This is a genomic window from Streptomyces sp. NPDC048441, assembly GCF_043200235.1.
GTDB lineage: Bacteria > Actinomycetota > Actinomycetes > Streptomycetales > Streptomycetaceae > Streptomyces.
In genome coordinates this window covers 112,373-164,374 of the sequence record NZ_JBICXM010000018.1, presented here as the reverse complement: position 1 = coordinate 164,374, position 52,002 = coordinate 112,373, and the positions used below count along the sequence as shown (strand labels likewise).

At 71.1% G+C, this 52,002-nt stretch carries 50 protein-coding genes (1 of these 50 running past the window's edge); 23 read left to right on the top strand and 27 right to left on the bottom strand.

Annotated features, from left to right (window positions below; all coding sequences use genetic code 11):
* Positions 1-91 precede the first annotated feature (91 nt).
* The 3 genes from ACGFSB_RS33885 to ACGFSB_RS33875 all read right to left on the bottom strand — a co-directional run bounded on the left by ACGFSB_RS33885 (position 92) and on the right by ACGFSB_RS33875 (position 1,910).
* Positions 92-499 (bottom strand): CoA-binding protein, encoded by a 408-nt coding sequence (locus ACGFSB_RS33885; RefSeq protein ID WP_393407366.1) that lies wholly within the window; start codon positions 497-499, stop codon positions 92-94.
* Positions 500-554: 55 nt separating this feature from the next.
* Complete coding sequence (locus ACGFSB_RS33880) at positions 555-1,130, bottom strand: TerD family protein (RefSeq protein ID WP_393407363.1); 576 nt, start codon at positions 1,128-1,130, stop codon at positions 555-557.
* A gap of 324 nt (positions 1,131-1,454) precedes the next feature.
* Complete coding sequence (locus tag ACGFSB_RS33875; protein ID WP_393407361.1) at positions 1,455-1,910, bottom strand: tellurite resistance TerB family protein; 456 nt, start codon at positions 1,908-1,910, stop codon at positions 1,455-1,457.
* A 119-nt stretch (positions 1,911-2,029) separates the two neighbouring features.
* Here ACGFSB_RS33875 and ACGFSB_RS33870 point away from each other — a divergent pair, with 119 nt between their 5' ends.
* The 5 genes from ACGFSB_RS33870 to ACGFSB_RS33850 are packed head-to-tail and all read left to right on the top strand — an operon-like array spanning position 2,030 to position 7,613.
* A complete protein-coding gene (locus ACGFSB_RS33870) occupies positions 2,030-2,716 on the top strand; it encodes a transcriptional regulator (protein ID WP_393407359.1) in 687 nt (228 codons plus the stop codon).
* A gap of 54 nt (positions 2,717-2,770) precedes the next feature.
* Positions 2,771-3,397, top strand: a complete 627-nt coding sequence (locus ACGFSB_RS33865) for a YigZ family protein (RefSeq protein WP_393407356.1) — start codon at positions 2,771-2,773, stop codon at positions 3,395-3,397.
* Between the two features lie 59 nt (positions 3,398-3,456).
* Positions 3,457-5,823 (top strand): FHA domain-containing protein, encoded by a 2,367-nt coding sequence (locus ACGFSB_RS33860; protein ID WP_393407354.1) that lies wholly within the window; start codon positions 3,457-3,459, stop codon positions 5,821-5,823.
* Between the two features lie 6 nt (positions 5,824-5,829).
* Positions 5,830-6,603, top strand: a complete 774-nt coding sequence (locus ACGFSB_RS33855) for a hypothetical protein (RefSeq protein ID WP_393407352.1) — start codon at positions 5,830-5,832, stop codon at positions 6,601-6,603.
* On the top strand, positions 6,600-7,613 hold the full coding sequence (locus ACGFSB_RS33850) for a serine/threonine-protein kinase (RefSeq protein WP_393407350.1): 1,014 nt from the start codon (positions 6,600-6,602) through the stop codon (positions 7,611-7,613). Before ACGFSB_RS33855 ends, ACGFSB_RS33850 begins: the two co-directional genes overlap by 4 nt.
* Here ACGFSB_RS33850 and ACGFSB_RS33845 read toward each other — a convergent pair.
* On the bottom strand, positions 7,610-8,875 hold the full coding sequence (locus tag ACGFSB_RS33845; RefSeq protein WP_393407381.1) for a streptophobe family protein: 1,266 nt from the start codon (positions 8,873-8,875) through the stop codon (positions 7,610-7,612). The genes ACGFSB_RS33850 and ACGFSB_RS33845 overlap by 4 nt on opposite strands.
* Positions 8,876-9,087: 212 nt before the next feature.
* Between ACGFSB_RS33845 and ACGFSB_RS33840 the strand changes: the two genes are divergently transcribed.
* The 3 genes from ACGFSB_RS33840 (at position 9,088) to ACGFSB_RS33830 (ending at position 14,654) form a co-directional block, all read left to right on the top strand.
* A complete protein-coding gene (locus ACGFSB_RS33840) occupies positions 9,088-10,263 on the top strand; it encodes a DUF6777 domain-containing protein (protein ID WP_393407348.1) in 1,176 nt (391 codons plus the stop codon).
* 123 nt (positions 10,264-10,386) lie between these two features.
* On the top strand, positions 10,387-11,550 hold the full coding sequence (locus ACGFSB_RS33835) for an exonuclease SbcCD subunit D (protein WP_393407346.1): 1,164 nt from the start codon (positions 10,387-10,389) through the stop codon (positions 11,548-11,550).
* The gene (locus ACGFSB_RS33830) at positions 11,547-14,654 is read left to right on the top strand and encodes an AAA family ATPase (RefSeq protein ID WP_393407344.1); all 3,108 of its coding nucleotides are present in this window, start codon (positions 11,547-11,549) and stop codon (positions 14,652-14,654) included. Before ACGFSB_RS33835 ends, ACGFSB_RS33830 begins: the two co-directional genes overlap by 4 nt.
* A gap of 9 nt (positions 14,655-14,663) precedes the next feature.
* Here the strand turns inward: ACGFSB_RS33830 and ACGFSB_RS33825 are convergent, their stop codons facing one another.
* A complete protein-coding gene (locus ACGFSB_RS33825) occupies positions 14,664-15,110 on the bottom strand; it encodes an Lrp/AsnC family transcriptional regulator (protein ID WP_393407341.1) in 447 nt (148 codons plus the stop codon).
* 94 nt (positions 15,111-15,204) lie between these two features.
* On the opposite strand from ACGFSB_RS33825, the gene ACGFSB_RS33820 reads away from it, so the two are divergent.
* Both ACGFSB_RS33820 and ACGFSB_RS33815 read left to right on the top strand, forming a co-directional pair.
* A complete protein-coding gene (locus ACGFSB_RS33820) occupies positions 15,205-15,675 on the top strand; it encodes a rhodanese-like domain-containing protein (protein WP_393407338.1) in 471 nt (156 codons plus the stop codon).
* A 72-nt stretch (positions 15,676-15,747) separates the two neighbouring features.
* Positions 15,748-16,593, top strand: coding sequence for an SDR family oxidoreductase (locus tag ACGFSB_RS33815; RefSeq protein WP_393407336.1), 846 nt, complete (start codon positions 15,748-15,750; stop codon positions 16,591-16,593).
* 39 nt (positions 16,594-16,632) lie between these two features.
* On the opposite strand, the gene ACGFSB_RS33810 is transcribed toward ACGFSB_RS33815, so the two are convergent.
* Together ACGFSB_RS33810 and ACGFSB_RS33805 are read right to left on the bottom strand one after the other, a co-directional pair.
* Positions 16,633-18,357, bottom strand: coding sequence for a DUF885 domain-containing protein (locus ACGFSB_RS33810; protein WP_393407333.1), 1,725 nt, complete (start codon positions 18,355-18,357; stop codon positions 16,633-16,635).
* A gap of 35 nt (positions 18,358-18,392) precedes the next feature.
* Complete coding sequence (locus ACGFSB_RS33805) at positions 18,393-18,905, bottom strand: Lrp/AsnC family transcriptional regulator (protein WP_393407331.1); 513 nt, start codon at positions 18,903-18,905, stop codon at positions 18,393-18,395.
* Positions 18,906-18,947: 42 nt separating this feature from the next.
* On the opposite strand from ACGFSB_RS33805, the gene ACGFSB_RS33800 reads away from it, so the two are divergent.
* Positions 18,948-20,225: a trans-sulfuration enzyme family protein gene (locus ACGFSB_RS33800; protein WP_393407329.1), complete on the top strand. Its 1,278-nt coding sequence runs from the start codon at positions 18,948-18,950 to the stop codon at positions 20,223-20,225.
* Here the strand turns inward: ACGFSB_RS33800 and ACGFSB_RS33795 are convergent.
* Together ACGFSB_RS33795 and ACGFSB_RS33790 are read right to left on the bottom strand one after the other, a co-directional pair.
* On the bottom strand, positions 20,146-21,588 hold the full coding sequence (locus ACGFSB_RS33795; RefSeq protein WP_393407326.1) for a GNAT family N-acetyltransferase: 1,443 nt from the start codon (positions 21,586-21,588) through the stop codon (positions 20,146-20,148). The two genes, ACGFSB_RS33800 and ACGFSB_RS33795, sit on opposite strands and share 80 nt — an antisense overlap.
* A gap of 141 nt (positions 21,589-21,729) precedes the next feature.
* Positions 21,730-23,313, bottom strand: a complete 1,584-nt coding sequence (locus ACGFSB_RS33790; protein WP_393407324.1) for an alkaline phosphatase D family protein — start codon at positions 23,311-23,313, stop codon at positions 21,730-21,732.
* A gap of 277 nt (positions 23,314-23,590) precedes the next feature.
* On the opposite strand from ACGFSB_RS33790, the gene ACGFSB_RS33785 reads away from it, so the two are divergent.
* The gene (locus tag ACGFSB_RS33785; protein WP_393407322.1) at positions 23,591-24,001 is read left to right on the top strand and encodes a VOC family protein; all 411 of its coding nucleotides are present in this window, start codon (positions 23,591-23,593) and stop codon (positions 23,999-24,001) included.
* On the opposite strand, the gene ACGFSB_RS33780 is transcribed toward ACGFSB_RS33785, so the two are convergent.
* Positions 23,959-24,849 (bottom strand): alpha/beta fold hydrolase, encoded by an 891-nt coding sequence (locus tag ACGFSB_RS33780; protein WP_393407320.1) that lies wholly within the window; start codon positions 24,847-24,849, stop codon positions 23,959-23,961. The two genes, ACGFSB_RS33785 and ACGFSB_RS33780, sit on opposite strands and share 43 nt — an antisense overlap.
* A 214-nt stretch (positions 24,850-25,063) precedes the next feature.
* Here ACGFSB_RS33780 and ACGFSB_RS33775 point away from each other — a divergent pair, with 214 nt between their 5' ends.
* Both ACGFSB_RS33775 and ACGFSB_RS33770 read left to right on the top strand, forming a co-directional pair.
* Positions 25,064-25,954 (top strand): RNA polymerase sigma-70 factor, encoded by an 891-nt coding sequence (locus tag ACGFSB_RS33775; protein WP_393407317.1) that lies wholly within the window; start codon positions 25,064-25,066, stop codon positions 25,952-25,954.
* 288 nt (positions 25,955-26,242) lie between these two features.
* Entirely contained in the window at positions 26,243-27,004 is a 762-nt protein-coding gene (locus ACGFSB_RS33770) for a GntR family transcriptional regulator (protein WP_393407314.1), read from the top strand.
* Between the two features lie 23 nt (positions 27,005-27,027).
* On the opposite strand, the gene ACGFSB_RS33765 is transcribed toward ACGFSB_RS33770, so the two are convergent.
* From ACGFSB_RS33765 to ACGFSB_RS33755, 3 genes are all read right to left on the bottom strand, one after another.
* Positions 27,028-28,185, bottom strand: coding sequence for an ROK family protein (locus ACGFSB_RS33765; protein WP_393407312.1), 1,158 nt, complete (start codon positions 28,183-28,185; stop codon positions 27,028-27,030).
* Between the two features lie 107 nt (positions 28,186-28,292).
* Positions 28,293-28,955, bottom strand: coding sequence for a response regulator (locus ACGFSB_RS33760; protein ID WP_393407310.1), 663 nt, complete (start codon positions 28,953-28,955; stop codon positions 28,293-28,295).
* Positions 28,956-29,007: 52 nt separating this feature from the next.
* A complete protein-coding gene (locus ACGFSB_RS33755; protein WP_393407308.1) occupies positions 29,008-30,225 on the bottom strand; it encodes a sensor histidine kinase in 1,218 nt (405 codons plus the stop codon).
* A 108-nt stretch (positions 30,226-30,333) separates the two neighbouring features.
* Here ACGFSB_RS33755 and ACGFSB_RS33750 point away from each other — a divergent pair, with 108 nt between their 5' ends.
* The 3 genes from ACGFSB_RS33750 (at position 30,334) to ACGFSB_RS33740 (ending at position 32,570) form a co-directional block, all read left to right on the top strand.
* On the top strand, positions 30,334-31,263 hold the full coding sequence (locus ACGFSB_RS33750) for an ABC transporter ATP-binding protein (protein WP_393407305.1): 930 nt from the start codon (positions 30,334-30,336) through the stop codon (positions 31,261-31,263).
* 2 nt (positions 31,264-31,265) lie between these two features.
* Positions 31,266-32,003 carry an ABC transporter permease gene (locus ACGFSB_RS33745; RefSeq protein ID WP_393407303.1) on the top strand — a complete coding sequence of 246 codons (738 nt, stop codon included), beginning with the start codon at positions 31,266-31,268 and terminating at the stop codon, positions 32,001-32,003.
* Positions 32,004-32,078: 75 nt separating this feature from the next.
* Entirely contained in the window at positions 32,079-32,570 is a 492-nt protein-coding gene (locus tag ACGFSB_RS33740; protein ID WP_393407300.1) for a hypothetical protein, read from the top strand.
* Here the strand turns inward: ACGFSB_RS33740 and ACGFSB_RS33735 are convergent.
* The 7 genes from ACGFSB_RS33735 to ACGFSB_RS33705 form a co-directional block, all read right to left on the bottom strand.
* Positions 32,548-33,111 carry a GNAT family N-acetyltransferase gene (locus tag ACGFSB_RS33735; protein WP_393407298.1) on the bottom strand — a complete coding sequence of 188 codons (564 nt, stop codon included), beginning with the start codon at positions 33,109-33,111 and terminating at the stop codon, positions 32,548-32,550. The two genes, ACGFSB_RS33740 and ACGFSB_RS33735, sit on opposite strands and share 23 nt — an antisense overlap.
* Entirely contained in the window at positions 33,102-34,181 is a 1,080-nt protein-coding gene (locus tag ACGFSB_RS33730) for an enoyl-CoA hydratase/isomerase family protein (RefSeq protein WP_393407295.1), read from the bottom strand. The genes ACGFSB_RS33735 and ACGFSB_RS33730 overlap by 10 nt, the downstream gene beginning before the upstream one ends.
* Before the next feature lie 93 nt (positions 34,182-34,274).
* Entirely contained in the window at positions 34,275-35,516 is a 1,242-nt protein-coding gene (locus ACGFSB_RS33725; RefSeq protein WP_393407292.1) for an alpha/beta hydrolase family protein, read from the bottom strand.
* A 104-nt stretch (positions 35,517-35,620) separates the two neighbouring features.
* Positions 35,621-36,625 carry a methylmalonyl Co-A mutase-associated GTPase MeaB gene (meaB, locus tag ACGFSB_RS33720; RefSeq protein ID WP_393407290.1) on the bottom strand — a complete coding sequence of 335 codons (1,005 nt, stop codon included), beginning with the start codon at positions 36,623-36,625 and terminating at the stop codon, positions 35,621-35,623.
* A gap of 2 nt (positions 36,626-36,627) precedes the next feature.
* Positions 36,628-38,829, bottom strand: coding sequence for a methylmalonyl-CoA mutase (gene scpA, locus ACGFSB_RS33715; RefSeq protein WP_393407288.1), 2,202 nt, complete (start codon positions 38,827-38,829; stop codon positions 36,628-36,630).
* Complete coding sequence (locus ACGFSB_RS33710) at positions 38,829-40,700, bottom strand: methylmalonyl-CoA mutase family protein (protein WP_393407285.1); 1,872 nt, start codon at positions 40,698-40,700, stop codon at positions 38,829-38,831. Before ACGFSB_RS33710 ends, scpA begins: the two co-directional genes overlap by 1 nt.
* Before the next feature lie 151 nt (positions 40,701-40,851).
* Positions 40,852-41,394: a hypothetical protein gene (locus ACGFSB_RS33705; RefSeq protein WP_393407283.1), complete on the bottom strand. Its 543-nt coding sequence runs from the start codon at positions 41,392-41,394 to the stop codon at positions 40,852-40,854.
* Positions 41,395-41,591: 197 nt separating this feature from the next.
* Here ACGFSB_RS33705 and ACGFSB_RS33700 point away from each other — a divergent pair, with 197 nt between their 5' ends.
* On the top strand, positions 41,592-41,945 hold the full coding sequence (locus ACGFSB_RS33700; protein ID WP_393407280.1) for an SAV_915 family protein: 354 nt from the start codon (positions 41,592-41,594) through the stop codon (positions 41,943-41,945).
* A gap of 46 nt (positions 41,946-41,991) precedes the next feature.
* Complete coding sequence (gene lysA, locus ACGFSB_RS33695) at positions 41,992-43,332, top strand: diaminopimelate decarboxylase (RefSeq protein ID WP_393407277.1); 1,341 nt, start codon at positions 41,992-41,994, stop codon at positions 43,330-43,332.
* A 13-nt stretch (positions 43,333-43,345) separates the two neighbouring features.
* Here the strand turns inward: lysA and ACGFSB_RS33690 are convergent, their stop codons facing one another.
* Together ACGFSB_RS33690 and ACGFSB_RS33685 are read right to left on the bottom strand one after the other, a co-directional pair.
* Positions 43,346-43,984 (bottom strand): response regulator, encoded by a 639-nt coding sequence (locus ACGFSB_RS33690; RefSeq protein ID WP_393407379.1) that lies wholly within the window; start codon positions 43,982-43,984, stop codon positions 43,346-43,348.
* Entirely contained in the window at positions 43,984-45,120 is a 1,137-nt protein-coding gene (locus ACGFSB_RS33685; protein ID WP_393407275.1) for a sensor histidine kinase, read from the bottom strand. Before ACGFSB_RS33685 ends, ACGFSB_RS33690 begins: the two co-directional genes overlap by 1 nt.
* Before the next feature lie 134 nt (positions 45,121-45,254).
* Between ACGFSB_RS33685 and ACGFSB_RS33680 the strand changes: the two genes are divergently transcribed.
* Positions 45,255-45,926: a DedA family protein gene (locus ACGFSB_RS33680; RefSeq protein ID WP_393407272.1), complete on the top strand. Its 672-nt coding sequence runs from the start codon at positions 45,255-45,257 to the stop codon at positions 45,924-45,926.
* On the opposite strand, the gene purB is transcribed toward ACGFSB_RS33680, so the two are convergent.
* Positions 45,923-47,365: an adenylosuccinate lyase gene (gene purB / locus ACGFSB_RS33675; RefSeq protein WP_393407270.1), complete on the bottom strand. Its 1,443-nt coding sequence runs from the start codon at positions 47,363-47,365 to the stop codon at positions 45,923-45,925. The genes ACGFSB_RS33680 and purB overlap by 4 nt on opposite strands.
* A gap of 228 nt (positions 47,366-47,593) precedes the next feature.
* Between purB and ACGFSB_RS33670 the strand changes: the two genes are divergently transcribed.
* Positions 47,594-48,355, top strand: a complete 762-nt coding sequence (locus ACGFSB_RS33670) for a hypothetical protein (RefSeq protein ID WP_393407268.1) — start codon at positions 47,594-47,596, stop codon at positions 48,353-48,355.
* A 57-nt stretch (positions 48,356-48,412) separates the two neighbouring features.
* Positions 48,413-48,763, top strand: a complete 351-nt coding sequence (locus ACGFSB_RS33665; RefSeq protein ID WP_393407265.1) for a hypothetical protein — start codon at positions 48,413-48,415, stop codon at positions 48,761-48,763.
* A 13-nt stretch (positions 48,764-48,776) separates the two neighbouring features.
* Here the strand turns inward: ACGFSB_RS33665 and ACGFSB_RS33660 are convergent, their stop codons facing one another.
* From ACGFSB_RS33660 to ACGFSB_RS33650, 3 genes are all read right to left on the bottom strand, one after another.
* Positions 48,777-48,953, bottom strand: coding sequence for a hypothetical protein (locus tag ACGFSB_RS33660; RefSeq protein WP_393407262.1), 177 nt, complete (start codon positions 48,951-48,953; stop codon positions 48,777-48,779).
* A 66-nt stretch (positions 48,954-49,019) separates the two neighbouring features.
* Positions 49,020-49,799: an SGNH/GDSL hydrolase family protein gene (locus tag ACGFSB_RS33655; RefSeq protein WP_393407260.1), complete on the bottom strand. Its 780-nt coding sequence runs from the start codon at positions 49,797-49,799 to the stop codon at positions 49,020-49,022.
* A gap of 68 nt (positions 49,800-49,867) precedes the next feature.
* On the bottom strand, positions 49,868-50,341 hold the full coding sequence (locus tag ACGFSB_RS33650) for a DNA-binding protein (protein WP_393407257.1): 474 nt from the start codon (positions 50,339-50,341) through the stop codon (positions 49,868-49,870).
* A gap of 338 nt (positions 50,342-50,679) precedes the next feature.
* On the opposite strand from ACGFSB_RS33650, the gene ACGFSB_RS33645 reads away from it, so the two are divergent.
* Positions 50,680-51,294 (top strand): hypothetical protein, encoded by a 615-nt coding sequence (locus tag ACGFSB_RS33645; protein ID WP_393407254.1) that lies wholly within the window; start codon positions 50,680-50,682, stop codon positions 51,292-51,294.
* A gap of 50 nt (positions 51,295-51,344) precedes the next feature.
* Here ACGFSB_RS33645 and ACGFSB_RS33640 read toward each other — a convergent pair whose 3' ends face one another.
* Positions 51,345-52,002, bottom strand: partial view of an HAD family hydrolase gene (locus ACGFSB_RS33640; RefSeq protein WP_393407252.1) — the 3' portion only. The gene runs 32 nt beyond the window's last position; 658 of the gene's 690 nt are visible here — the last part of the coding sequence; its start codon lies beyond the right edge, outside the window; its stop codon occupies positions 51,345-51,347.

Here is a 52,002-nt window from a genome sequence, read left to right as displayed (position 1 = left end):
CACCCCGCTGGGCATCGGTCACCGACAACGGCGGAATCTTCGGACCCGGACGACTCATACCGAACTAACGCCAAACCTCAGACTCAGGTCACTAGCGCAACATCGGCAGTTCGATCGCCGGGCAGCGGTCCATCACCATCTCCAGGCCCCCGGCCCGAGTCCTCTCGTACGCCGCCTCGTCGACGACGCCCAGCTGGAACCAGACCGCCTGCGAGCCGATCGTCACGGCTTCGTCGGCGGCCTGGCCCGCGATGCCGCTGTTGAGGAACACATCGACGACGTCGATTTTGAAGGGCACGGCGGAGAGGGACGGGTAGCCCTGCTCGCCGTGCACCGTCTCGGCCTTCGGGTGAATGGGGACGATGCGCTTTCCGTAGCGCTGTAGGACACCGGCGACTCCGTACGCCGCCCGCTCCTGGTTCGAGGACAGGCCCACGACCGCCCAGGTGTCTCCGAGCTCCGTCAGGATCTTGCGCACTGTTGCCGGATCGCCGTACACGCCCCGCTCCTTCTGCCGCCTATGGTCGAACAGCCATGACTACGCGACGAGTACGTCAGACATTCACGCCGAAGTCCGACGCGATGCCGCGCAGCCCACTCGCATAACCCTGGCCGACCGCGCGGAATTTCCACTCGGCTCCATGGCGGTAGAGCTCGCCGAAGACCATGGCGGTCTCGGTCGAGGCGTCCTCGGAGAGGTCGTAGCGGGCGATCTCCGCGTTGTCGGCCTGGTTGACCACGCGGATGAAGGCGTTGCGGACCTGGCCGAAGCTCTGGCCGCGGTTCTCGGCGTCGTGGATGGACACCGGGAAGACGATCTTCGTGATCGTGGCGGGGACCGCCGCGAGGTTCACCTTCACGGCCTCGTCGTCGCCCTCGCCCTCACCGGTGAGGTTGTCGCCGGTGTGCTCGACCGAACCGTCGGGGCTCTTGAGCTGGTTGTAGAAGATGAAGTGCTGGTCGGAGACGACCTTCCCCGAGTCGTCGCAGAGCAGTGCGCTGGCGTCCAGGTCGTAGTCCGTGCCGGTGGTCGTACGGACGTCCCAGCCCAGGCCGACCAGGATGGCGGTGAGGCCGGGGGCCTCCTTGCTGAGCGAGACATTGCCGCCCTTGGCCAGGGAAACTCCCACGATGTCCTCCTGAAGTCCTGAGGTGAAGTGCGTACCGGCCGTGGTCAGGGCCGGGGTTAAAAACTACAGCACTGTAGAAGTTGCCGGGGTACCGCGTCCCGATACCGCGTCCCGCTTACGATGTGGCGCTCCTCGAGGGGCCGTCAAGAGCGTCGTCAGGAACTGGCGTGGCGCAGCGTGAGCGCGAGGAGCCGCAGCCCCGCCTTCGGTGGTCCCTATGACGTAGGGGGCCCGCGGCGAATGGCCGCAAGCCCCCTATGGATCCGCTGAATTCACTGAACTCGCTGAATCCGATGAGTCGGCGGAATCAATCCGCCGGATCCGTCAGAGGTCGAACTCGTGCGGCGGCAGGTCCAGAGCGAAGCACGCCTCGCGCACCACGGCCTGCTCGGTCCGGTCGAAGTCGCCGTCGGCGCCGCCGATGACGATGCCGATCTGGATCACGGCACGCGCCTCCGCGGGCTTCTTCTTCGCCTTGGTGACCTCCTGCAACACGCTGACCTTGCCCATCGCGAAGTCGGCGATCAGCCTGTCGATGTTGGCGTCGAAGCGGCGCTGCAACTCGGCGGCGGGGAAGTTCTGCAACACCTCGTTGGTGGCGATGAGCTGGGCCACGCGCTGCCGCTCGGCCGGGTCGATGGAGCCGTCGGCGGCTGCCACCAGGGCGCACATCGCCATACTGGAGTCGCGGAAGGCGCCGCTCTGGAGGTCGTTCTTCTTCGCCATGAGCTGGGTCTGCATCGTCGATGCGGATTCCTTGACGCGGTCCCACAGGGCCATGAGAACTCCATACGTTGATCTCGTATATCTACAGCAACGTAGAAACTAGCCAGGGAGCTGAGAAGTTCCGCCGAGCTGAAAAGTTCCTCCGGACGAAGACGAAGACCAGGAGTTGGACGATGACGCGGTCAGCGCAGGACCTTCTCGACGCCGTGGCGACGGAGCTCGCACCGGACCCGGCGGCCAATCCACTCGTCCCGTGGCTCGCGGACGGCACGGCGAACCGTTCCGTGATCACCGCTCTCGCCCTGGAGCAGCGCTCCGTGATCCCCGCCGACCGCCGCTCCTTCCTGCATCTTGCCGACCGCTCGGCCGCCACCGGGGAGGCCGAGTGCGAAGCCTTCTTCCGTACGCTCGCCGAGGGGGAGACCCTGGCCTTCGAGCGGCTCGACGCCCTGGTCGCGGCCTGCGGCGTGGACAAGGCCGAGGCCGACGCGTACGAACCGCGGGCGGGCTGTCAGGCCTATCCGGCGTACGTCGCCTGGCTAGCCCTGAACGGCACACCCGCCGACGTGGTCCTCGCCCTCACCGCCAACTTCGCGGCCTGGGGCGCCTATTGCGCGACGCTCACCCGGGCGCTGCCCGCCCACTACGGCTTCAGCGAGGAGTCCTGCGCGTTCTTCGCCTTCTTCGCCGAACCCGCGCCCGAACTGGAGCGGCAGGCACTGGCCGCGGTACAGGCGGGAGTTGACCAGGTTCGGGCTCAGAGCGGCGGCCTCGACACGACGGGCACGGCCCTGCGCCACGGGAAGCTGCTCCAGCGCTACGAAGCGATGTTCTGGGAGACACTCGCCGAACCGGCGTAGCGCGTGACGGAGGGGCGAAATCCGCCACGTATGAGCGCGGCCTACTCTGGCGGGATGCACGACGAATACCGCACGGTGGCCCGCGAGGCCGTGCACGAGACCGAGGTCAACCACTCGCGCTTCCTGTGTGCCCTCGCGCCCGCGGCCACCGAGGGGGAGGCCAAGGACTTCGTCGCGCGCATCCGCAAGGAGCACCCGTCCGCTTCGCACAACTGCTTCGCGTACGTCATCGGGGCCGACGCCGGGGTGCAGAAGGCGAGCGACGACGGGGAGCCTGGCGGCACCGCGGGCGTGCCGATGCTCCAGATGCTGCTCCGACGTGACATGCGGTACGTCGTCGCCGTCGTGACCCGCTACTACGGAGGGGTCAAACTTGGCGCGGGTGGACTGATCAGGGCCTACGGAGGTTCGGTCGGCGAGGCGCTCGACGCGGTCGGCACCTTGACCCGCAGGCGATTCAGGCTCGCCACCGTCACCGTCGACCACCAGCGCGCGGGCAAGATCCAGAACGATCTCCGATCGGCGGGGCGCGAGGTGCGCGACGTGCGGTACGGGGACGCGGTGGCCATCGAGATCGGCCTTCCGGACGCCGATGTCGAGGCCTTCAAGGCGTGGCTGGCGGACGCGACCGCGGGCAGCGCGGTGTTCGAACTCGGGGGAGAGGCGTACGGGGACGCTTGACGCCCCCTTGCGGGCTCGACCCCAGGCGTGAATCTGTACGAATAGGTAGAATTCGGGTCATGGGAGAGCGGCCTATAGCGCCGACTGCGCCCGAGCTCGTCCTCGAGACCGACACCGGCTCCACGGTGATGAGTCCGAGCAGGGACTACCACGTCGGGCGCGACCCGTTGAGCGACGTCGTTATCGACGACGCCCGCGTGTCGTGGCACCACGCCGTCCTGCACGCCGAGGCGGACCACTGGACGATCGAGGACGAGCACAGCACGAACGGCACGTACGCCGACGGGCGGCGCGTCCACGAGTGGGGCGTCGGACCGGGCAGCGTCATCCGTTTCGGCAGCGTCGCCGACGGCCCGCGCGCGGTGCTCGTCGGCCGCGCGCCTCCCGCCCCCGCGGCCCCCGCCGCTCCCGAGCGCCCCTCCGGCGTCCATACGCCATCGGCCACCGGCACCTTCCGGCAGCCGACGACCGTACGCCCACTGCCCGCCCGCACCGTCCGCATCGGGCGTGCCGACGACAACGACCTGGTCATCGACGACCTGGTCGTCTCGCGCCGCCACGCCGAGCTGCGGGTCCTCGCTGACGGCACGTACGAGATCGTCGACCTCGGCAGCCACAACGGCACCTACCTCAACGGCCAGCCGGTCGCCCGCGCCCCGGTCGCGCCCGGAGACATCGTCGGCGTCGGCCACCGCGCGTACTGCCTGATGGGCGACGAGCTCCAGGAGTACGTCGACACGGGCGAGGTGTCGCTCGACGTGCAGGAGCTGACGGTCGCCGTCGACCGGGGCCGCAAGACGCTGCTCGACCGGATCTCGTTCCCCGTGGGTGAGAAGTGCCTGCTCGCCGTCGTCGGGCCGAGCGGCGCCGGGAAGTCCACCCTCCTCAACGCCCTCACCGGCCAGCGTCCCGCCGACGACGGCACCGTCCTCTATGACGGCCGCGATCTCTACCGCGACTACGCCGAGCTGCGTCAGCGCATCGGTCTCGTACCGCAGGACGACATCCTGCACGCCCAGCTCACCGTGCGCCGGGCCCTCGGCTACGCCGCCGAACTGCGCTTCCCCGAGGACACCGAGAAGGCGGAGCGCCGGGCCAGGGTCGACGAGGTCATCCGCGAGCTCGGCCTCGAGCAACGCGTCGACCAGCCCATCCACAGCCTCTCCGGCGGCCAGCGCAAGCGGGTGAGCGTCGCACTCGAACTCCTCACCAAGCCGTCGCTGCTCTTCCTCGACGAGCCGACGTCCGGACTCGACCCCGGCATGGACCGCTCGGTGATGCACATGCTGCGCGGCCTCGCCGACGACGGCAGGACGGTCGTCGTCGTCACACACAGCGTGCTCAGCCTCGACGGGTGTGACCGGCTCCTCGTGCTCGCGGCGGGCGGCAGGATCGCCTACTACGGGCCGCCGCGGGACGCGCTCCCGTTCTTCGGCTTCGAGGAGTGGCCGGAGGCGTTCGAAGCGTTCGAGGGGGACCGCGAGCGGGACTGGGCGTCGGAATACCAGGGTTCGCCGTTCCACCAGCAGTACATCGTGAACGCGTCCACGCAGCCGCTCCTGCCGCAGGGGAGCGGAGGTCCGGTCACCGCCTTCGCGCCGCCGCCGAAGGCGCAGAGCTGGGGGTCCCAACTGAGGACCCTGGTGCGGCGGTACGCGGCCGCGCTCGGCGCCGACCGGACGTTCCTCGCGATCATGATCGCGCTGCCGTTCGTGATGGGTGCCATGGCCCGCGCGCTCGCCGGGAGCAAGCTGACGCAGGAGACGGCGATGAACGCGCTGCTCATCCTCTGCGTGGGCGGAGTCCTGACCGGCGCGGCCAACGCCGTACGGGAACTGGTCAAGGAGCGCGTCATCTACCAGCGCGAACGGGCTGTCGGGCTCTCCAGATCGGCGTACCTGATGTCCAAGGTCGTCGTGCTGGGCGCGATCACGGTTCTCCAGGCCGTCGTCCTCACCCTGGTCGCCCTGCTCGGCGTGGACCTCAACGCACCCGGCGGCGAAGGCGTGCTCCTGCCACCGCTGGTGGAAATCACGGTGGCGGTGGCCCTCCTGGCATTCACGGCCATGATGCTCGGCCTCCTCGTCTCGGCCCTGGTGCGCAAGGAGGAGGTGACGATGCCGCTGCTCGTGCTCCTGGCCATCGTCCAAGTGGTGTTCTGCGGCGCACTCCTGAAACTGCACGGGGTGCCGGGTGTTGAGCAGCTGGCGTGGCTCGTGCCTTCGCGGTGGGCCCTCGGCGCGATGGCGGGGACCATCGGTCTCGGCAGGATCGTCCCGGGGGAGCTGACGGCCGACCCGCTGTTCAAGCACTCCGTAGGCGTGTGGCTGATCAACATGGGCATGTTGGTGGCCCTGTCGGTCGTCTTCGGATACGTGGTCGCCAGGCTGCTGCGACGGCACGAACCGGCAGTCATGCGGAAGTAGGACGCGATGACCACTACGGACTTCCGCCCCACACATGTCGTCCCCCAGGACGGGCTGCCCGCCTGGGAGACGCCGGACGTGAACCGGCCGACGGTGCCGCTGGACGCGTTGCTGCCCGTGCAACTGGTCGACCGGCTGGGTGACTGGGCCCAGATTGTCTGCGCCAACGGCTGGTCGGCCTGGGTCGACGGCCGCCTTCTCATCGCCGTACCGCCTGCTCCACCGGCCGCGGGCCACCCTCTGACCCGCACGGCGGACCCGCGTCCACTGCTGGCCAGGGCCGAGGAAGCGGTGGGCCGCTACCGGAGCGCGGCGGAGGAACTGTCGACCGGCGGGACCGACGGCGAGTCATTCCGCCGGCGGACCCATGGACTGCGCGTGGGCATGGTGGTGGACGGCGAATCGGTGTGGCTCTACGACGCCGAGCACGAGCGGTGGGTGTACTGCGACGGGACGCGGCTGAGTACGTACGCCACGGGGGGCCGTCCGAGCGTCCGGGGCGAGGGGGACACGGGGGACACGGGGGACACGGGCGAAGCGGAGGCTGATACCGGTGGCGCGGCGGGCCCGGAGCCGACGCAGGTGGTCGGGACCGCGGCCGATGCCGCCCCCGCCCAGCCTCCGTCCGGCGAAGCCCCCGCTCCGTCCGGCGAAGCCCCTGCTCCGTCCGGCGAAGCCCCTGCTACGTACGCCGAAGCCCCCGCTCCGTACGCCGAAGAACCCACCCGCATCGTTCCGCCCGCCCCCGACCCGCCGCATCGGCCCGGTGAAGCCCGATGAGTCCCGCACCGCCCGAAGCGAGCCAGAGCCCGTACTCCGGGCGGCCGTCCGAGCTGATCGGGGCGCAGATCGCGGGGTACCGCGTCGAGGGTGAGATCGGGCGGGGCGGGATGGCTGTCGTCTATCGCGCCAGGGATCTGCGCCTGGACCGCACCGTCGCCCTGAAGCTGCTCGCCCCCGAGCTCGCCCGCAACGACACCTTTCGGCAGCGCTTCACCCACGAGTCGCGCGTGGCCGCCGCGATCGAGCATCCGCACATCGTGCCGGTCTTCGAGGCAGGCGAGACGGACGGCGTGCTGTACATCGCCATGCGCTACGTTCCCGGGCTCGACCTGCGCCATCTGCTCGACCGCGCGGGCCCGCTCCCCGTCGGAGCCGCCCTCCGCATCGCCGCGCAGGTCGCGTCGGCGCTCGACGCGGCGCATGACCACGGGCTGGTCCACCGCGACGTCAAACCCGGCAACATCCTTGTCGCCAAGGGCACGGACAGTGACCACCCGGAGCACGTCTACCTCACGGACTTCGGCCTCACGAAGAAGTCGCTGTCCCTGACCGGGTTCACGACCGTGGGCCAGTTCGTCGGGACCCTCGACTACGTGGCGCCCGAGCAGATCTCGGGGCGCCCGGTGGACGGCAGATGCGATGTCTACAGCCTCGCCTGTGTCGTCCACGAGACCATGGCCGGCGGGCCGCCCTTCCAGCGCGACGACGACATGGCGCTTCTCTGGGCCCATCAGTACGACAAGGCGCCCCTGCTGACCGAGATACGCCCCGACGTTCCAGAAGCCCTCGACGGCGTCCTCGCGAAGGCGCTGGCCAAGAGCCCGGAGGATCGGTACGGCTCCTGCCTGGAGTTCGTGTCCGCTCTGCGTGCCGCGGCCACGGGCAGCGCGGACGGCCACCCGCCCACCCAGGTGGACCTCCAGGTCGTGGGAGCACCGCCGAAATCGGGCACACCCCCGGAGCCGCCCGACTGGGCACGGCCCGTCTTCCGGAGCCTTTCCGGCTAGCTCTGGCCGGGCTCGACCTCGCCCCGCCGGTGCACCCGCCGCGCGAGCAGCCCGCCGAGAAAGCCGGTGACCAGGCCCCAGGCCACGGCGAGGATCAGCGCGCGCCACAGGTGCGGCCGCAGCTCCACGCGGCCGGAGAGGCCACCGCCGAGGTCTCCGATGCCGAGGAGGGAGAGGCCGTAGTGGGCCTTGACGGAGGCGAGCAGGCAGACGGCAAGCACGGTGAGGGTCAGCGCCACCGCCATGTGCACCGCGTGCTGCCAGGCCCGCATCCGGGCCGGTGAGCGCGCCGCCATCAGGAACGCGGCCCACAGGACAAGCGCCGCCGCGACGCCAAGGAGCCACCACACCCGGCCGTCGTGCTCGGAGAGCGTATGGAGATCGAGCGTGGAGTCGTCCGGAGTGCGCAGTACGTCGTCGAGTACGCGCGGCATGGGCAGTCCGAACGGCCCCTCCACGCGGCCTTCCCAGGAGACGCCGAGCCCGAGAGTGAAAGCGAGCCAGGCAAGGTTGGGAAGCCCGAGAAGGAGCACCGCGAGCGTTTGGGCGGCATGGCCCTTCGTCGCCGTCACGACCAGGCCGATCACCAGGCCGAGAGCCACGTAGGAGAGCAGCAGGACCACCATGGCGAAGGCCGCGGGGCGCACCGACTCCTGGAAGCGCAGGAGGCGGCCGGGGAGCGGGGCCCCGCGCGAGACAAGGAGCGCCACGGCGATGACGCCCACGAGCCAGAGCAGCCCGAACACGAGGGTCAGCGGTACGTCGGTCTCGAAACCGACCCGCGGGGACGCGTCGAGCAGGTCGCCGATGTCACCCGCCGTTCCCTCCCCGAGCTCGATGGTGAACCGGTGGCGCGCGAGCAGGGCGAGGCCGATGAGCAGCAGGACCCACAGCACCGCGATCCGCGCGGCCCATCCCGCGAGCTCGCCCGCGTGAGCGACGGCCCGGTGCCGCAGCGGCCTGAGGAATCCGGCGGCGATGACCAGCGCCCCGGCGAGACCGACCGAGAGGGGGAGCACGGAGAGCCCCGCGTCCGTCTCGGCGATCGCCCCGGCGTCGCCGGAGAGCCCGACGGAGCCGCCGACCGCCATCACGACGACGGCGGCGACCACGCTCGGGAACGCGCCGCCGGGCAGATCGGCCGCCCCGGCGGCCCACAGTCCGAGCGCGGCGACGACGGCCATGGCCACCAGCGCGGCGAGCACGGCCACGACGGCGTGGAGCCAGCCGTGGGGGGTGATGCGCGGTTTCTGGTCGGTCACGGTCACGTTGTCACGCTAGGCAGCCCTTCGTCGGCCCGCCCCTAGGGGAGGGCCGACCGTGTCCGACCACGTCCGACGCGCCTGCGACCCCGTCCGACGCGCGTCGGACGGGGTCGCACGCGCGTCGGCTTGCGAGCCGCCAGGAACGGCTGAAGCATGGCGGAAGCCGTTACGCCGCAGGTGCAGGTCCCCTACGCAGGGAAGAAGAGCTCGTGAGCGTCGAACCGCCGTCGTCCGGCCGCCCCACAGGCCCCCCTTCAGGACCGCTCTCGGGTCCTTCGCAGCCCGGGGACACCCAGCCGGCCGCGACCCCGCCCGGTGCGACACCGCCACCCAGCGGCGAACGGCCGTCGGGTCCCCCGAGTGGCCCCCCGAGCGAGCCGCCGAGCGGCGGGGGATCCGACGGACCGGAGGACGACGGCCCCGGCGGGACCCCGGAACCGGAACGCCCCTGGTGGAAGTCGGCGCCGCGCGTAGCGGCCATCGCCCTCGTGCTCGTGGCCGCGGTGGTGCTGACGGTCGTCCTCACCCGCCCCGACGGCGGCACATCGGAATCCGGCGGCGAGGTCATCCTCCAGCCCGCCGGAAAGTCGGGTCCTGATCCCTTCACCGAGTCGACGGCCCGGGACGGCGACTCCCCGCCGCCCTCCCCGACCGCGCTGCCGACCTCGTCGGCGTCCGCGTCGGCCAACGTGACGCGCGGTGTCGAAGGCTCCGCACCCGGCCTCTACGGCGGGACACGCAAGATCGGCAGCTGCGACGTGGAGAAGCAGATCAGTGCTCTCAAGGGGGACCGGGCGAAGAGCATCGCGTTCGCATCGGTCCTCGACATCGACACGTCCGCCGTCCCCGCGTACCTCCGTGCGCTCACCCCCGTACAGCTGCGCATGGACACCCGCGTCACCAACCACGGCTACCGCGACGGCTCCGCCACCAGCTACCAGGCCGTACTCCAGGCAGGCACCGCCGTGCTCGTCGACGACCGCGGCGTGCCGCGCGTGCGCTGTGCCTGCGGCAACCCGCTGGCGCCTCCCGTCGCGCAGCAGAGCCCGAAGCGGACGGGCGACGCATGGCCCGGCTACCGGTCGTCGAACGTCGTGGTCGTGGCGCCCGCCGTGCGGGTCGTGAACGTATTCGTGATGTACGACCCACAGACCGGCGACTGGTTCGAGCGTGACAAGGGCGACACGGGTGGCGGCGACACGAAGACAGATCCGCCGGTGAACCAGTCCTCCTCGCCGACTCCGTCGCCGTCCCTCTCCCCGTCCTCCGGTGAGCCGTCCGCGCCGTCTTCGTCGTCCGCGCCCCAGACTCCCTCCTCGGAGCCGGCGCAGCCGCCCTCGTCCCAGGACCAGTCGGTGCCGCCGTCGTCGCCGGCGACAGATTGAGGTTCGTGATCGAGCAGGGGTGACAAGGCGCTAGCGTGGTGGGTGCTGTCGGCGAGGCCCGTGCTGGGGCGGCGCTGGATCCGGTGGCGTAGGAGGGGCAGCCATGCGGGCCGGAGCGGTGACTTGAGAATTCTGCATACGTCCGACTGGCACCTGGGCCGGTCGTTCCACCGGGTGAACATGCTCGGCGCCCAGGCCGAGTTCATCGGTCACCTCGTCGACACGGTGCGTGAGCGCGAGATCGACGCCGTCGTCGTGTCCGGGGACGTGTACGACAGGGCGGTGCCGCCGCTCGCCGCTGTCGAGCTGTTCGACGACGCGCTGCACCGGCTCGCGGACCTCGGCGTCCCGACGGTGATGATCTCCGGGAACCACGACTCGGCGCGCCGCCTCGGTGTCGGCGCGGGTCTCATCGGCCGCGCGGGCATCCACCTGCGGACCGCGCCCGCCGCCTGCGGCGAGCCGGTGGTCCTGGCCGACGACCACGGAGACGTGGCGTTCTACGGCCTGCCCTATCTCGAACCGGCGCTGGTCAAGGACGAGTTCGGGGTGGCGAGAGCGGGCCACGAGGCGGTGCTCGGTGCCGCCATGGAGCGGGTGCGCGCCGACCTGGCCGCCCGGCCGCCGGGCACCCGTTCCGTCGTCCTCGCGCACGCCTTCGTCACCGGCGGCGAGGCCAGCGACAGCGAGCGGGACATCACGATCGGCGGGGTGGCCGCCGTGCCCTCCGGGGTCTTCGACGGCGTCGACTATGTGGCGCTCGGCCACCTGCACGGCAGCCAGGCGATCAGCGAGCGCGTGCGCTACTCGGGCTCCCCGCTGTCGTACTCGTTCTCGGAGTCCGCCCACCGCAAGAGCATGTGGCTCATCGGCCTCGGGGCGACGGGGGAGATCGACGCCGAGCGGATCGACTGTCCGGTGCCGCGCCCGCTGGCCCGAGTCCGGGGAGAGCTCGATGTGCTGCTCGCCGACCCGGAGCTCACCCGCCACGAGGAGGCCTGGGTCGAGGCGACGCTCACCGACCCGGTCCGCCCCGACGACCCCATGGCCCGCCTCTGCGAACGCTTCCCGCACACCCTCAGCCTCGTCTTCGACCCCGTACGCACTCCCGATGACCCGGACGTCTCGTACGCCCAGCGTCTCGAGGGCCGCAGCGACCAGCAGATCGCGGAGGACTTCGTGACCCATGTGCGGGGCGCGGGGCCCGACGAGCGCGAACAGGCCGTGCTGCGGGCGGCGTTCGACACCGTCCGCACCGACGACACGCTGCGCGAGGTGGCCCGATGAGGCTGCACCGGCTCCGGATCACCGCGTTCGGCCCCTTCGGCACCACTCAGGACATCGACTTCGACGAGCTCTCCGCCGCCGGGCTCTTCCTGCTGCACGGCCCGACCGGCGCGGGGAAGACCTCCGTCCTGGACGCCGTCTGCTACGGCCTGTACGGCTCGGTGCCCGGGGCCCGGCAGGGCGGCGGCCAGGGAGTGACGCTGCGCAGCGACTACGCGCAGCCCACCGTCAGGACCGAGGTGTGCCTCGAACTGACCGTCGAGGGGCGGCGGTTGGAGATCACCAGGCAGCCGCCGTGGGAGCGCCCGAAGAAGCGCGGCACGGGTACGACCATGGAGAAGGCGCAGAGCTGGCTCCGTGAGCACGACGGTGCTGATCAAGGCGGTGCTGATCAAGGCGGTGCTGATCAAGGCGGTGCTGATCAGGGCGGTGTATGGAAGGACCTCAGCCGCTCCCACCAGGAGATCGGCGAGGAGATCACGCAGCTGCTCGGCATGAGCAAGGAGCAGTTCTGCCAGGTCGTACTGCTGCCCCAGGGCGACTTCGCGCGCTTCCTGCGGGCCGATGCCGAGGCCCGCGGCAAGCTGCTCGGGCGGCTCTTCGACACGCGCAGGTTCGCGGCGGTCGAGACGCGCCTCGCCGAGCAGCGGCGCGACGCCGAGGGCGCGGTGCGCGACGGGGACGGGGAGCTCCTTGCCGACGCGCACCGAATGCAGCAGGCCGCGGGCGGTGCCCTCGACGGCGCCGAGCTGCCGCTGCCCGATCTGTCGCCCGGCGATCCGGGGCTCGCCGATTCCGTCCTCGTCTGGGCCGCCGTCGCGCGCTCCGGCGCCCGTGAACGGCGTGCCATCGAGCGGTGCGCCCTCACGGCCGCCGAGTCCGTGCAGGCCAGCGCGGCGGGCCGCCTCGATGACGTACGCGAACTTGACCGGTTGCAGCGGCGGTTCGGCCAGGCGCAGGAGCGGGCCGCGCGCCTTCAGGAGCGCGCGCAGGAGCACCGGCAGCGGCAGACCCTGATGGACCGGGGCCGCAAGGCCGAGACGGTCGCCCCCGCGCTCGGCCTGCGCCAGGCCACCGAGGAGGAGCACCGGCGGGCGACGGGCGATGAAGCACGCGCGCGTGGGTACCTGCCCGCCACGTTCGCGGACTCCGGGGCGTCGGGACTCGCCGCCGCCGCGCGCAAGGCGGCCGAAGAGCTCGGCGGGCTCGAATCGGCCCGGCGCGCCGAACGCCGCCTCACCGAACTCGGCACAGAGCGGGCGTCCCTGGAGCGTGAGGAGCGCGCTGACGACGAGCTGCTGCGCGAAGCGGCGGGCTGGCTCGACGGCTGGGAGGTGACCAGGACTCGCCTCCAGGAGCGCATCGAGTCCGCCCAGGACGCGGCCACGCGCACCGAGCGCCTGGCGGGCCAACTGGAGCCCGCACAGGGTAGGTTGGACGCGGCCCGGCGCCGCGACCGCCTCACCCGCGAGGCGTCTTTCGCACACGAACGCACCCTCGCGGCCCGCGAAGGCACCACCACCGCCCATGAGTACTGGCTCACCCTGAAGGAGCAGCGCCTCACCGGCATCGCGGCCGAACTGGCCGCGGGCCTGAGCGAGGGCGCCCCCTGCGCGGTCTGCGGAGCCACCGAACACCCCACCCCCGCCACGAAGACCGCCGGTCATGTCGACCGCGCCACGGAGGATTCGGCGCTCGCCGCGTACCGGCGGGCGGACGAGGGACGCGCGGAGGCGGAGCGGCAGCTCGGCGAGGTGCGGGAGTCGTTGGCGGCGGCGGGGGCCGCGGCAGCGGGTGGTGCGGCGTCGGGCGGCGCGGCATCGGCGGGCGCGGCGGAGGAGCTCTCCGTGGAGGGAATCGCCGCATTTGTCGAGAAACTGCGGAGCGAACACGCCGACGCGCGCGGCCGTGCCTCCGGGCTGCACCTTGCCAAGGAAGACCTCGCTCGGGCCGAGCGCGAGCACGACCGCAGGGTCACCGCACGGCAGGAGGCCGCGCAGCGGGTCTCCTCTCGGGCCACGTTGCGGGAGGCCCTCGATCGTGAACAGCAAGGCCTGGACGCCGAGTTGACCCGCGCGCGCGGAGCCAGCGGCAGCGTCGCCGCCCGTGCCGCGCAGCTGGAGCGGCAGACCGCGCTGCTGACCGAGGCCGCGGATGCCGCACGCGTCGCCGACGACACCGCTCAGCGGCTCAAGGACGCCGACGCGCGACTCGCCGACGCGGCCTTCCGCGCCGGGTTCGACACGCCGAGGGCCGCGGCCGAGGCGCTGCTCGACGACGCACGACACCGCGAACTGCAGCACCGTATCGACGAGTGGCAGAACGAGGAAGCGGCCGTACGTTCCCTCCTCGCTGAGCCGGACGCGGCCGACGCCGCTCAGCAGCCGCCCGCCGACCTCCACACCGCCCAGGAGGCCGCCGAAACCGCCGACAGGCTGGCCCGAGCGGCAGCGTCGGCGCTCGACGCGGCCACCCGCCGCTGCGCCGAACTCGACCGGCTCTCCGCCAGGTCGGCCGCCGCGGTCAGGCGCCTCGCGCCCTTGCGTACCGAGTACGACCGGGTTGCGCGGCTCGCGGGGCTCGCCGCGGGCACGTCGGCGGACAACGAACGCAAGATGCGCCTGGAGTCGTACGTACTCGCCGCCCGGCTCGAACAGGTCGCGGCGGCCGCGACCGCGCGGCTGCGGCGCATGTCGTCGGGCCGCTACACCCTGGTCCACTCCGACGACCGCACGGGACGCGGCCGTTCGGGGCTCGGCCTGCACGTGGTCGACGCGTGGACGGGCCGGGAGCGCGACACGTCGACGCTCTCGGGCGGCGAGACGTTCTTCGCCTCGCTCGCCCTCGCCCTCGGCCTCGCGGACGTGGTCACCGACGAGGCGGGCGGCGTACGGCTCGACACGCTCTTCATCGACGAGGGCTTCGGCAGCCTCGACGACCAGACGCTCGACGAGGTCCTCGATGTCCTGGACTCGCTGCGCGAACGGGACCGCAGCGTCGGCATCGTGAGCCACGTCGCGGATCTCCGGCGCCGCGTCCACGCACAGCTGGAGGTCGAGAAGGGGCGTGCGGGGTCGGTCGTACGACAGCGGGGCGGGGCGTAGGAGACCGGGTCAGCGCCCCAGCGGGCGCCTCGACAGGGGAGAGGAGTAGACGATGCTGGTGGTCACGGACCCCAGCGCGCCGATCTTCCCCGCGACCTCCTCGAGGTGGCTCATGGTGCGCGCCGCGACCTTGATCACAAAGCAGTCGTCGCCCGTGACGTGGTGCGCTTCGAGGATCTCCGGAGTCGTCTCGACCAGGTCGTGGAACGGCTTGTAGTTGCCGTTCGGATAGCGCAGCCGCACGAACGCGAGGATGGGGAGACCGAGCCGCTCCGGATCGACCACGGCCGCGTATCCCTGGATCACGCCCGCTTCTTCGAGACGGCGGACCCGTTCGGTGACGGCGCTCGCGGACATGGAGACGGCACGCGCGAGCTCGGCGTAGCTGGCGCGGCCCTCACGCTGGAGGACATCGAGGATGCGCCAGTCGGTGGCGTCCGTGGAATAACCGGTCATGCCTGAGAGGTAACAGGGGATTCCCCGGCCGATCAAGGGGTACGCCGGTGGTCGGCTCTTCTGGGCCGGAGGCTTGGCCCGTAGATTTCTGGCCATGAGCACAGTGACGAACACAGCGCACACCGAGCCGATGACCGCCGCGGCCGCCGCCGCGTACTTCGGTGCGAGCCTCGCCTTCCACGCCGATGTGTCGGACGTCGCGTCGGCGCTCGCCGCCGACGGTGACCCCGGCTTCGTCGTGCTCGACTCCCGCTCGACCGAATCCTGGGACCAGGGCCACATACCCGGTGCGGTCCACGTCCCCACCGCCCTCATCCCGGAGCAGGCCGAGCAACTGCTCGACAAGAACGTCCCCGTCGTCACCTACTGCTGGGGCCCCGGCTGCAACGGCGCGACCCGCGCCGCCCTCGCCCTCGCCCAACTGGGCTTCCAGGTCAAGGAGATGCTGGGCGGCTTCGAGTACTGGGCCCGTGAGGGCTTCGAGTTCGAGACCTGGGAAGGCAGCGATCGCCGTACGCCCGACGCTCTGACGGCGCCTCTGCACGCGGAAGACTGCGGCTGCTGAGGCGTGGCCGCGGGGCGGGGTGCACGACAACTCCCGTGCGCCCTGGCCCCGCACCCCGCAGCATGGTCTGCCATGCCCCTCCTTCCGCACCCCACCCCCGAAGCGCTGCGGCGCGACCCTCTGCCGCTGCGCGGCCGAACCGCTCTCGTCACCGGAGCCAGCCGACGCGGCGGCATCGGATCTGCCGTGGCCCGACGCCTCGCCGCGTACGGAGCGAGTCTGTATCTGCACCACCATGTACCGCACGACGCCGCGATGCCCTGGGGCGCCGACCGCCCCGCCGATGTCGTCGCCGGAGTACGCGACGCGCTCGGAGATCCCGGGGCACGCGTCCATGACGGGCCCGGTGATCTGGCGGATCCCGCCGCCCCGGGCGACCTGATCGCGAAAGCCGCCGACGCGCTCGGCGGGCGTATCGACATCCTTGTCGCCAATCACGCCGTCAGCGGCGCGGACGGCACCCTCGACACCATCGACGCCGCCATGCTGGACACCCACTGGGCGGTGGACACCCGGTCGGTGATTCTCCTCGTGCAGGCGTACGCGCGGCTGCGGGCCGCCCTGCCGTCCCGTACGCCCGGTGGGCGCGTCGTGATGATGACGTCCGGGCAGGACATCGCGGGCGGAATGCCCGATGAGATCGCCTACAGCCTGCAGAAGGGCGCCTTGGCCTCGGCCACGCGTTCCCTGGCCACGACGCTCGCCGAGCAGGCCGTGACCGTGAACGCCGTCAACCCCGGTCCCGTGGACACGGATTACCGCACCGGCGACGACTATGAGGCGATCGCCGCCAGATTCCCCGCCGGGCGGTGGGGGATGCCCGATGACCCGGCCAGGCTCATCGCGTGGCTCGCCACGGACGAGGCCGACTGGATCACCGGGCAGGTGATCGACTCGGAGGGCGGGTTCCGGCGCTGAGCCGCCGAGCCGCCGAGCCGCTGAGAACCCCGGGCTACCTCAGAGTGCCGACAACTCGTCCACCAGATCGTCGAGCCCCAGCGGCCCCTGCGACAACGCCGCCATGTGCCACGCCTTCGCGTCGAACGCGTCGCCGAGCCGCCGCCGCGCGTTCTCGCGTCCGAGGAGCCAGGCCCGCTCGCCCAGCTTGTAGCCGATGGCCTGGCCGGGGATGGAGAGGTAGCGGGTCATTTCGCTCGTCACGTAATCCGTGGGGCGGCTGCAGTGCGCGTCGTAGAACTCCTGCGCGAGGTCGGGGGTCCAGCGCTCGCCCGGGTGGAAGGGCGAGTCCGCCGGGATCTCCAGCTCCAGGTGCATTCCGATGTCGACGATGACCCGCAGCGCACGCATCATCTGGGCGTCCAGATAACCGAGTCGGCGCTCCGCGTCCGTGAGGAAGCCGAGCTCGTCCATCAGCCGCTCCGCGTACAGCGCCCAGCCCTCCGCGTTGGCGCTGACGATGCCGATGGTCGCCTGGTAGCGGGAGAGGCTCTCCGCGACGTGCGCCCACTGCGCCAGCTGGAGGTGATGGCCCGGCACACCCTCGTGGTACCAGGTGGAGACCAGGTCGTACACGGGAAAGCGGGTGTCGCCCATCGTCGGCAGCCAGGTCCGGCCAGGGCGTGAGAAATCCTCGGAAGGGCCCGTGTAGTAGGGGGCCGCCGCACCGCCCGGCGGGGCGATGTGGGACTCCACCTTCCGTACCCGCTCGGCGAGTTCGAAGTGTGTGCCGTCCAGCGCGCCGATCGCCTCGTCCATCAGATCCTGGAGCCAGACCCGCACCTCCTCCACGCCCTCGATGTGCGTTCCGTGCTCGTCGAGGTGGGCGAGCGCCACCCACGGCGTGGCCGCGCCGGGCAGGATCTTCTCGGCCTCGGTGCGCATCTCGCCGAGCAGCCGGTGGAATTCGGACCAGCCGTACGCGTACGCCTCGTCGAGGTCGAGGTCGGCGCCGTTGAAGTAGCGGGACCAGCGGGCGTAGCGCTCCCGGCCCACCGTTTCGGGAGCGCCCTCGATCGCGGGTGCGTACACGTCCCGCATCCAGTCGCGCAGCGCCACGACGGCCGTGGTGGCGGCGCGCGCGGCGGCGTCGAGTTCGGCGCGGAGCGACTCCGGGCCCTCCGCGGCGTACGTGTCGAACCAGCCGGATCCGTCGTCCGGGCCCGCCCACTCGGTCAGCTGACCGATGAACGTGGCCGTGGTGCGCGGAGCCGCGAACAGCTTGCGTTCCAGGCCGAGTTCGAGCGAGGCGCGATATCCCTCGTACGCGGCCGGGACGGCCCGCAGCCGTTCGGCGATGGCGGCCCAGTCCTCGGCCGTCTCCATCGGGTTCAGGGTGAAGATCTCCCGTACCGCGTGCGGGATCGTGTGCAGATTCCCGACGGCGCGCAGCCCCTCATCGGCCTCGTGCACGGCGATCTCGGCGGTGAGGCGCTCCCGCAGGAGCCGCCCGCACCGGCGTTCGGCGTCACTGTCGGCGCCGGGACGCCGCTCCGCCTCGTCGAGCTGGGCGAGCGTCGTGCGGGCGAGATCCGCGAGGGCTTCCTGGCCTGCCGGTGAGGTGTCGGGGAGCTTGCTGTGGCTCGCTGTGACGCCGAGATAAGTGCCGTTGATGGGATCGAGGCCGATGAACGCGTCGACATAGGCGTCGGCGACCTCGCGGGGCAGCAGGTGCCGACCGTGGCCGTGCTCGGCGTCCGGCTTGAGGATCTTCGAGTCTGACATGCGGACATCTTCATACGGGGGACAGGCCCGCGTCATCACGATTTGCCGGTGGTCTCCTCTCGGCTTTCGGCCTCCGGACCCGGTGGCAGGAGCGGACCGCAGTCCCACTGCTGGAAGATCAACCGCGTCTCCACGCGTGCCACTTCGTGCCGCGCCGTGAACTCGTCGAGGACGAGCCGCTGCAGATCAGCGGTGTCGGCCACCGCGACATGCACCAGATAGTCGTCGGGCCCCGCGAGATGAAACACCGACCGGGACTCCGGCAGTGCCCTGATCCGGTCCACGAAAGGGCCCACGAGCTCCCGCCGGTGCGGCCGGACCTGAACGGAGAGCAGTGCTTCCAGACCACGGCCGAGTTTCGCCGGGTCGAGCCGCAGCTGGTGCCCGAGGATCACACCGGAGCGGCGAAGACGGGAGATCCGGTCGAGGCAGGTCGATGGCGCGACGCCGACCTGGGCCGCGAGGTCGCGGTAGGTGATCCGGGCATCGTTCTGCAAGAGCCGCAGTATGCGGAGATCCACCGGGTCGAGTACGACAGATTCAGCCACTTGCCGAACGTAGCACGGTGTTCAACCATGCAGGAGGGGAAGTTGTTCAGTCTGTCCCGCATGGACACGAACACGGAATCCCGCCCCGGGCCCGGCCACCCGGCACCGGCGTCAGCACCCCCTGTGTCGCCCGCACCGCGCGCCCTCGCCACCGAGGCGGTGCATGCGGGACGCGACGACCTCGCCGGGCTCGGCCTGCACACCGCGCCGATCGACCTGTCCACCACCTACCCCTCCTACGACACCCGGGGCGAGGCGGCGCGCATAGACGCCTTCGCGGCCGACGGCTCCCTGGACGACGGGCCGCCCGTCTACGCCCGCCTCGCGAACCCGACCGTCGCCCGCTTCGAGACCGCCATCGCCCGGCTCGAAGGCGCCGAGAGCGCGGTCGCGTTCGCGAGCGGCATGGCGGCGCTGACCGCGGTCCTTCTCGTACGAGGAGCGGCAGGCCTGCGTCATGTCGTCGCGGTCCGCCCGCTCTACGGCTGCAGCGATCATCTGCTGACCGCGGGGCTGCTCGGCTCCGAGGTGACGTGGGTGGACCCGGCCGGGATCGCCGACGCCATCCGCCCCGACACGGGCCTTGTCCTCGTCGAGTCGCCCGCCAACCCGACCCTCGCCGAGCTCGACCTGCGGGCCGTGGCGCAGGCCTGCGGCACCGTGCCGCTGCTCGCCGACAACACCTTCGCGACGCCCGTCCTGCAACGGCCGGCCGAGAGCGGGGCGCGGCTCGTGCTGCACAGCGCCACCAAGTACCTGGGCGGCCACGGCGACGTACTGGGCGGAGTGGTCGCCTGTGACGAGGAGTTCGCGCGGCAGCTGCGGCAGGTCCGCTTCGCCACCGGCGGGGTGCTGCATCCGCTCGCCGGATATCTGCTGCTGCGGGGCCTCGCCACCTTGCCGGTGCGCGTACGGGCCGCCTCGGCGAACGCGGCGGAACTGGCGCGGCGCCTGGCCGCCGACCCGCGTGTGAGCCGTGTGCACTATCCGCGGATCGGCGGCGCCATGGTCGCCTTCGAGGTGCGCGGCGACCCGCACGAGGTGACCGCCGCGGTGCGGCTGATCACCCCGGCGGTCAGCCTCGGCAGCGTCGACACGCTCATCCAGCATCCGGCGTCCATCAGCCACCGCGTCGTGGACGCCGCGGACCGGCGGTCGTCCGGCGTGAGCGACAGCCTGCTGCGCCTGTCGGCCGGGCTCGAGGACGTCGAGGACCTGTGGCAGGACCTCGACCGTGCCCTCAGCGCCGGTGCCCTGCCTCCTGCTGATAGAAGTCCGCGTCGGTCTGCCGCGCCTTGTCGTACGGCAGCCGCGAGCTGACCGGCGTCGCGTCGAGGCGGGCGGTGATGACCAGCGTGCCCTCTTCGATCTGGTAGTCGAGGGGCAGGCCGAGGCCGCGCATAGCGGCGACCATGCCTGTGTTGGACGCCTGCGTGACCGCGTACACGCTGTCGCAGCCCGCCTCGACGGCCATCGTCACCAGGCGGCCGAGCAGTTCGGTGCCGATGCCGCGGCGCTGCCAGTCGTCCTCGACGAGCAGCGCGATCTCGGTCTCGTCGCCGTCCCAGAGCAGATGGCCGATGCCCACGACGCGGCCGGACGCGGTCTGCACCGCGAGGGTGCGGCCGAAGCGCGGGCTGAGCAGGTGGTTCAGGTAGCGGTCCGCGTCGCGGACGGGGCCGTGGTAGCGCATCCCGAGGGTGCGCTGCGAGCAGCGGTCGTGCATGGCCTTGGCCGCATCGACGTCGGAGGTGTCGGCCCGGCGCACGGTGATGGAGTTGCCCTCGGCGAGCGTCAGGACGTCCTGGCTGCGCGGCATACGCGGGCCGAGCCGGGTGTCGAGCTCGACCAGGGCACGCGCGCGGGCGAACTCGGTGGGCGTGAACGGCAGATACGGCCGCTCCACGGTGATCACTTCGCCCTCCGGAGCCTGTAGCCGGAGCACCGTCCCGTCGAGCGCGCCCTCGACGGGCGCGCCGTCGGTGGGCTTCTCCGCCCGCTGCCCGGACCCGGCCCGCGCTGGGGCGGGCACCGACCGGATGGTGCAGCGGCCCAGCAACTGGCGTAGGGCCAGCGGCAGTTCGGCGGCGTCGAGGGCGGTGCGGGTGGCGAGGCCGAGGATGCGGGTGGGGGCGTCCACCAGGTCGTGGGCGTCGGCTCGCTCGATCCAGGTGCCCGAGCCGCCGGCGTTCGAGACGCCTCGGGAGATCTCGGCCGCGGAGAGCGGCTCAGGCGCGCGCAGCAGGAACTCGTCGACGGTGCCTTCGGCCAGCGGATGGGCCTGGAGGCTCAGGATGTCGACCTTGGCGTGGGCGAGCATCGTGCACAGCGCGGCAAGCGAGCCCGGCTCGTCCCGCACGGTGGTGCGCATCCGCCACAGTGTCGTCGCCTCCGCGGGCGACTCCGTGGAGGCGGGCGGCCGGGCGTCGGGATCGTCGGCCGTCGGGGGTGCGTGGTTGTGGCGGCGTGCCCACCATGTGTGGAACCCGGCCGTGGCGAGCAGCGCCACGGCCGAGACCCCGAGCAGAGCAGGGCCGTCGGGGCCGTGACCGATCAGGTTGGCCACCGCGTCCGCCACGGCGACGGCCGTGAAGAGGGCGGCCAGTTCCACCAGGTCCCGCCGCCAGTGGTGAACGGGACGGCCGTGCTTCGTTCGCTTCACATCAGACATGTCTGCACTCATACAGCCACTGTGAAGGAAGGGTGTTGCGTGATCACAAACGCTTTGTGACTGATGGGTTAAGACGCCTTCTGTCCGCTTAGCTCCCCTTTGCTCTCGATGGGTGTTCGGGTACGACTCCTTAGCGGCCGTTCCGGGACGCAATCACTGCTGTCCCACCTGGCCCGGCTGCAGCACCTTGGTGAACAGGACTCCGCCGCCCTCCTGCCGCAGTCGTACGGTCAGCTCGCCACTGCCGCCGTCGACGTCGATCTCGCCGAAGTACTGCGGGGTCTCAGCCGGTGATGTGTTGGAGCGGTTCGGCGCCTTGATGAACCGCTGCTCCGCGCCGAACGTCCCGTCGAGCTTGAGGGCCTGGAAACCGCCCGCGGCCAGCGGCCCCGACACGAACTCCCAGAACGGCGCGAAGTCCTTGAACGCCGCGCGCGAGGGGTCGTAGTGCTGGGCCGACGTGTAGTGCACATCGGTGGTCAGCCACACCGTTCCGGTGACCTTGCGGTGCTTGATGTGCCGCAGCAGCTCGGCGATCTGGAGCTCGCGGCCGAGCGGCGCGCCGGGATCGCCCTGCGCCACGGCCTCGAAGTTCGTCGAGCCGTCGGGCACGACGAGGCCGAGCGGCATGTCGGACGCGATGACCTTCCAGGTGGCGCGCGAGCGCGACAATTCGCGCTTGAGCCATTGCAGTTGGCGGGCGCCGAGGATGCCAGTGGCGTCGTCGGGCTGCCGCCCCGGCGAGTTGGCGTTGCGGTAGGAGCGCATGTCGAGGACGAACACATCCAGGAGCGGGCCGTGCCGCAGGACCCGGTACACCCGCCCGTCCTCGTCGCCGGGCGGCAGCGTCGAGACGGGGAAGTACTCACTGAACGCCCGCAGGGAGCGCCCGGCGAGGACGTCCACGTTCTTCTCGGTATAGCGGGCGTCGCTCAGGATCTGCCCCGGGTACCAGTTGTTGTGCACCTCGTGGTCGTCCCACTGGACGATGGAGGGCACCTGGGCGTTGAAGCGCCGCAGGTTCTCGTCCAGGAGGTTGTAGCGGAAGGCGCCGCGGAACTCCGCGAGCGTCTCGGCGACCTTGGACTTCTCCTCCGTCGTCACGTTCCGCCACACCGTGCCGTCGGGCAGGGTGACGCTGGGCAGGATCGGCCCGTCGGCGTAGATGTTGTCGCCGCTGCACAGGAAGAAGTCCGGGTCCCGTTGCCGCATCTCCTCGAAGACCCGGTATCCGCCGCGGTCCGGGTTGATGCCCCACCCCTGGCCCGCGATGTCGCCCGACCAGAGGAAGCGCACGCCTTCCTTGCGGCCCTTCGGCGTCGTACGGAACGTGCCGGTGACCGGCTCGCCGGTCCGTCTGGGGTCGTCGGGGTCGGCCAGGACGACGCGGTAGTGGATCTGCTCGCCCGCCGGGAGTCCGCGCAGTGGGGTCGTCCCCGTGAAGTCGGTGTCCGGGCCGAGCACCGGACCGTGCCAGCGGGTGGGGTTGCGGAACGACTCCGTGGCGGATGTCTCCACGATCATGCGGGCCGGACGGTCGGACCGTACCCACACCAGGCCCGCGTGCGCCGTCACGTCACCGGCCTGCACGCCCCACTCTGCCCGCGGGCGTCCCGAAAGGGAGAGCGCCGGAGCCGCCCCGGCGAGAGCGGGCACGGCAAGGGCCGCGGGCACGGCGAGCGAGCCGCGCAGCACACTGCGGCGGCGGGGGGACGGGCTCGGCTGAGGGTGTGACATGAATGCGCCTCCAGTGACAGGTCCGACCAGTGTGCAGGGCCACAACTAGTGGTGCGCCGCGGCGCACACACAAACCACAAGTGAACAACTGCCCATGGGCACAAGGGAACCAGTGTGCGAACGCTGTGTCGGCTACGTCTCCGGTCGCGGGTCCCGAGTCGTAGGTCGGTGGCCCCGCGACCGAGGCCGGACGGCTGATGGACACAAGATCGTCGGCTGCCTACGCTCGGCACCAGAGGTACGCGGCCGAGCGCGCCTCTTCCGAAGGGGGGAACCCGTGCCGGTCAACGGGCAGAGCCACATCCGCATCGCACGCCCGTCGCGTGACCTCGCGGCGGCCGAGCGCTTCTGGGTGACGGGCCTCGGCCTGGAGGTCGTATGGCGGTCGGCGGGCGGTGCCGCGCCCGGCGAGCACGACCTGCTGATGGCCGGCTGGCCGGACGCCTCCTGGCACCTCGAACTCGTCCACGAGGAGGGCGCACCGGTCCTGCCGAGGCCCACGGAGGAGGACCTCCTCGTCATCTACCTCGACGAGCCCGTCCCCGACGACCTGGTGGCCCGCCTCGAGGGGCACGGCGGCAAGCGTGTCCTGTCGCCCAATCCGTACTGGAACGAGTGGGGCGTCACCGTCGAGGACCCTGACGGCTACCGCCTCGTGCTCTGCACGCGCGCGTGGGCCAACTCCTGACCCGCCTCCCGGCCTTCGCGGCGGCACGTGTCGAGGACGACGCGCGAGACGAGCGCCGGATCGTCGTTCATCGGCACGTGCCCGCAGCCGGGCAGCCGCACCAGGCGGGCGCCGGGGATGGCGTGCTTGGCGCGGATCCCCTGCCTGCGCAGCAGGATCCGGTCGCGGGAGCCCCACGCGACGGTGACAGGAAGCCCGGTTACGTCGTCGCTGAAGACCCCGTCACGCCCGGCGGCGAGGGTCTGCTCGAACCCCGTGGCCGCACGCAGCGCGAGCGTCTCGGCGACGATGGCATCGGGCGAACGGCGCCCGGGGCGGGCGTAGATGGTGCTCGTGAGAACGGCCCGTCCGGCCGCCGTACCGGAGAGCCGCTTGATCACCGGCAGCGGCAGGAGCCGCGCTCCGTGCCGCATCGCGAGCAGGGTGGTGAACGCGTACCTGCGCTCCCCGGCCGTCCAGAACCCGGCGGGAGACAGCGCGGTGACCGAACGCGCGAGCTTCTGCCTGCCGAGCTCCAGGGCGAGAAGGCCGCCCAGGGAATTGCCCGCCACATGCGGGCGCCCGATACCGAGGGCCTCGCACAGCTCGCCGAGCACGGACACCACCGTCGATATGTCGTAGGGGAGCCCCTCCGGGAGCGCGGGGGACTCACCGAAGCCGGGCAGGTCCACGGCGATCACGTCGTACTCCGCGGCCAGGATCCCGATCACGGGGTCCCATGCCTGACGGTGATGGCCGATGCCGTGCAGCAGGAGCAGCGGTTCGCCCTCGCCCGTGCGTTCGTACACGACGGACAGGGTCCGCGGGCCGCCGGGCGATTCGACGGTGAAGGACACCTCTGCGGCCATTGCTGCTCCAGTCCCCGCCGCCGGACGGCGGTCCTCAGACACCCTAGACACTTTGTCAGCAACAATTGCCGCTCAGTAGCCTCCAGTTCAAGAGGGCGAGGGGAAGTGGGACAGGGAGAAAAGGGGCGGGCCGGCGCGGCCGTCGGGGCCGGTGTGTGCCGCCACGCACCCGTTTCGCCTGGACAGCGCGTGATGCGTCGGGTGGGATGAAGGCGTGGCAACGGACACTGTGACGGACGTCTTCGAAGAGCACCGCCCCGTTCTGATGGGCGTGGCCTACCGGATGCTCGGCCGGGTGGCCGACGCGGAGGACATCGTGCAGGAGGCCTGGCTGCGCTGGTCGGCGGTCGACCAGGCGCAGGTGCGCGAACCGCGAGGCTATCTGGTGCGTGTCACCACCCGGCTCGCGATCGACCGGTTGCGCCACGTGCAGTCCAGACGTGAGTCCTACGTAGGGCCATGGCTGCCCGAACCGCTGGTCACCGACTACGGTCCTGCCGTCCCCGACACCGCCGAGCGGGCCGTGCTCGCCGACTCCGTGTCGCTCGCCGTCCTTGTCGTCCTGGAGTCCCTTTCACCTCTGGAGCGCGCGGTGTTCGTGCTGCGGGAGGCCTTCGGGTTCCCGTTCGCGGAGATCGCCCGCACGCTGGACCGCGGCGAACCGGCCGTGCGGAAGCTCGCGGCGCGGGCGCGCAAGCACGTCGATGAGGGAAGGCCGCGCTATGACGTGGACCCCGATGAGCGCCGGGACCTCACCGAGCGCTTCCTCGCCGCGGCGACCGGCGGCAACCTGGACGGACTGATGTCCCTGCTCGCCCCGGACGTACGTCTGGTCGGCGACAGCGGCGGCAAGGCCAAGGCGCCGCTGCGGGTCATCGAGACGGCCGACCCGGTGGGCCGTTTCCTCTACGGCGCGTTCGGCAAGGGTGTGCCGGAGGGGGCGGCGGCGGAATTCCGGTACATGGAGATCAACGGCGCCTGGGCGGTGCTCGTGCTGGTCGATGGCAAGCCGGACAGCGTCTTCCAGCTGGAGGTCGCCGACGGGCGGATCAAATCCGTCTACATCATTCGCAATCCGGACAAGCTCATCGGGCTCGCTCTGTGACCGCGGGCCGGAACCGCGGCCTGGCCGGATTCGCTCCGTAGCGGCAGCCGGCAAACCCCCGTCCACTTGGGGCGGGGGTTCTGTCGTGCGTGCCACGCGTGCGTGACCGCACGCCAACATCGCGTGAATGCTCTGTGGCATCAGCCCTGTGCGCGCTGTAACGGATCGAGGATTGGTCTTGACCAAGGGTGGGTGCGGCTCTATCGTCGCTCGCAGAGTTAGTGCAAGAACCTTTAATAAACAAGGGCGCTAAAACGCCGCGAGTACACGGCGATTGCGGAGGACAGGGTGGGGACCACGCAGCTGGAAGCGGCTCCGGAGCCGAAGTACTGGCACCTCAAGACCGTGCTCAGCGAGGCGCTCGACTCCGAGTTCGCCGTCGGCGAGATCCTGCCCAACGAGCGTGATCTCGCGGCCCGGTTCGGCGTCGCCCGCGCCACGCTCCGGCAGGCGCTTGAGCAGCTCGAGCTCGAAGGCAGGCTGCAGCGCCGCCGCGGGGTCGGCACGACCGTCGCCCCGCCGCGGATGGGTGTGGCCGTCGGATCCGCACAGGGCACATGGCCGGGCGCGGTCGGCGACGCCTGGCAGCCCGCAGACTGCGCACCGGCGGTCCCGCCCGCGGAGGTGGCCCGCATGTTGGCGGTCGACCCCGAAGAGCAGGTGCACGTGGTGCGACGCACCCGCGTCTCGCACGGCCAGCCCGTCGCCGCGGAGCTGCTCTACGTGCCGATGTCGTCCGTTTCCGAACTCTCCGCGATCGACGCCCCGTCCGGACCGCCACGCGCACGTGCCGTGCTGCGCGAGCTGCACAGGCTCGGCCTCGAAGGACAGGACAGGGCCGTCGAGCTCGGCTCGGCCCGCGCGGACGACGCCAAGGCGCTCGACCGGCTGCCCGGAGCACCGGTCCTCGTCGTGACGACCCGCTTCCTCGCCGAGGGCCGCACCGCGGCCGTTTCGGTGGCCACGTACCGCGCCGACACCTGCCGCCTCACCTTCGGCGACGCGGGCGGCGTCGAGATCCACCACGGCCCCGAGCGTCAGGCTTCCTGACGCCCGCGTGTCGGCGCGGCGCCTCAGCGTCGCGCCGTGACCGTCCCCTCCACCGCGAACAGCTGCTCCTCGACATGGTCGAGGGCAAGCCGCAGCGCGCCCGTCGACACGGCGGCCTCGCCGAGCACCGACAGGGCGACCCGGGGCGGCCGCAGGCAGTAGCGGGCCAACTCGCGGCGCAGCGGCTCCAGTACGCCGTCGAGACCTGCCGCCCAGCCGCCCACGACGACCAGTTCGGGGTCCAGGGCGAGGACCAGCGCCGCCACATCGTGCACGAGGCGTTGGATGAAGCGTTCGACGGCCTGCCGCGCCCGCTCGTCGCCCTCGCGCGCGTGGGCGAACACCTGCGCCACCGCCTGCTCGTCGAGCGGGTGCAGCGGCTCGTCCGTGGTCGAGAGGAGCGTCTCCGGAGTCACGTCACGGCCGAGCAGATGCAGCGCGCCGATCTCCCCGGCCGCGCCGCCGTAGCCGCGGTGCAGACGTCCGCCGATCAGTGCACCGGCCCCCGGGCTGAGCCCCGCGAGGACGAAGACCACGTCGTCGGACTCGGCCGCCGCGCCCTTCCAGTGCTCGGCCACGGCCGCCGCGTTCGCGTCGTTCTCCACGAGCACCGGGCACTTGAAGGACCTGCGAAGGCGCTCGCCCAGCGGGAGCCCCGTCCACTCCGGCAGCGCGGTGCCGAGCCGGACCGTGCCGTCCGCCTCCACGATGCCGGGGCTGCCCACGCCGACCGCGCGCAGTGAGCTGCGGGCGATCCCGCGGCGGCGCAGCAGATCGGCGACCGCTGTGCGAAGCCGCTCGATGCGCTCGTCGGCGCCGGCCGTCTCGTCCACGTCCCTGGCCACCGTGCCGAGGACCCGGCCGTCCAGGTCCGAGAGGACGGCGGCCACCCGGTGCGGGCCGATCTCCAGGCCGAGCAGATGCCCTGCCTCGGCCCGGAAGCGGAACCTCCGTGCGGGCCGCCCCTGACGTCTGGTCGCGCCCTCCTCGGCGGCCACCTCCACCACGAGTCCGGCCTCGATGAGCCCCTCGACCACACCCTCGACGGTGGGCCGGGACAGGCCGGTCACGCCGGTGACCTCGGTGAGCGTCGCGAAGTCCGCCGCACGCAGGGCGTGCAGTACCACCGCGGAGTTGATCCGCCGCAGCAGAGAGGGATCCCCGCCGGTCAGCCGCCCCAACGTCCGTCCTCCCAGCTCGTGCGCATGATGGGCGGATCGTACTCGCCGGAGCCGACCGCTGCGAGTGCCGGGCCCATCTGTGACGCAGAGTGCCGGTCAACGGTCGCTCACCCCGGTGCGACGAAACCGGATTCGTACGCGGCGATGACCGCCTGCGTCCGGTCGCGCGCGCCCAGCTTTCCGAGGACCGAACTGACATGAGACTTGACCGTCTCGGCGCCGACGATCAGTTCCTTCGCGATCTCCGCGTTCGACAGGCCCCGCGCCATCAGGCGCAGTACGTCGTCCTCGCGCTCGGTGAGGGCGGCCCGGTCGAGGGCGGCCCTGGCCACCGCGTTGCCGGGGCGCCGACCGTAGGCCGCCGCCAGCTCCCGCACCGCCGCGGGGAACAGCAGGGAATCGCCCTGGGCGACAAGGCGGACGGCGTTCACGATCTCCGCGGGACGGGCCCGCTTCAATAGAAAGCCGTCGGCACCCGCGCGCAGCGCCTCGTACACGTACTCGTCGTTCTCGAAGGTCGTCACCACGAGGATCTTCGGCGGGTCCTGCACGGTGCGCACGACCGCGCGCGTGGCCTCGATGCCGTCGAGCAGGGGCATCCGCACGTCCATGGCGACCACATCGGGCCGCAGTTGGCGCACGAGGGGGATCACCGCGGCGCCGTCGGCCGCCTCGCCGACCACCTCGATGTCGGGCTGCGCCTCCAGGACGGCGCGCAGTCCGGCGCGTACGAGGGGTTCGTCGTCGACAAGGAGGACTGTGACCGGCATGTGGTCAGCGTAGATCAGCTGAGGGGGCAGCCGAGGTGGTCAGCCGAGGTGGTCAGCCGTGGGGAAGCTCGACGTGCACCTGCCACTCACCGTCACGCGGGCCCGTGACGGCCCGGCCGCCGAGCAGTGTGGCCCGCTCCCGGATGCCGCGAAGCCCGCTGCCACCACGGCCGGTGGCCTCGCCCCCGTGCGGCAGCGCGTTGCGTATGTCCAGCACAAGGACCGTGGCGTCGGCCGTGATCCGCACCCGTACCGGGACAGGACCGGAGTGGCGCAGCACGTTCGTGAGCGCTTCCTGGAGCATCCGGTACGCCTCGCGGGAGACCGGTCCCGGCACTTGCTCCAAGGGGCCCGTCACTTCGGTGTCGACCTTTGCCCCCGAAGCACGCGCGGAGTCGAGGAGCTGGCCTGCGTCGGCGAGCGTGGGGCGTCGGCTCGCGGGCTTCTCGTCCTCCCGCAGCACGCGCAGGACGCGCTCCAGGTCTTCGAGAGCCGCCCGGCCCGTGTCCTCGATCGCACCCAGCGCACGGTCGGTGAACTCCGGGTCGCCCGCGGCTCGGGCAGCGCCCGCCTGAACGACCGCCACCGTCAGGGCGTGCCCTATGGAGTCGTGCAGTTCCCGCGCGATGCGATTGCGTTCGAGGAGCTGCTCGGTGCGTTCCTCCAGAGCGGCGAGGCGCTCCACGGGCGAGGGCCCGAGCAGTCGGCGCGCGACCCGTTTCCACAGCTGACCCGCGACCACGATCACTGTGAGGAACATCGCGATCGGGATCGGCACGAGCAGCGTGTTGAACGGGTTCGGGTCCGGCAGCGGAAGGAGCAGCCCGGCCCCGTCGCCGGGCTCGGACGCCGTGGCCACCAGGGCAAGCGCGGTCCCGAGGAGCTGCACCGTGACGAATCCCGCCGCGCAACCGGCCTCCAGGCGCAGCACGGCCCAGACAGCGGTCCTGCCCCGGTCGCGCCACGACGCGGAGGGCGCAACGGAGATGCCGGAGTCCTCGTTGTCGCCCGGCACGCGCGCGTGCTGCCCCGGGAACAGCATCAGCCGTGCCTGTAGCCCCTCCGCCCGACGCAGGGACGGAAGCAGCAGGGCGGCCGCCGCCACCAGCGGGATCGGCTGGAGCGCGATCTGTATCCAGTGGCCGAGCGTGGGACTGCTGAGCCCCGGCTTGACGAACGCGCCCATCACGGCGATGGCCGAGCCGATGAGCAGATGCAGCCAGCGCGTATAGGTCACCGCGCGGGTGACCGGCCGGAGGAAGCAGGGCATCACGCCATCGTGCCAGCCGCGCGCCGCCGCACGGCTCCCCCGTGAGGGGGAGACGAACTCCCCGGGCGGGGGAAGACCCACCGCACCCGCGGCCGCGAGTCTGGGTCCATGACCAGCATCGACGTCCAGAACCTCACCAAGGAGTACGGCACCATTCGCGCGGTGGACGGCCTTACGTTCACTGTCCGCCCGGGGAAGGTCACCGGCTTCCTCGGCCCCAACGGCGCGGGCAAGTCCACCACCATGCGCCTCGTCCTCGGCCTCGACCGGCCCACTTCGGGCACCGCGACAGTGGGCGGCCACTCCTATGCGTCCATCGACGAACCCCTGCGCCACGTAGGGGCCCTGCTCGACGCCCAGGCCGCGCACGGATCGCGTACCGCGAGGAACCACCTCCTCGCACTCGCCGCCAGCAACCGCATCTCCGCGTGCCGCGTGGACGAGGTCCTTGAAGAGGCCGGACTCGCCACGGTGGCAGGGCGCCGGATCAAGACGTTCTCGCTCGGTATGCGCCAGCGCCTGGGCATCGCGGCGGCGCTGCTCGGCGACCCGCGCGTCGTCATGCTGGACGAGCCGTCCAACGGCCTCGACCCCGAAGGCATCATCTGGATCCGCGAACTGCTGCGGCGCCTCGCCCGTGAGGGCCGTACAGTCCTCGTCTCCAGCCACCTCATGAACGAGACGGCCACCTTCGCCGACCACTTGGTCGTCCTCGGCCGGGGCAAGCTGCTCGCGGACACCTCGATGCGGGACTTCATCGCGGCACACAGCAGTCCACGGGTTCGGCTGCGCACCCACGAGAGCGACCGGTTGCGGGGCCTTCTGGCGGACAAGGGCTACGCGATGGCCGCGGCGGACGACGGCCGCTGGACCGTGGAGGGCGCGAAGGCCGAGGAGATCGGTTCCATCGCCGCAGGTCACGGCATCCCTCTCCGCGAACTCTCCGACGAGCAGGCCTCCTTGGAGCAGGCCTACCTCGCCCTCACGGCCGACGAAACCGAGTTCGCCGCCGCACCGAAGCCCCGCCAGGAGGCCTGACCATGTCGACATCTGCCGTGCTCCGCTCGGAGTGGATCAAGATCAAGTCGGTGCGTGCCAGCCTCGGTTCGCTGATCGCCGTCTTCGTGGCCACCGTCGCCATCACCGTCCTCGCGTTCGCCGCGGTCGGCACGTCGGAGGCGGACAACGCCGACTTCGAACCGCTCTCCGGCGCCTTCTACGCGCTCAACTTCGGCCAGATCGCCGCCATCAGCTTCGGTACGACAGCGATGTCCTCCGAGTACCTGAACGGAGCGCTGCGGATCTCGCTCTCCGCGGTGCCGCGCAGAGGTCTCTTCTATGGGGCCAAGGTCGCGGTGGTGGGCGCACTGGCCCTCGGCGCGGGGCTCCTCACCAGCTTCGCGAGCTTCCTTTCCGGACAGGCCTTCATGGGGGACTACGCCATCGGCCTCGGCCATGACGGTGCCGTCCGGGCCTGCGTCGGCGGGGGCGTCTACCTCGCGCTCATGGCGCTGCTCGCCGCAGGCCTGACCGTGCTGCTGCGCAGCGGTGTCGCCGTACTGAGCATCCTCATCCCCTTCACGCTCATCGTGTCCTTCGTGGTCGGGGACGTCGCGAGCGGTGTCGCGGAGTTCCTGCCGGACAAGGCGGGGCAGCAGGTGCTGCACGCGGACCCGTCAGGAACTCTCGGCCCTTGGACGGGACTTGCTGTCACGGCCGCGTGGGCGGTTGCCGCGCTGCTCGCGGGGTGGTGGGCGGTGCGGCGGCGGGACGCGTGAGGCAGGTGTCCGAATGGTGATCCCCCGGGTCTGACGGCGGGCCAGATGTCAGTGGGGGCCGCTTTACTGGGTGTCATGAGTACCGCAGAGCATCTCGCCGCGATCGACCTGCTGTGCTCCCGGGAGTTCCCCGCGGAGCACAGCAGGTCGCGGAGCGGCGTCGGCGGTCCGGGGTATCACATCGCCGAGTTACTGACGAGCGACGAGTTCTGGGAGGACGACGGCACGGAGTGGGAAGCGACCGCCGAGCAGTACGAGGCCGAGCGCGACGGCCTCACGGTCCTGCTCGCCGAGCGCTGGGGAGCCCCCCAGATATTCAGCCTGGCGAGCCTCTTCGAGCGGACGCTGAGCGGCAGCGAGGGCGATGACAACGATGGCGATGACAACGAGGGTGATGACGGCGCGGGGGAGGACATACCGGAGCCGTGGGGATCGCTGAGCTCATCGGTGCCGGACCTCCATCTGTGGCGGGTCGACGGGCGGTGGATCGCTCTCGGCGTCTCCCAGTGGGACAAGGAGCTGCCGTTCCAACTGCTCGCCGTCGTCACGGAGATCGATCCGCCGTAGTGGGCGCGGCGGGTGCAGCCGGCGCGTTCAGTGCGTGGACGCGGATGGCGCGGCCGCAGTAGGGGTCGAGAGTGGCTCGCTCCACGCACATGCCCAGCTTGTTCATGATCCGTTCCGATGCGTCGTTGCCCACCTGGGCGATGCTGACGATCCGCTGGAGACCGCGGTCGGTGAAGCCGAAGTCGAGGGCAGCCCGTGCCGCCTCGGTGGCAAGACCCTGCCCCCAGAAGGAGCGACCGAGCCGCCAGCCGATCTCCACCGCGGGCAGCACCTCGGGGAGGTAGTGCGGCACGGCCAGGCCGGTGAACCCGGCGAGTTCACCGGTGGCGCGGACCTCCACCGCGAAGAGCCCGAAGCCCTCGGTCTCCCACCCGTGCTCCCACCCCGCCACCGTGGACCGGGTCTGCTCCACCCCGTCGTGGACGGAGCCGTCGCCGATCCACCGCATCACTTCGGGGTCCGAGCTGATGGCGGAGATGGGGGCGATGTCCGCCTCGCGCCAGCGCCGCAGGACGAGGCGGGGCGTCAGGATCAGGGGCATCGCGGGGCCGTCCCGGGGGCGAGGCCGAGCTCGTCGCCGTCGCGCGGCGCGAAGTGGCGGGCCACGTCGGCGTCGGTCACCTGCCTGAGTTCTGCGGGCGACCAGTGCGGATTCCGGTCCTTGTCGACGACCTGGGCGCGGATGCCCTCGACCATGTCCGGTGCGGTGATCGCGGTGGCGGAGACGCGGTACTCCTGGTCGAGCACCTCCTCGAGGGAGGAGAGGGCGCGGGCCCGGCGCAGGGAGGCGAGGGTGACCTTCAGGGCGGTGGGCGACTTGCCGAGGATGGTCTCCGCCGTCTCCTTCGCCGCCTGGTCGCCGGAGTTGTAGAGCCGGTCGACGATCTCCTCCACGGAGTCGGCGGCGTAGCAGGCGTCGATCCACTCGCGGTGGGCGGCGAGTTCGCCCTCGGGCGCGGCGGTGGCGTACCGCTCGATCGCCTCGCCCACGTCCGTGTCGGCCAGCGCGGCCGTGAAGTCGGGCAGCCGCTCGGACGGTACGTAGTGGTCCGCGATGCCGCACAGCAGCGCGTCGCCCGCACCCACCGCCGCGCCGGTCAGCGCGAGGTGGGTGCCGAGTTCGCCGGGCGCGCGCGTCAGCAGATACGTACCGCCGACGTCAGGTACGAAGCCGATCCCCGTCTCCGGCATCGCGATCCGGGAGCGCTCGGTGACGATCCGGACGCTGCCGTGCGCCGAGACGCCGACTCCGCCGCCCATCACGATGCCGTCCATCACGGCGACGTACGGCTTCGGGAAGCGGGCGATGCGGGCGTTGAGGCGGTACTCGGCACGCCAGAACGCCACGGAAGCGGAGCCGCCGCCCGCCCGGATGTCGTCGTGGATGGAGCGGATGTCGCCCCCGGCGCAGAGCCCGCGGGCACCGGCGCCGGTGAGGATCACGGTGGCCACCGCCTCGTCCCGCTCCCAGCCGCTGAGAGCGTCGTCCATGAGGCGGACCATGGGGTGGTTGAGGGCGTTGATGGTGCGGGGGCGGTTGAGAACGATGTGCCCTGCGCGGCCCTGGGTGCGCAGGAGGACGGGAGCTTCGTCGGAGTCAGCGGTGGTCATGTGGCGGATGGCTCCTTCGACAGGCGATTCGATCTGCGCGTGCGCAGATCGAATCTACGGTGTGACGTCGCCGGGCGGCGGCGGGGGCCACGTTCAGGGCGAGTGGAAGGTGACCTCCGGGTTGGATTTCGAGGGGCCGTCGAGCAGAGGCCGGTGCCGGTCGCGGAGATGCTGGTCGAAGAAGGCCGTGACGTACGCGGTGGTGATCTCCCCCGAGCGTGTGCCGGAGAGCGGGGCCGACGGGTCGGTCATGCCGAGTTGACCGCCGAGTATCGGCAGGTCGGTGAAGGTGAGGTGTCCGGAGTCCGCGACAGTGAGCCAGTGCTTCCAGCCGTGCAGGAGGTGCCACTGGCGTGGCCAGGTGACGTCCTCGGCACGGGGGTTGTGATCCTTGCGGGTGCCGAGCATGAGGACGGGGTGGCTGGTGCCGGCGGACGGGACCGGGGCGAAGAAGGAGCCGTCCAGGTTGGCGGCAGCCCTGATCCGGTGGTCGGTGCCGGTGGCCACGGCTGCCGCGTTTCCGCCGAGCGAGTGGCCGGCGGCCCCGATCCGCCGGGTGTCGATGAGCGCGGCGTAGTCGGGGTGCCGCCCGCCACCGGACCTCGATCGTCGGGTCAGCTCGTCCACGACGAAGGAGATATCCGCTGCCCGGGTACGCGCGGCCTTGGCCAGCATTTTCTTCTCCCCGGCGGCACCGCCTGGTGCCTGCTCGACCTTCTTGCACGCGACGCAGGTGCGGATGCGCGAGGAGTCCTTCTCGCCCGGGAATTCCGTGCCGAAGGACTCGTATGCGTGGTCGACGAGGGCGACGACGTAGCCGTGGGATGCCAGGTTCTCCGCGAGTGCGCTGAGGGTGGCGCGGTGCAGTGTGAAGCCGGGGGAGAGGACGATGAGCGGGTGCCTGCCCTTGGCGGGACGGGCGGCGGGTCGGGCGTTCGTGCGGACGGAGGTCAGTTGCCCGGCGTCGTACAGCGAGTCCAGGTGCTGCCCCTTCAGGAGCAGTTCGGCCTCTTCGGTCGTCAGGTAGGGCGCACGGTCGCCGTCGACGCCGCCCCGCCGCGCCGGGTAGTAGACGGACACCATCAGCTCGCGGGACCCCGCTGAGGGCACCCACGGGTCACGGCGCTTGTGGTCCACGAGGTGGAGGGTGTCCCGTCCGATCTCGTACGACCCGGACGGGCGTGGAAGGGAGAGCGGGGTTTCCGCCGCCGACGGGGAGGCACGACGCGAAGACGACGAGCCGTCGTCCTCGGCGCAGGCCGCGACGGTCGGGGTGAGGAGAGAGAGGGCCAACAGGGCGGTGACGGCGCTGCGCCGTGTGCGGATTCTGATCATGCCCTGGAGCGTATGAACCGCGGAAAGCAGTCGGCACCGACGAAGGTGCGGAGCAACCCACCACTTTCGTAAGGGGTTTCGGGGATCAGTAGGGGTTTCGGGGATCAGTCAGAACCGACCCCGCCCCCCTGAAAGGCCTCCAGGATCCGCTCAGCCGCCGTCGTGGCCGTCAACGTGCCCTCGCGTACGCGCTGTTCGAGCTCCGGCGCCAGATCGCGCACGGCCCCGTTCCCCCGCAGCCGGTCCAGAAGCTCGTCCCGCACCATCGTCCACGTCCAGTCGACCTGCTGGTCGCGCCGCTTGGCGGCGAGGCGGCCCGTGGAGTCGAGGAGCGTGCGGTGTTGTTCCAGGCGGTCCCAGACCTCGTCGAGGCCGCTGGACTCCCGTGCGCTGCAACTGAGCACCGGGGGAGTCCACGCGGCGTCCGCCGGGTGCATCAGGCGCAGGGCGCCCGCCAGTTCGCGTGCCGCCGAGCGCGCGTCGCGTTCGTGCGGGCCGTCCGCCTTGTTGATGGCGAGGACGTCGGCCAGTTCCAGGACGCCCTTCTTGATGCCCTGCAACTGGTCGCCGGTGCGGGCCAGGCTGAGCAGCAGGAACGAGTCGACCATGTTCGCGACCGCCGTCTCCGACTGCCCCACGCCGACCGTCTCCACGAGCACCACGTCGTAGCCCGCCGCCTCCATCACCACGATCGACTCGCGCGTCGCCTTCGCGACCCCGCCGAGTGTCCCGGCGGTGGGCGATGGACGTACGAACGCCGCCGGGTCCACCGCGAGGCGTTCCATCCTCGTCTTGTCGCCGAGGATGGAACCGCCCGTCCGGGTCGACGACGGGTCGACGGCGAGCACCGCGACCCGGTGTCCGAGCCCGGTCAGCATCGTGCCGAGCGCGTCGATGAACGTGGACTTGCCCACGCCGGGCACCCCGCTGATGCCGATCCGCCGCGCCCGCCCGCTGTGCGGGAGCAGCTGTGTCAGCAACTCCTGGGCGAGGGCCCGGTGTTGGGCACGGGTGGACTCGACGAGCGTGATGGCACGCGCGATCTGCGCCCGCTTGCCGTCGAGCACGCCCTTGACGTACGCATCGATGTCGATCCGCGGCGCCGCCATGCTCACAGCTCGTGGCCGAGGTCGGCCGCCAGCCGCTTCACCAGGTCGTAGGCAGCGTCCGGGATCACCGTGCCGGGCGGGAAGACGGCCGCGGCGCCCATCTCCAGCAAGGTCGGCACGTCCTGCGGCGGGATCACCCCTCCGACGACGACCATGATGTCCTCGCGGCCCTCGGCGGCCAGCTCCGCACGCAGCGCCGGTACGAGGGTGAGGTGCCCGGCGGCGAGCGACGAGACGCCGACGATGTGCACGTCCGCCTCGACGGCCTGGCGCGCGACCTCCGCCGGGGTCTGGAACAGCGGGCCGACGTCGACGTCGAAGCCGAGGTCGGCGAAGGCGGTGGCGATGACCTTCTGGCCGCGGTCGTGGCCGTCCTGGCCCATCTTGGCGACCAGGATGCGCGGACGGCGCCCCTCGGCCTCCTCGAAGGTCTCGACGAGCGTGCGGGTGCGTTCCACGGAGGGGGACGAGCCTGCTTCGGTGCGGTACACACCGGAGATCGTACGGATCTGGCCCGCGTGCCGCCCGTACGAGGCCTCCAGGGCGTCGGAGATCTCGCCGACCGTCGCCTTCGCGCGCGCCGCGTCGACCGCCAGAGCCAGGAGGTTGCCCTCGAGCCCCGGACCGGGATCCCGCTCGGCTGCCGCCGTCAGTGCCCGCAGCGCGTCCTGGCAGGCCGTCTCGTCGCGCTCCTCGCGCAGTCGCTTCAGCTTGGCGATCTGCTGGTTGCGTACGGACGAGTTGTCGACCGCCCGGACGTCGATCTGCTCGTCGGTCTCCACGCGGTACTTGTTGACGCCGATCACGGGCTGCCGCCCGGAGTCGATCCGGGCCTGCGTGCGGGCCGCGGCCTCCTCGACGCGCAGCTTCGGGATGCCCGCGTCGATGGCCTGCGCCATGCCGCCCGCCGCCTCGACCTCCTCGATGTGCTGCCAGGCGCGGCGCGCCAGGTCGTTCGTCAGCTTCTCGACGTACGCGCTGCCGCCCCACGGGTCGATGGTGCGCGTCGTGCCCGACTCCTGCTGGATGAGCAGCTGGGTGTTGCGGGCGATGCGGGCCGAGAAGTCGGTCGGCAGGGCCAGCGCCTCGTCGAGGGCGTTCGTGTGCAGCGACTGGGTGTGGCCCTGCGTCGCCGCCATCGCCTCGACGCACGTACGCGTGACGTTGTTGAACACGTCCTGCGCGGTCAGCGACCAGCCCGAGGTCTGCGAATGGGTGCGCAGGGAGAGGGACTTGGGGTTCTTCGGGTCGAACTGCTTGACCAGCTTGGCCCAGAGGAGGCGTGCCGCGCGGAGCTTGGCGACCTCCATGAAGAAGTTCATGCCGATCGCCCAGAAGAAGGAGAGCCGTGGTGCGAACGCGTCCACGTCCAGGCCCGCTTCCTGACCTGCCCGCAGATACTCCACACCGTCGGCGAGCGTGTACGCCAGCTCCAAGTCGGCTGTCGCGCCCGCCTCTTGGATGTGATAGCCGGAGATCGAGATGGAGTTGTAGCGCGGCATCTTCTGCGAGGTGTACGCGAAGATGTCGGAGATGATCCGCATCGAGGGCTTGGGCGGATAGATGTAGGTGTTGCGGACCATGAACTCTTTGAGGATGTCGTTCTGGATGGTCCCGGCCAGCTTCTCGGGCGGTACGCCCTGTTCCTCGGCGGCCACGATGTAGAGCGCGAGTACGGGGAGCACGGCGCCGTTCATCGTCATCGACACGGTCATCTTGTCCAGCGGGATGCCGTCGAAGAGCTGACGCATGTCGTAGATCGAGTCGATCGCGACGCCCGCCATGCCGACGTCGCCCGTCACCCGCGGGTGGTCACTGTCGTAACCACGGTGCGTCGGCAGGTCGAAGGCGACCGAGAGGCCCTTCTGTCCTGCCGCGAGGTTTCGGCGGTAGAAGGCGTTGGACTCCTCGGCGGTGGAGAATCCCGCGTACTGCCGGATCGTCCAGGGCTGGTTGACGTACATCGTGGGGTAGGGGCCGCGAAGATACGGCGCCACACCCGGATACGTCTCCAGGAAGTCGAGCCCTTCGAGGTCGGCGCCCGTGTAGAGCGGCTTGACCGCGATGCCCTCCGGAGTCTCCCAGAGAAGGTCGTCGTCCGCCTTGCCGGTGGACTCCTTGACGGCGCTGCGCCACTGGTCCTTGGAGATGTCAGAGGTGGCGTCGGACGTCAGGCCGACGCCGGAGAAGTCGGGGATCGCCATTACGCCACTCCCATGTGGTCGAGGGTGGAGGAGAGCACGGACACGGCGTCGCAGCCCGCGAAGACGTACGCGTCGACGGCGCCGTACTCGACGCCCTTGGGAGGACGTCCCGCGAGGAACACCCTTTGCGCACCGGCTGACTTGAGCGCTTCGGCGACCGCTTCGGCCTGCTCCTCATAGAGCGCGTCACTGGAGCAGAGGCACGCCACCGTGGCACCGCTGGCCTTGAAAGCGTCGGCGGCCGTCGTCGCGTCCACCGACACCGGGTCGTGCACGGCTTCGATGCCGCCCGCCTGGAAGAGGTTCGAGGCGAAGGAGGCCCGCGCGGTGTGCGCCGCGGCGGGGCCGAGCGCGGCGAGGAACACTCGAGGGCGAGCCCCGGCCGAAGCGAGGTGCGCGTCCGAGCGGGAGCGCAGGACCTCGTACGCCTCGTCGCGGCGGACGCGCGGCAGACCGCCCGATCCCGAGCCCGATGCCTCGGCGGGCGGGGCCACCCGCTCGACCGGACGTTCCGTCAGATTCGGGAACTCACTTACACCGGTGATGGGTTCACGGCGCTTGGCCAGCTTCTCGCTGCGCTTCGCCCAGGTCGCGGCGAGGCGTTCACCGATCAGGCCGGAGCGCAGGGCCGCCGCCTGGCCGCCCGCGCGCTCGATCTCCTGGAAGAACTCCCAGCCCGCGTGGGCGAGTTCATCCGTGAGCCGCTCCACATACCAGGAGCCGCCCGCCGGGTCGATCACGCGGGCGAGGTGCGACTCCTCCAGGAGGATCGTCGACGTGTTGCGGGCGATGCGGCGCGCGAACGCGTCCGGCAGGCCGAGCGAGTGGTCGAAGGGCAGGACGGTCACGGAGTCGGCGCCGCCGACGCCCGCCCCCAGGCAGGCCACCGTCGTCCGCAGCATGTTCACCCACGGGTCACGGCGCGACATCATCACCGGTGAGGTCACGGCGTGCTGGCGCTGCGCCCCCGCGTCCGGGGCGCCGCAGGCCTCGGCCACGCGAGCCCAGAGCCGCCGGGCCGCCCGCAGTTTGGCGATGGTCAGGAACTGGTCGGCGGTGGCCGCGTACCGGAACTCCAGCTGGGCGCAGGCCGCTTCGACCGTGAGCCCGGCCTCGGTGAGCTCCCGCAGATAGGCGACCGCCGTGGCGAGGGAGGCGCCGAGCTCCTGCCCGGCCGAGCCGCCCGCCTCGTGGTAAGGCAGGGCGTCGACGGTCAGCGCGCGGAGATTGGGGTACTCCTGCTCGCACAGCCGGGCGAGGGCGATCGCGGCGGCCGGGTCGAGCCGCTCGCCGGTGCGGGCCTCGTGGCCGAGGGGATCCGCGCCGAGGGTGCCGTGCGCGGCGGCCTTCGGGATGCCCCGCTCCTCGTAGAGCCGGAACAACTCGCGCGCCGCGGGCTCGACTTCACCGCCCGCGTCCAGGGCGACCGGAGCCAGGTCGAGGAAGACGCCGTCGACGGCACGCTCGATGCCGGACACCGGGAGCGCGCCGGGGCCGACGCCGAGCCACAGTGAGGTGACGCCGTTCTCCAGGTCGGCGAGCACGGTCTCGTTCGTACCCGCCGGGTCCGTGCTCGTGTGCCGCTGCCGTACGTCCCAGCCGGCCGCGGCATTGCCCGCGGCGGTGCCGCCCCTGACAAAGGGGGAGAAGCCCGGGTAGCCGGCGTCAGGCGCGGCTTCTCGGGCTGTGTACAGGGGGCGGGTGCTGAGCCCGTCCTCGAGTGCGGTGGAGAGCGCTTCCTCGGCGGCCGGGCCCGATGCGTCTTTACCCGATTTGCGCAGTACGCCTTCCACCAGGCGCTGCCACTGCTCATGGGTCGCATCAGGAAACTCGGCGGCCAGGGAAAGCCCGTCGTCAGGCAGGACCGTCATGGGCATGATGCTAGGGCGCAACCCCTGGCACTCGGTGCCGTGAAGGGCTGTGACCTTGGCCTCTCTGGATCGCTCTTGATCTCAAACGAGCGGACGGCTACGGACGGCTACGGCGGCGCGGAATCCTGGCCCCTCCGCGCTCACTCCGGAGTCATTCCAGGCCAGAGGCCCTGAAGACGCCCTCCCCCGTCTCGCGGTCGATACGTTCGGAGAGCCGCCGCAGTGCCGTCGCCCCGCACAGGAGCGAGCCCGCGGCGACGGACGAGCGGGCACCGCCGTCCACGGCCTGCCAGAGCGGCGGATTGACGACAAGGACTTCAGGGTCGAGCACGACCCGCCCGCCCGAGGCGTCCCGCAGGACGAGCCGCGGCGCGATGCCGTCGTCACGGCGCACGGTCACGAGGCGGTCGAGGCGTACCGACCGTGTGCGGAGCGGGCCGCGTGAGACCAGGATCGTGCCGTGCACCGCCACCCGCGGCGGCGTCAGCGCGGCGAACAACAGGACGCCGAGCCCCAGCCAGAGGAGCGCGCGCCAAGGGACGAGCCTGCCGGTCGCCGCGTCGAGCGCGAGCAGCAGCCCGAACAACAGCACGGCACAGGCGGCCGCGGAGCGGGCGTCCCCGGTCCAGGTGCGGTCGTGCGCCCATGGGCCGTGCTCCGTGGGCTCTGGGGGGTACGTCATGCGGCTGGCCATGAAGGTGACGCTAGGCACCTTCATGGGGACGGGAATTCCGCCGCGCCGAACCTTGATGTGTCACTGACGCGCGGTGACGAGGCCGCGTCAGCGTTGTGTCAGCGCGGGGCCGGTCGCCGTCAACGTCCCGTCATGGAGGGGCGGGAGACACCCCGTGCCGGGCATAGCGTCACCACATGCCCTCAAGGAGGAACCCCATGGCAGAACTTCAGTGCGGCGAGGACCCCGAGCCCTCCGAACCCGGCCCGGCCGGACCGCTCTTCGTCCCCGTCCGGCCGGGACCCGCGGGCTGTGTGGCCCGCCTGTTTCGCACGCCCGTCGGCGGCCGCACCGCCGTCGCCTTCACCACCCCCCAGCGGCTCAGTGCCGCCCTCGGCGCCCGCCAGCCCTGGATCAGGCTCTCGGAGCCCGCGCTGCGGGCCCTCACCGAGCCGCTCGGCGTCTGCGACGTCACCGTCGACCCGCGGCTCGTACTCGTCCGCGTCCTCAGCCGATCCAGGTGGTCAGTGCGCAGCATGCGTTTCGAGTACGAGCACGCGTTTCGAGTATGAGGACGCGCTTTCGAGTATGAGGACGAGGCGAAGAGAGAACCTGCCCATGACCACTGTGCACGCTCCGGTCACCCCGGACGCCACCGCCGACGACGACCTGTCCGTCTGGCCCGCATCCACCACGCGTCTCACCCACGGCGACCTCGCCATCGGCGGCGTACCGCTCACCGAGCTCGCCCAGCGCTTCGGCACCCCCGCGTATCTCATCGACGAAGGCGACGTACGCGAACGCTGCCGCACCTACCTGCATGTGTTCCCCGACGCCGAAGTGCACTACGCCGCCAAGGCGTTCCTGTGCCGCGCGATGGCGCACTGGGTCGAGGAGGAGGGCCTCGGCCTCGACGTCTGTTCCGCCGGGGAGCTGGAGCTCGCCGTCACCACGGGTTTCCCCGCCGAGCGCATCGTGCTGCACGGCAACGCCAAGAGCCCGCACGACCTGGAGGCCGCGCTGCGGCTCGGCGTCGGGCGCATCGTCATCGACAGTGCGTCCGAGATCGCCAGGCTCGCCGCGGCCGTGCCGCCCGGCAGCCGCCAGAAGGTGATGGTCCGCGTCGTGCCCGGCATCGCGGCAGGCGGTCACGTCAAGATCCGCACCGGGACCGACGACCAGAAGTTCGGCCTGTCGATCACAGACGGCTCCGCGCAGCACGCCATCGCCCGCATCATCGGCCAGCCCGGACTCGAACTGACGGGCCTGCACTGTCACTTGGGCTCGCAGATCACCACCGACAAGCCGTTCCTCGCGGCCGTACGCCGACTCGTCGGCCTGCTGGCCCGCATCAAGGACCAGCACGGCGTCACCCTCCCCGAACTGGACCTCGGCGGCGGCCACGGCATCGCCTACCGGCCCGGCGAGGCTGCCCTCGACATCACCACGCTCGCCCGCAAGATGCGCGCCGAACTGATCGAGAGCTGCGCGGCGGCCGGGCTCACCGTGCCCAAGCTGCTCATCGAACCGGGGCGCGCCATCGCGGGCCACGCCGGAGTGGCCCTCTACCGTGTCCTCGCCGTCAAGCGCACCGGCGGACGCACCTTCGTCGCCGTGGACGGCGGGATGAGCGACAACCCGCGGCCCGCGCTGTACGGCGTGCGGTACGTGCCGCGCCTCATCGGCAGGCACTCCACGGCTTCGTCCGCACCCGTGACCGTCGTCGGGCGGCACTGCGAGGCGGGCGACGTGCTCGCCGACGATGTCCAACTGCCGGGCGACGTAAGGCCGGGAGACATCCTGGGCGTGCCGGTGGCCGGTGCTTACCACCTGTCCATGGCCTCCGGCTACAACCTCGTCGGCCGCCCGCCCGTGGTGGCCGTGGCCGACGGGCACGCGCGGCTCCTGGTGCGGCGCGAGTCCATCGAGGACTTCCGCAGCAGGGATGTCGGCCTGTAGCGCGGCACCCCCGTCAGGACCCGAGATAGCGCAGGACGGCGAGCACGCGACGGCTGTAGCCGCCGGTCGTGCCGGTCAGCTCCAGCTTGTCGAAGATCGCGTTGATGTACTTCTCGACGGCACTCTGCGAGACGTACAACTGCCCGGCGATCGCCGCGTTCGTATGTCCCTGCGCCATCTTCCCGAGCACCTCGCGCTCCCGCGCGGTCAGCCGCTGGAGCGGGTCGGTGTGGCTGCTGAGGGTCAGCAACTGCCGTACGACTTCGGGGTCGAAGGCGGTCTGGCCCGAGCCGACCCGCTCCAGGGCGTCGAGGAACTCGTCGACCTGCACGACCCGGTCCTTGAGCAGATAGCCGACGCCTTCGGTGGCGGTGGTCAACAGCTCGGTGGCGTAACGGCGTTCGACATATTGCGAGAGGACGAGAACGCCGGTCTCCGGCCACTCCTTACGGATCTCCAGGGCCGCCCGCAGCCCTTCGTCGGTGTGCGTGGGCGGCATCCGTACGTCGATCACGGCGATGTCGGGCGGCTCTTCGGCCACGGCGGTGAGCAGCGCCTGCGCGTCGCCCACCGAGGCCGTGATGGCGTGCCCCTCGTCCGCGAGGAGCCGGGCAAGGCCCTCCCGCAGCAGGGTCGAGTCGTCGGCGAGCATTACGCGCATGGCAGCTCCGCGGTGATGAGGGTGGGCCCTTGGGCGGGGCTGGCCACGGTGAGCGTGCCGTCCAGGGCGGCCACGCGCCGGGCGAGCCCGAGCAGACCGCCGCCGGACGGGTCGGCGCCGCCTCGTCCGTTGTCTTCAACACGCAGGTGCAGCACGTCGTTCCGCTGCTCGGCGTGGACGGTGACGAGGGTGGCTCCCGAGTGCTTGACCGCGTTCGTGACGGCTTCGGCGGCGACGAAGTACGCCACCGCCTGCGCGGTCGGGGGAGGGGTTTCGTGCAGGTCGCAGTGGAGCCGTACGGGTATCGCCGCGCGCTCGGCGACCGTGTCGAGGGCGGCCGCGAGCCCGCCTTCGTCGAGGGCGGCGGGGTAGACGCGCCAGGCGACCTCACGGAGTTCGGCGAGGGCCTGCTGGGTCTCCTCGTGCGCCTGGGCGAGGAGGCGCGCCGATTTCTCCGGCTCCCAGGCGCGCCGGGCCCGGCCGAGGAGCATACCGAGGGCGACGATGCGCTGCTGGACGCCGTCGTGCAGATCGCGTTCGATGCGGCGCCGCTCGTCGTGCACGGCTTCGACGACTCCGGCGCGGCTCGCGACGAGCTCGCCGATCCTGCGCTCCATGAGCTGCCCGTCGTTCGGGCCGAGGAAGCGGCGTGCGTGCCGCTCGTCGGCGAGCGCGACGCCGTACGTTCCCTGGACGCAGAGGAAGAGGAGGAAGAGGCCGCCGATCGAGGAGAGCAGCAGGGTGCCGGGGGAGCGGATGTCGGCGACGAACCAGCCCCACACCGCGAGCGAGGCGTAACCCGCCCCGAGCAGGGCGCAGGCCAGCACGACCCCGCCGAGCAGCCCCACAGCCCAGCGCGACGCGACGTAGTTGACGGCGGCGAGACCGGCCGGCGGCGCGGTGAGCTCACTGCCGAAGAAGGCGGCCATGCGGCGCCGCTCCATCTCGGCGAGCCGCCGGGCGCCGCCCACGATGCGGGCCTCGGCCCCGCGCCCGGTGCGCCGCCCGAGCGTGGCGAGCAGCCAAAGGCCTGCGACCAGTGCGAAGGCCAGCTCGACGACCGCGGTGAGGGCACCGACGAGGACGCCGACCGTCACCCTGAGCCAGCGCTTTAGGTGCGTACACATGATCGGTCACGCTAGCCCAGCGGCTGAGGCGTGCGGACTGCGGAAAACCACAATGCTGCCCTGCGGTCCACCGCACCTGATGTCTGCGGCCCCCTTCATACCGACGCGGGCCAGGAGTTCCTAGCTTCGAGTGCATGATCCTCGACTCCGCGTACGAAGCCGCCACCGCCGCCAACGAAGCGCCCACCGGGGGCATAGCGGGCTGGGCCACCGACCTCATGGACTCGCTGGGCGCTTTCGGCGCCGGAGTGGCCATCGCCCTGGAGAACCTGTTCCCGCCGCTGCCGAGCGAGGTGATCCTGCCGCTCGCCGGATTCGCCGCGAGCCAGGGCAAGTTCGGCATCGGTGCGGCCCTGTTCTGGACCACGCTCGGTTCCGTGGTCGGCGCTCTGGCGCTCTACGCGGTCGGCGCGCTGCTCGGCAGGGACCGGACCGTGGCCATCGCCGCCCGCCTCCCGCTGGTGAAGGTGTCCGACATCGACCGTACGGAGAAGTGGTTCGCCCGGCACGGCACCAAGGCGGTCTTCTTCGGCCGCATGATCCCGATCTTCCGCAGCATGATCTCCGTGCCGGCCGGCGTCGAGCGCATGGGGCTGCCCGTCTTCCTCGCCCTGACGACCGCGGGCAGCCTCATCTGGAACGCCGTCTTCATCCTGATCGGCCACGCCCTCGGCTCGCGCTGGCACCAGGTCACGGATCTGGTCGGCCTGTACTCCAAGGGCGTCCTCGCCGTGGTCGCCCTCGCGGTGCTCACCTTCGTCGCGCTGCGGGTCCGCAGGTCAAGTACGGGCGGACCCGCAGCCTAAAGAATCGCCCCCGGGGAGTAGCCGGCGGCTTCGGGGTGCTCCTTGACCACAGCTTCGATCTGCGCCACCAGGACAGCGACCTGTTCACCGGCGGCCCCGGTGAACGACAACTTGTCCGCCATCAGACCGTCAAGCTCCGCCCGGTCCAGCGGAATCCGCGAATCCGCGGCGAGCTTGTCGAGGAGCTCATTGCGCTCCGCGCCCTGCTCGCGCATGGCGAGCGCGGAGGCGACCGCGTTCTCCTTGATGGCCTCGTGGGCCTCCTCGCGGCCGACGCCCGCCCGCACCGAGGCCATCAGGACCTTGGTCGTGGCGAGGAAGGGGAGGTAGCGGTCCAGCTCACGCGCGACGACGGCCGGGAAGGCGCCGAACTCGTCGAGCACGGTCAGGAAGGTCTCCAGGAGCCCGTCGAGCGCGAAGAACGCGTCGGGCAGGGCGACACGGCGTACGACGGAGCAGGAGACGTCGCCCTCGTTCCACTGGTCACCGGCAAGCTCCCCGGTCATCGACGCGTAGCCGCGCAGGATGACGGTGAGGCCGTTGACGCGCTCGCAGGAGCGGGTGTTCATCTTGTGCGGCATGGCGGACGAGCCGACCTGGCCCGCCTTGAAGCCTTCGGTGACGAGCTCGTGCCCAGCCATGAGCCGGATGGTCTTGGCCATCGAGGAGGGTCCGGCGGCGAGCTGCACGAGCGCCGTCACGACCTCGTAGTCGAGCGAGCGCGGGTAGACCTGGCCGACCGAGGTGAAGGCGCGGTCGAAGCCGAGGTGACCCGCGATCCGCTGCTCGAGGTCGGTGAGCTTCTCGGCGTCGCCGCCGAGCAGGTCGAGCATGTCCTGCGCGGTGCCGACGGGGCCCTTGATGCCGCGCAGCGGGTAGCGGCCCAGCAGGTCGTCGACGCGGCGGTACGCGACGAGCAACTCGTCGGCGGTCGTCGCGAAACGCTTGCCAAGCGTCGTCGCCTGCGCGGCGACGTTGTGCGAGCGGCCCGCGATGACCAGCTCGGCGTACTCGCCCGACAGCTTGCCGAGGCGCGCGAGCACCGCCACGGTGCGGTTGCGCACGAGCTCCAGGGAGAGCCGGATCTGCAGCTGCTCCACGTTCTCGGTGAGGTCGCGGGAGGTCATGCCCTTGTGGACCTGCTCGTGCCCGGCGAGCGCGTTGAACTCCTCGATGCGGGCCTTCACGTCATGCCGCGTGACCTTCTCGCGCTCGGCGATCGACGCGAGGTCGACATCGTCGATGACCCGCTCGTAGTCGGCGAGGGCGGCGTCCGGCACCTCGATGCCCAGGTCCTTCTGGGCCCGCAGCACGGCGAGCCAGAGCTGACGCTCCAGCTTCACCTTCTGCTCGGGCGACCAGAGGGTGGCGAGCTCGGCGGAGGCGTAACGCCCGGCGAGGACGTTCGGGATACGGGGCTTTGCAGGCGCGGCAGTCACGTGTACGGAGTTTACCTGCCGTCCGACCTGGTCTTTGACCGTCCTTTTGACTGTCCATACAGTCCAGAAAGTCCAGGTCGTTGGAGCATCATCCGAGCCGCACCAGTCGAGCCGCCTTGCCCAAGCAGAGGCAGGGGACGAGGACCGCAAGACCAGCCGCAGACGCAACGCGCCCTTCGGCGGACAGCAGTACCGTCAGAAGGTTCCGCACAAGCCGAGGGGGGCGCTATGTCTCGCGAATTGCAAGGCGAATCAGGCGACCGGTCCGCCAAGATCGATCGTGCCGAGTTGGACCGGAAGGCCCGAAAGCTTCTCGCAGCGGTTCGGGACGCCGGGCCGCATCTGACGGACAAGCCGGTCATCGTCCGCGAGAAGGTCTCCAACGTCCTGCTCGCGATCCAGGACGTCACGGCCGAGATGGCGGGCACGTCTCCCGTCAGCAAGGAACTGCCTCGGCCGGTGACCGCGGACGAGACACTGCTCCAGGACGCCGGGGAATTCGCGGTGTCGCTGCGCTCCAAGACGTGGAAGGACGAGGCGCTCAAAGATGCTGTCGGGGCCGTGGAGCCGATGACCGGCATGGAGAAGGCGCCACCGGGTGAGAGGGCCGTCGCTGTCGGCTTCGAAATCGCGTCGGTCGCCGCGCTGTACTACGCGGACGCCGAGGGCATCTTGCGCAAGGGCGTCACAGAGGCGACCCGCGACAGCGGCGACAACGCCCGAGCCGGAGTCAAAGCGCTCCAGTACACGCTCGGCCCCTCTGCGCTCACGCTGGCCGACGACGTGACCAAGCTGATGGGCGACTCGGTCCGCAAGGGCAACGACGACAACCTCAAACGATGCGTCGCACGTCTCCGGCCCGCGATAGAGGCCGAATCTCCGCGGTCGTTCGAAGAGCCCGAGCGTGAAATGACCGGCTCGGTCCCGGCGGCGGACGACACCGTGAGTGCGGAGCGAGAACTGCCGGACGGTCTGCCGGAGCACCCCTGAGAACTGAGACCTCGTGGCACAACTGCCATGGATCCACCTGCGCCTAGGCTTTCCCGCATGGAGCAGCGCGAGATCATTCAAAGAGTTGTCGGCATCCTTACCGAAGCGATCGAGATGCGCCGTCAGGTACGCGAGAACCCGGATGGAGACGTCGAGGCCAGCGGCGCCGTGGGCACGATGCTCGAGGAGATGCTGCCGCGCATCGAACTCCCCGGCGACGCCACCCCCATCGAAGTCGCCACGGTGGTGGGCCACGAACTGGGGCCCGTCATCGAGCAGATCACGTCGGCCTTCGCCTTCGCGTTCGTCCAGCTCGCCGAGGTCCACGACGAGGGACGTACCGACGCGTCGACGGCGGACGTGCTCCAGTCCATCGCGCTGCACTTCGAGGACGAGGTGGAGGAGTAGGGCGGCTTCGGCGTCAGGGGCGGGCTTCCTCGGGGCTCGGCTCCGCGTCGTGCTCCGGAGGCTCGGCCCACAGCTGCGCCGCGCGCAGGTCGATGTCGTCCTGCGGTGTTCCCGGAGCGCACACGATGACCACCTCCGTGCCGTCGGGCAGCAGCGCCTCGCGCACCTCGAGCCCCGGATCCTCCGTCATGCACCGACCCCTCCCGCAGCGGGACAACGGACGTTGACGGGTTCAAGTGGACCACGTGCGGATCGCCTACGCGAGAGGGCCCTCGTAAGGCAGCAGGTCCGGCCGCTTGGCCGGGAGGCCGTCGCCGGATGAGCGGCCCGTCAGGCGGCGGCCGATCCACGGGACGAGGTGCTGCCTGGCGAAGCGGACGTCGGTGACGCGTCGCGCCGCCCAGTTCGGCGGGGCGGTGGACGGGAGCAGGGACTGCCAGTCGTCCTCGGGTGCGTAGCCGAGCGTCTGCCACACCGCCTCGGCCACCCTGCGGTGGCCCTCGGCCGTGAGGTGCAGACGGTCGACGTCCCAGAGACGCTGATCGCCGAGCACGGTCGCTCCGTAGAGGTCCACGACCGCCGCGCCGTGCCGCGCCGCCAAGTCGTCGACGTACGCGAAGAGTTCCTCCATGCGCGGGCGGAAACGCTGCATCACGGGGCCGTTCCGGCCGGGGCTGCGCATCAGGATCAGCTGCTCGCACGAGGGCGCGAGGCGTTCCACCGCCTCCTCGAGCAGGGCACGTACGCGGGCCATGTCGCACTTGGGGCGCAGCGTGTCGTTGAGGCCGCCCACCAGGGTGATCACATCGGGCTTCATCGCGGCGGCGACGTCCACCTGCTCGGCCACGATCTGCCCGATGAGCTTTCCGCGCACCGCGAGGTTGGCGTACCGGAAACCGGGCGACGCCGCAGCCATCCGGCCGGCGAGGAGGTCGGCCCAGCCGCGGTAGCTGCCGTCGGGCAGCAGGTCCGACATGCCCTCGGTGAAGGAGTCGCCTAGCGCGACGAGACTGGTGTAGTTGGCATTCATCTGCATGGCGGGAGCGATCGTACAGGGAGCTCCCGCCGTGCGCCGGTGGGTGGTCCTGCGGTGCGGGTCGCCGCTCAGCCGTCCTGGCTGCCGCTGGTCTTCTCCGGGTCGACGGCCGTACGTCCGACCAGCCGTTCGTACCGCTGCCTGGCGGCCTGCGGTGTGCCGAGGCCGAGGCCGAAGGCGATCTCCGGCCAGGTCATGCCGCGCCCGCGCGCCATCTGAAGGAGTCCGGACTCCACCTCGTCCATCTCGGTGCGCGCCATCGGCACGAGCGTCAGGGCCGCGGTGATGTCCGCGTGGTCCACCTCCGGCTCGCCCTCCGCGGGCTCCGCGATCCCGGTCAGCAGGAACGTCACGAGGCGCATGGCTTCGTGCGGGCCGATGACCGTGGCGTGCACCTGCCGCCGGCGCTGCTCGTCGGTGGCCGCGTGCCGCTCGGCGATGCGGAACAGGGACGCGGGGGCGCGGCCCGCTCGGATCTGGTCGGGGTGGGTGGGGCTGAAGGGGTCGGTCGCGTCGGGCTGCTGTTCCGGAGTCGTCGGCATGGGATCAGCGTCGATGACGTACGGAATGTTGTCAACCTAATGTTGTAAACAGTGTGTTTGCATCGGCGCGTGCGCGCGTGCATGTGTGCGTGCGCGCTGTGCGGTCGCCGGTCGGGTGCCGGTGTGGAACGGTGGAAAACGCCTCAAAAGGCACCAGGGAGAACCGAGCGAGAGGGAATCGCATGTCCTCGAAGCGACGCCGTAAGAAGAAGGCACGCCGCAAGCACGCGGCCAATCACGGCAAGCGTCCCCAGTCCTGACCGCTGACCGCAGACCCGATTTCTCCGCGATCTCGTGAACAGCCTTGCCACCTGGGTCAACGGGTGAACAATGGTGCAATGTTGGAGTTGTTGCGGGAAGTCGGCGTGGAGCTGCCGGACGGGGCGGGACTCGTGAGGTTCGGGATGACGCCCGGCGAGATCCTGGAACTGCTGCCGTCCGGCAGAGTCACGCGGCGACGGCAGTGCATGGGCCTGACCTTGAGCCAGTACGCGGAGCTTCGGCACGCGCACGATGCCTGGCTCGGTGGCCTCCTCTTCGAACCGGAGTGGAGCTTCGACGCCGAGTTCGACGGCGTCGTCGTGGGATTCGGCGGTGGCGGGCCCGGGGCCACGGACCGGCTGGCCCGGGTGGAGATTCAGGCGCGGAGCCAGGAAGACGGTCCAGGGGTGACCTCGACCCCGGTCGCCTGGGAGGACATCGATCTGTTCGGCTATCCAGCCACGGAGATCGTGGCCGTACTGCCCGGCGCCGACGCCGCGCCCGATGATCCGCCACCGGCCGACATGACGGTCGCGGAGCTCGGCCTCCGCCTCTCGCGGCCCAAGCCGACCGCGGACCGCTGGGAGCGGGTGACGCTCATAGGGCCGCGGTCCGGTGAGTGGGGGGCCTGCTGTGAGGGCGGCCTCGTCTGCGCGGAGGAGGGGGACGGCCTGGTGGGGATCGTGTACTGAACAGAGCCGATGACCGCGCCGATGACCGCGCCGATGACCGCGTCGTACGGCTACGGCCGCGTCAAGGACTCCAGGTAGTCCCACGCCGCCCGCGCCGTGAACTCGACCTGCCCGCCCCGCAGCAGCAGCCCCGCCGACGCGAAGGCGGGCTGGTCCGCGTGGGCGGTGACGTAGGGGATCGCGATACAGCGCATACCCGCCGCGTGTGCGGCCGTCGCGCCCGGAGCGGCGTCCTCCAGGACCACGCAGTCGGCCGGGTCGGCGCCGAGGAGTGCGGCGGCGGCCAGGAAGACGTCGGGCGCGGGCTTGCCGTGCGCGACCTCGTCGGCGGAGACGACCGTGGTCAGGAGCGCGTCGAGGCCCGTGCCCGAGAGGATGGACTCGATGGCCGCGCGCGAGGATCCGGAGGCCACGGCCATCGGCACCCCGGCGCCGTACAGCTGCTCCACGAGCTTGCGCATCTCCGGGAAGACGTGCGTATCGGCGCGGGCAAGCTCCAGATAGCGGCGGTCGAGCTCCGTGAGCAGTTCGGCCACCGGTACGCCGATGCCGTACCGCTCCTTGCAGATGGCGAGGGTCTCCTGGGTGCCGATGCCTACGTACTGCTCGTTGTCGGCCCAGGTGTAGTCGACGCCGTGCTCGGCAAACATCGCGCGTTGCGCCGCGAAGTAGTTCGGCTCGCTGTCCACCAGAGTGCCGTCGAGATCG

What these genes read in the sequence shown, in the direction of transcription:
- ACGFSB_RS33875 (WP_393407361.1), bottom strand. Translation starts at nt 1,910, where the DNA reads ATGGCCCTGTGGGACCGCGTCAAGGAATCCGCATCGACGATGCAGACC.
- ACGFSB_RS33870 (WP_393407359.1), top strand. Translation starts at nt 2,030, where the DNA reads ATGACGCGGTCAGCGCAGGACCTTCTCGACGCCGTGGCGACGGAGCTC.
- ACGFSB_RS33865 (WP_393407356.1), top strand. Translation starts at nt 2,771, where the DNA reads ATGCACGACGAATACCGCACGGTGGCCCGCGAGGCCGTGCACGAGACC.
- ACGFSB_RS33860 (WP_393407354.1), top strand. Translation starts at nt 3,457, where the DNA reads ATGGGAGAGCGGCCTATAGCGCCGACTGCGCCCGAGCTCGTCCTCGAG.
- ACGFSB_RS33855 (WP_393407352.1), top strand. Translation starts at nt 5,830, where the DNA reads ATGACCACTACGGACTTCCGCCCCACACATGTCGTCCCCCAGGACGGG.
- ACGFSB_RS33850 (WP_393407350.1), top strand. Translation starts at nt 6,600, where the DNA reads ATGAGTCCCGCACCGCCCGAAGCGAGCCAGAGCCCGTACTCCGGGCGG.
- ACGFSB_RS33830 (WP_393407344.1), top strand. Translation starts at nt 11,547, where the DNA reads ATGAGGCTGCACCGGCTCCGGATCACCGCGTTCGGCCCCTTCGGCACC.
- ACGFSB_RS33825 (WP_393407341.1), bottom strand. Translation starts at nt 15,110, where the DNA reads ATGACCGGTTATTCCACGGACGCCACCGACTGGCGCATCCTCGATGTC.
- ACGFSB_RS33820 (WP_393407338.1), top strand. Translation starts at nt 15,205, where the DNA reads ATGAGCACAGTGACGAACACAGCGCACACCGAGCCGATGACCGCCGCG.
- ACGFSB_RS33815 (WP_393407336.1), top strand. Translation starts at nt 15,748, where the DNA reads ATGCCCCTCCTTCCGCACCCCACCCCCGAAGCGCTGCGGCGCGACCCT.
- ACGFSB_RS33810 (WP_393407333.1), bottom strand. Translation starts at nt 18,357, where the DNA reads ATGTCAGACTCGAAGATCCTCAAGCCGGACGCCGAGCACGGCCACGGT.
- ACGFSB_RS33795 (WP_393407326.1), bottom strand. Translation starts at nt 21,588, where the DNA reads ATGAGTGCAGACATGTCTGATGTGAAGCGAACGAAGCACGGCCGTCCC.
- ACGFSB_RS33790 (WP_393407324.1), bottom strand. Translation starts at nt 23,313, where the DNA reads ATGTCACACCCTCAGCCGAGCCCGTCCCCCCGCCGCCGCAGTGTGCTG.
- ACGFSB_RS33780 (WP_393407320.1), bottom strand. Translation starts at nt 24,849, where the DNA reads ATGGCCGCAGAGGTGTCCTTCACCGTCGAATCGCCCGGCGGCCCGCGG.
- ACGFSB_RS33760 (WP_393407310.1), bottom strand. Translation starts at nt 28,955, where the DNA reads ATGCCGGTCACAGTCCTCCTTGTCGACGACGAACCCCTCGTACGCGCC.
- ACGFSB_RS33755 (WP_393407308.1), bottom strand. Translation starts at nt 30,225, where the DNA reads ATGCCCTGCTTCCTCCGGCCGGTCACCCGCGCGGTGACCTATACGCGC.
- ACGFSB_RS33750 (WP_393407305.1), top strand. Translation starts at nt 30,334, where the DNA reads ATGACCAGCATCGACGTCCAGAACCTCACCAAGGAGTACGGCACCATT.
- ACGFSB_RS33745 (WP_393407303.1), top strand. Translation starts at nt 31,266, where the DNA reads ATGTCGACATCTGCCGTGCTCCGCTCGGAGTGGATCAAGATCAAGTCG.
- ACGFSB_RS33740 (WP_393407300.1), top strand. Translation starts at nt 32,079, where the DNA reads ATGAGTACCGCAGAGCATCTCGCCGCGATCGACCTGCTGTGCTCCCGG.
- ACGFSB_RS33735 (WP_393407298.1), bottom strand. Translation starts at nt 33,111, where the DNA reads ATGCCCCTGATCCTGACGCCCCGCCTCGTCCTGCGGCGCTGGCGCGAG.
- ACGFSB_RS33730 (WP_393407295.1), bottom strand. Translation starts at nt 34,181, where the DNA reads ATGACCACCGCTGACTCCGACGAAGCTCCCGTCCTCCTGCGCACCCAG.
- ACGFSB_RS33725 (WP_393407292.1), bottom strand. Translation starts at nt 35,516, where the DNA reads ATGATCAGAATCCGCACACGGCGCAGCGCCGTCACCGCCCTGTTGGCC.
- meaB (WP_393407290.1), bottom strand. Translation starts at nt 36,625, where the DNA reads ATGGCGGCGCCGCGGATCGACATCGATGCGTACGTCAAGGGCGTGCTC.
- scpA (WP_393407288.1), bottom strand. Translation starts at nt 38,829, where the DNA reads ATGGCGATCCCCGACTTCTCCGGCGTCGGCCTGACGTCCGACGCCACC.
- ACGFSB_RS33710 (WP_393407285.1), bottom strand. Translation starts at nt 40,700, where the DNA reads ATGACGGTCCTGCCTGACGACGGGCTTTCCCTGGCCGCCGAGTTTCCT.
- ACGFSB_RS33705 (WP_393407283.1), bottom strand. Translation starts at nt 41,394, where the DNA reads ATGGCCAGCCGCATGACGTACCCCCCAGAGCCCACGGAGCACGGCCCA.
- ACGFSB_RS33700 (WP_393407280.1), top strand. Translation starts at nt 41,592, where the DNA reads ATGGCAGAACTTCAGTGCGGCGAGGACCCCGAGCCCTCCGAACCCGGC.
- lysA (WP_393407277.1), top strand. Translation starts at nt 41,992, where the DNA reads ATGACCACTGTGCACGCTCCGGTCACCCCGGACGCCACCGCCGACGAC.
- ACGFSB_RS33690 (WP_393407379.1), bottom strand. Translation starts at nt 43,984, where the DNA reads ATGCTCGCCGACGACTCGACCCTGCTGCGGGAGGGCCTTGCCCGGCTC.
- ACGFSB_RS33685 (WP_393407275.1), bottom strand. Translation starts at nt 45,120, where the DNA reads ATGTGTACGCACCTAAAGCGCTGGCTCAGGGTGACGGTCGGCGTCCTC.
- ACGFSB_RS33680 (WP_393407272.1), top strand. Translation starts at nt 45,255, where the DNA reads ATGATCCTCGACTCCGCGTACGAAGCCGCCACCGCCGCCAACGAAGCG.
- ACGFSB_RS33670 (WP_393407268.1), top strand. Translation starts at nt 47,594, where the DNA reads ATGTCTCGCGAATTGCAAGGCGAATCAGGCGACCGGTCCGCCAAGATC.
- ACGFSB_RS33665 (WP_393407265.1), top strand. Translation starts at nt 48,413, where the DNA reads ATGGAGCAGCGCGAGATCATTCAAAGAGTTGTCGGCATCCTTACCGAA.
- ACGFSB_RS33660 (WP_393407262.1), bottom strand. Translation starts at nt 48,953, where the DNA reads ATGACGGAGGATCCGGGGCTCGAGGTGCGCGAGGCGCTGCTGCCCGAC.
- ACGFSB_RS33655 (WP_393407260.1), bottom strand. Translation starts at nt 49,799, where the DNA reads ATGCAGATGAATGCCAACTACACCAGTCTCGTCGCGCTAGGCGACTCC.
- ACGFSB_RS33650 (WP_393407257.1), bottom strand. Translation starts at nt 50,341, where the DNA reads ATGCCGACGACTCCGGAACAGCAGCCCGACGCGACCGACCCCTTCAGC.
- ACGFSB_RS33645 (WP_393407254.1), top strand. Translation starts at nt 50,680, where the DNA reads ATGTTGGAGTTGTTGCGGGAAGTCGGCGTGGAGCTGCCGGACGGGGCG.